44 protein-coding genes and 1 pseudogene (2 of these 45 cut by a window edge) are annotated in these 57,671 nt (G+C 70.1%); 20 read left to right on the top strand and 25 right to left on the bottom strand.

The genetic code is table 11. The features are described from left to right. On the bottom strand, positions 1–219 hold the 5' end (the start) of the coding sequence (locus ABD466_RS14125) for a carbohydrate ABC transporter permease (protein WP_344657463.1). The gene continues 789 nt to the left of window position 1, outside the view; 219 of the gene's 1,008 nt are visible here — the first part of the coding sequence; the start codon lies at positions 217–219; the stop codon falls past the left edge of the window. An 11-nt stretch (positions 220–230) separates the two neighbouring features. Beyond that, a complete protein-coding gene (locus tag ABD466_RS14120; RefSeq protein ID WP_344657462.1) occupies positions 231–1,547 on the bottom strand; it encodes an ABC transporter substrate-binding protein in 1,317 nt (438 codons plus the stop codon). Positions 1,548–1,733: 186 nt separating this feature from the next. Between ABD466_RS14120 and ABD466_RS14115 the strand changes: the two genes are divergently transcribed. After that, entirely contained in the window at positions 1,734–2,741 is a 1,008-nt protein-coding gene (locus ABD466_RS14115; RefSeq protein WP_344657461.1) for a LacI family DNA-binding transcriptional regulator, read from the top strand. A gap of 120 nt (positions 2,742–2,861) precedes the next feature. Then, on the top strand, positions 2,862–5,303 hold the full coding sequence (locus ABD466_RS14110; RefSeq protein ID WP_344657460.1) for a glycoside hydrolase family 3 protein: 2,442 nt from the start codon (positions 2,862–2,864) through the stop codon (positions 5,301–5,303). Positions 5,304–5,326: 23 nt separating this feature from the next. Here the strand turns inward: ABD466_RS14110 and ABD466_RS14105 are convergent, their stop codons facing one another. The 3 genes from ABD466_RS14105 to ABD466_RS14095 form a co-directional block, all read right to left on the bottom strand. Next, on the bottom strand, positions 5,327–5,809 hold the full coding sequence (locus ABD466_RS14105; RefSeq protein WP_344657459.1) for a beta-galactosidase small subunit-related protein: 483 nt from the start codon (positions 5,807–5,809) through the stop codon (positions 5,327–5,329). An 11-nt stretch (positions 5,810–5,820) separates the two neighbouring features. Next, complete coding sequence (locus ABD466_RS14100; protein WP_344657458.1) at positions 5,821–5,964, bottom strand: hypothetical protein; 144 nt, start codon at positions 5,962–5,964, stop codon at positions 5,821–5,823. Positions 5,965–6,174: 210 nt separating this feature from the next. Next, positions 6,175–7,914, bottom strand: a complete 1,740-nt coding sequence (locus tag ABD466_RS14095) for an endo-1,4-beta-xylanase (RefSeq protein WP_344657457.1) — start codon at positions 7,912–7,914, stop codon at positions 6,175–6,177. Between the two features lie 697 nt (positions 7,915–8,611). Here ABD466_RS14095 and heR point away from each other — a divergent pair. Together heR and ABD466_RS14085 are read left to right on the top strand one after the other, a co-directional pair. Beyond that, entirely contained in the window at positions 8,612–9,394 is a 783-nt protein-coding gene (gene heR, locus ABD466_RS14090) for a heliorhodopsin HeR (RefSeq protein ID WP_344657456.1), read from the top strand. Positions 9,395–9,643: 249 nt separating this feature from the next. Then, a complete protein-coding gene (locus ABD466_RS14085; RefSeq protein WP_344657455.1) occupies positions 9,644–11,266 on the top strand; it encodes an extracellular catalytic domain type 1 short-chain-length polyhydroxyalkanoate depolymerase in 1,623 nt (540 codons plus the stop codon). Positions 11,267–11,481: 215 nt separating this feature from the next. Here the strand turns inward: ABD466_RS14085 and larE are convergent, their stop codons facing one another. The 5 genes from larE to ABD466_RS14060 are packed head-to-tail and all read right to left on the bottom strand — an operon-like array spanning position 11,482 to position 16,120. After that, on the bottom strand, positions 11,482–12,300 hold the full coding sequence (larE, locus tag ABD466_RS14080; protein WP_344657454.1) for an ATP-dependent sacrificial sulfur transferase LarE: 819 nt from the start codon (positions 12,298–12,300) through the stop codon (positions 11,482–11,484). Then, the gene (larC, locus tag ABD466_RS14075; RefSeq protein ID WP_344657453.1) at positions 12,297–13,445 is read right to left on the bottom strand and encodes a nickel pincer cofactor biosynthesis protein LarC; all 1,149 of its coding nucleotides are present in this window, start codon (positions 13,443–13,445) and stop codon (positions 12,297–12,299) included. The genes larE and larC overlap by 4 nt, the downstream gene beginning before the upstream one ends. Beyond that, positions 13,442–14,110 carry a nickel pincer cofactor biosynthesis protein LarB gene (larB, locus tag ABD466_RS14070; protein ID WP_344657452.1) on the bottom strand — a complete coding sequence of 223 codons (669 nt, stop codon included), beginning with the start codon at positions 14,108–14,110 and terminating at the stop codon, positions 13,442–13,444. The genes larC and larB overlap by 4 nt, the downstream gene beginning before the upstream one ends. Beyond that, entirely contained in the window at positions 14,107–15,387 is a 1,281-nt protein-coding gene (gene larA / locus ABD466_RS14065) for a nickel-dependent lactate racemase (RefSeq protein WP_344657451.1), read from the bottom strand. The genes larB and larA overlap by 4 nt, the downstream gene beginning before the upstream one ends. Positions 15,388–15,424: 37 nt before the next feature. Continuing rightward, positions 15,425–16,120: a FadR/GntR family transcriptional regulator gene (locus ABD466_RS14060; protein ID WP_344657450.1), complete on the bottom strand. Its 696-nt coding sequence runs from the start codon at positions 16,118–16,120 to the stop codon at positions 15,425–15,427. A gap of 263 nt (positions 16,121–16,383) precedes the next feature. Here ABD466_RS14060 and ABD466_RS14055 point away from each other — a divergent pair, with 263 nt between their 5' ends. Then, a complete protein-coding gene (locus ABD466_RS14055; RefSeq protein WP_344657449.1) occupies positions 16,384–17,691 on the top strand; it encodes a glycoside hydrolase family 6 protein in 1,308 nt (435 codons plus the stop codon). A 154-nt stretch (positions 17,692–17,845) separates the two neighbouring features. Here ABD466_RS14055 and ABD466_RS14050 read toward each other — a convergent pair whose 3' ends face one another. The 3 genes from ABD466_RS14050 to ABD466_RS14040 form a co-directional block, all read right to left on the bottom strand. After that, positions 17,846–18,856 (bottom strand): LacI family DNA-binding transcriptional regulator, encoded by a 1,011-nt coding sequence (locus ABD466_RS14050; protein WP_344657448.1) that lies wholly within the window; start codon positions 18,854–18,856, stop codon positions 17,846–17,848. 130 nt (positions 18,857–18,986) lie between these two features. After that, complete coding sequence (locus ABD466_RS14045) at positions 18,987–21,254, bottom strand: RICIN domain-containing protein (RefSeq protein ID WP_344657447.1); 2,268 nt, start codon at positions 21,252–21,254, stop codon at positions 18,987–18,989. 97 nt (positions 21,255–21,351) lie between these two features. Next, a complete protein-coding gene (locus ABD466_RS14040) occupies positions 21,352–22,848 on the bottom strand; it encodes an arabinofuranosidase catalytic domain-containing protein (RefSeq protein WP_344657446.1) in 1,497 nt (498 codons plus the stop codon). 350 nt (positions 22,849–23,198) lie between these two features. On the opposite strand from ABD466_RS14040, the gene ABD466_RS14035 reads away from it, so the two are divergent. Beyond that, the gene (locus ABD466_RS14035; protein ID WP_344657445.1) at positions 23,199–24,650 is read left to right on the top strand and encodes a lectin; all 1,452 of its coding nucleotides are present in this window, start codon (positions 23,199–23,201) and stop codon (positions 24,648–24,650) included. Positions 24,651–24,679: 29 nt separating this feature from the next. On the opposite strand, the gene ABD466_RS14030 is transcribed toward ABD466_RS14035, so the two are convergent. Next, positions 24,680–25,363, bottom strand: a complete 684-nt coding sequence (locus tag ABD466_RS14030) for a FadR/GntR family transcriptional regulator (protein WP_344657475.1) — start codon at positions 25,361–25,363, stop codon at positions 24,680–24,682. Between the two features lie 278 nt (positions 25,364–25,641). Between ABD466_RS14030 and ABD466_RS14025 the strand changes: the two genes are divergently transcribed. From ABD466_RS14025 to ABD466_RS14015, 3 genes are all read left to right on the top strand, one after another. Then, positions 25,642–28,050, top strand: a complete 2,409-nt coding sequence (locus ABD466_RS14025) for a ricin-type beta-trefoil lectin domain protein (protein WP_344657444.1) — start codon at positions 25,642–25,644, stop codon at positions 28,048–28,050. Between the two features lie 83 nt (positions 28,051–28,133). Further along, positions 28,134–29,645, top strand: a complete 1,512-nt coding sequence (locus ABD466_RS14020; protein ID WP_344657443.1) for a lectin — start codon at positions 28,134–28,136, stop codon at positions 29,643–29,645. 352 nt (positions 29,646–29,997) lie between these two features. Beyond that, entirely contained in the window at positions 29,998–31,989 is a 1,992-nt protein-coding gene (locus ABD466_RS14015) for an alpha-L-fucosidase (RefSeq protein WP_344657442.1), read from the top strand. A gap of 132 nt (positions 31,990–32,121) precedes the next feature. Here the strand turns inward: ABD466_RS14015 and ABD466_RS14010 are convergent, their stop codons facing one another. The 4 genes from ABD466_RS14010 to xylA all read right to left on the bottom strand — a co-directional run bounded on the left by ABD466_RS14010 (position 32,122) and on the right by xylA (position 36,557). Continuing rightward, complete coding sequence (locus ABD466_RS14010; RefSeq protein ID WP_344657441.1) at positions 32,122–33,660, bottom strand: extracellular catalytic domain type 1 short-chain-length polyhydroxyalkanoate depolymerase; 1,539 nt, start codon at positions 33,658–33,660, stop codon at positions 32,122–32,124. 133 nt (positions 33,661–33,793) lie between these two features. Next, a complete protein-coding gene (locus ABD466_RS14005) occupies positions 33,794–33,928 on the bottom strand; it encodes a hypothetical protein (RefSeq protein WP_344657440.1) in 135 nt (44 codons plus the stop codon). Next, positions 33,925–35,391 (bottom strand): xylulokinase, encoded by a 1,467-nt coding sequence (xylB, locus tag ABD466_RS14000; protein ID WP_344657439.1) that lies wholly within the window; start codon positions 35,389–35,391, stop codon positions 33,925–33,927. The genes ABD466_RS14005 and xylB overlap by 4 nt, the downstream gene beginning before the upstream one ends. After that, complete coding sequence (gene xylA / locus ABD466_RS13995; RefSeq protein WP_344657438.1) at positions 35,388–36,557, bottom strand: xylose isomerase; 1,170 nt, start codon at positions 36,555–36,557, stop codon at positions 35,388–35,390. The genes xylB and xylA overlap by 4 nt, the downstream gene beginning before the upstream one ends. Positions 36,558–36,672: 115 nt before the next feature. Between xylA and ABD466_RS13990 the strand changes: the two genes are divergently transcribed. Together ABD466_RS13990 and ABD466_RS13985 are read left to right on the top strand one after the other, a co-directional pair. Then, complete coding sequence (locus ABD466_RS13990; protein ID WP_344657437.1) at positions 36,673–37,848, top strand: ROK family protein; 1,176 nt, start codon at positions 36,673–36,675, stop codon at positions 37,846–37,848. 260 nt (positions 37,849–38,108) lie between these two features. Next, positions 38,109–39,086, top strand: coding sequence for a LacI family DNA-binding transcriptional regulator (locus ABD466_RS13985; RefSeq protein WP_344657436.1), 978 nt, complete (start codon positions 38,109–38,111; stop codon positions 39,084–39,086). 120 nt (positions 39,087–39,206) lie between these two features. Here ABD466_RS13985 and ABD466_RS13980 read toward each other — a convergent pair whose 3' ends face one another. Further along, complete coding sequence (locus tag ABD466_RS13980; protein WP_344657435.1) at positions 39,207–39,347, bottom strand: hypothetical protein; 141 nt, start codon at positions 39,345–39,347, stop codon at positions 39,207–39,209. Between the two features lie 15 nt (positions 39,348–39,362). Here ABD466_RS13980 and ABD466_RS13975 point away from each other — a divergent pair, with 15 nt between their 5' ends. Further along, positions 39,363–41,468, top strand: a complete 2,106-nt coding sequence (locus ABD466_RS13975) for a beta-galactosidase (protein ID WP_344657434.1) — start codon at positions 39,363–39,365, stop codon at positions 41,466–41,468. Positions 41,469–41,502: 34 nt separating this feature from the next. Next, positions 41,503–42,483: an acetylxylan esterase gene (locus ABD466_RS13970; RefSeq protein ID WP_344657433.1), complete on the top strand. Its 981-nt coding sequence runs from the start codon at positions 41,503–41,505 to the stop codon at positions 42,481–42,483. 256 nt (positions 42,484–42,739) lie between these two features. On the opposite strand, the gene ABD466_RS13965 is transcribed toward ABD466_RS13970, so the two are convergent. Further along, a complete protein-coding gene (locus ABD466_RS13965; RefSeq protein WP_344657432.1) occupies positions 42,740–44,233 on the bottom strand; it encodes a glycoside hydrolase family 43 protein in 1,494 nt (497 codons plus the stop codon). Between the two features lie 338 nt (positions 44,234–44,571). Here ABD466_RS13965 and ABD466_RS13960 point away from each other — a divergent pair, with 338 nt between their 5' ends. Continuing rightward, positions 44,572–45,582 (top strand): LacI family DNA-binding transcriptional regulator, encoded by a 1,011-nt coding sequence (locus ABD466_RS13960; RefSeq protein WP_344657431.1) that lies wholly within the window; start codon positions 44,572–44,574, stop codon positions 45,580–45,582. A 92-nt stretch (positions 45,583–45,674) separates the two neighbouring features. Then, positions 45,675–46,131, top strand: a pseudogene (locus ABD466_RS13955) (TIM-barrel domain-containing protein); the annotation flags it as partial. A 31-nt stretch (positions 46,132–46,162) separates the two neighbouring features. Here ABD466_RS13955 and ABD466_RS13950 read toward each other — a convergent pair. The 4 genes from ABD466_RS13950 to ABD466_RS13935 all read right to left on the bottom strand — a co-directional run bounded on the left by ABD466_RS13950 (position 46,163) and on the right by ABD466_RS13935 (position 50,430). Then, on the bottom strand, positions 46,163–46,939 hold the full coding sequence (locus ABD466_RS13950) for a D-alanyl-D-alanine carboxypeptidase family protein (RefSeq protein ID WP_344657430.1): 777 nt from the start codon (positions 46,937–46,939) through the stop codon (positions 46,163–46,165). A 298-nt stretch (positions 46,940–47,237) separates the two neighbouring features. Beyond that, a complete protein-coding gene (locus ABD466_RS13945; RefSeq protein WP_344657429.1) occupies positions 47,238–47,972 on the bottom strand; it encodes an NIPSNAP family protein in 735 nt (244 codons plus the stop codon). Between the two features lie 56 nt (positions 47,973–48,028). Then, a complete protein-coding gene (locus ABD466_RS13940) occupies positions 48,029–48,460 on the bottom strand; it encodes an Rrf2 family transcriptional regulator (RefSeq protein ID WP_344657428.1) in 432 nt (143 codons plus the stop codon). Between the two features lie 53 nt (positions 48,461–48,513). Further along, positions 48,514–50,430 carry a beta-galactosidase gene (locus tag ABD466_RS13935; protein WP_344657427.1) on the bottom strand — a complete coding sequence of 639 codons (1,917 nt, stop codon included), beginning with the start codon at positions 50,428–50,430 and terminating at the stop codon, positions 48,514–48,516. 525 nt (positions 50,431–50,955) lie between these two features. On the opposite strand from ABD466_RS13935, the gene ABD466_RS13925 reads away from it, so the two are divergent. Genes ABD466_RS13925 through ABD466_RS13910 form a run of 4 tightly spaced genes read left to right on the top strand, consistent with a single transcriptional unit; the run spans position 50,956 to position 56,079 of the window. Continuing rightward, positions 50,956–53,406, top strand: coding sequence for a beta-glucosidase (locus ABD466_RS13925; protein ID WP_344657426.1), 2,451 nt, complete (start codon positions 50,956–50,958; stop codon positions 53,404–53,406). Then, positions 53,403–54,308 (top strand): expansin EXLX1 family cellulose-binding protein, encoded by a 906-nt coding sequence (locus ABD466_RS13920; protein WP_344657425.1) that lies wholly within the window; start codon positions 53,403–53,405, stop codon positions 54,306–54,308. The genes ABD466_RS13925 and ABD466_RS13920 overlap by 4 nt, the downstream gene beginning before the upstream one ends. 54 nt (positions 54,309–54,362) lie before the next feature. Next, entirely contained in the window at positions 54,363–55,619 is a 1,257-nt protein-coding gene (locus tag ABD466_RS13915; RefSeq protein ID WP_344657474.1) for an SLC13 family permease, read from the top strand. 4 nt (positions 55,620–55,623) lie between these two features. Beyond that, the gene (locus tag ABD466_RS13910) at positions 55,624–56,079 is read left to right on the top strand and encodes a universal stress protein (protein WP_344657424.1); all 456 of its coding nucleotides are present in this window, start codon (positions 55,624–55,626) and stop codon (positions 56,077–56,079) included. 10 nt (positions 56,080–56,089) lie between these two features. Here ABD466_RS13910 and ABD466_RS13905 read toward each other — a convergent pair whose 3' ends face one another. Further along, positions 56,090–57,394: a lectin gene (locus ABD466_RS13905; RefSeq protein WP_344657423.1), complete on the bottom strand. Its 1,305-nt coding sequence runs from the start codon at positions 57,392–57,394 to the stop codon at positions 56,090–56,092. 264 nt (positions 57,395–57,658) lie between these two features. Here ABD466_RS13905 and ABD466_RS13900 point away from each other — a divergent pair, with 264 nt between their 5' ends. Then, on the top strand, positions 57,659–57,671 hold the start of the coding sequence (locus ABD466_RS13900) for an arabinofuranosidase catalytic domain-containing protein (protein WP_344657422.1). Its footprint extends 1,454 nt past the window's final position; the window shows 13 of its 1,467 coding nt (coding positions 1–13); the start codon lies at positions 57,659–57,661; its stop codon lies beyond the right edge, outside the window.

Here is a 57,671-nt window from a genome sequence, read left to right as displayed (position 1 = left end):
CCGGTAGAAGCCGTAGTACGCGGCCAGCACGACCGGGAAGATCACGAACGCCACGAAGACGGCGATCGCCGGTCCGGACAGGACCGCTATCTCCAGGCGCATCCTGCCGCGGCCGCGGCGGCGCGCGGCCGGGGGCGCGGCCATGGCGGCGCCCCCGGCTCCGGACGTGCCCTGCGACTGGCGGACGATGGCCGGATCAGTACCCAGGGTGTCGCTCATCGTCTGCCTTCTCAGCCCTTCGCGGCGGCGTCGTTGGTGGCCTTGACGATGTCGGAGGCGCTCCCCTTGCCGGCCAGGAGGTTCACGACGGCGGCGTTCATGGCGTTGCCGACGTTCTGCCCGTACTGGGTGTCGAGGAACTGCATGGAGTACGCGGCCTTGTTGAAGGCCTGCAACGCGGAGACGTTGTAGGCGGCGGTGACGACGTCCTGCGCCGCGGTGTTCACCGGGATCGTGTCGAAGGCCTTGGCGTAAGCTTCCTGCTTCTCCTTGGTCACCAGGTACTCAAGGAATTCGAAGGCCTCCTTCGGGGCCTTCTTGGACAACGAATACCCGTCGCTGCCGCCCATGAGAGCCGATGGGTCGCCCTGGCCGCCGGCCACGGCGGGGAAGGGGAACCAGCCCAGGTCGGGAAGCGGCTTCTGGTCCGGGGTCAGGCTGGCGATGACGCCGGGGTCCCAGCTGCCCATGAGCTCCATGCCCGCCTTGTGGTTCGCGAGCAGGCCCGCCGACGACCCGGCGCCCTGCTGCGCCGACGTCGTCAGGAAACCCTTCTGGAAGGCGTCGACCTTCAGGAACGCGGCCAGGTCGTCGCCGGCCTTGGACCAGCAGGGATCGGTGAACTTGAGCGACTTGGCCGCGGTCGCCATGGCCTGCTGGCTGCACTCGCGCAGGGCGAAGTTGTAGTACCAGTGCGCCGCCGGCCAGGCGTCCTTGGCTCCCACCGCGATCGGCGCGACGCCGATCGTCTTGAGCTTGGCGACGTCCGCCTCGAGCTCGTCGATCGTCGTCGGCGTCGAGGTGATGCCGGCTTTCTGGAACAGGTCCTTGCTGTAGTAGATGCCCTCGGGATGCGTGTCCATCGGCATGGCGTAGACCGAGCCGTCGATCGAGACGCCCGCCAGGGCCGCCGCGCCGACGTTCGCCTTGTCGGCGTCGGTGAGTTTCAGCGCCTGCAGCTGACCGGCCGTGACCATGGCCTGCATCTTGCCGCCGCCGCGCTGCAGGAAGATGTCCGGCGCGGAGTTCGCGTTGAGCGCGGTCTGCAGTTTGCCGTCGAGGTCCTCGTTCTGGATCGTCTGGACGTCGATCGTCACGTTCGGGTGCTGGGCGTGGTACTCCTTCGCGGCGTCCAGGAAGAACTGCTGGCCGGGCCCAGTCGTCGAGTTCTGCCAGATCGTCAGCTTCACCTGGCCGCCGCCCGAACCGCCGCCGCTGCCGCCGGTGCTTCCGCCGCCCTTGCTGCTGCCGCCGGCGCAGCCGGTGGCGGCGAGTGACATGCCTAGGCCGAGCAGTACGGCCGTTGCTTTGCGCGTCTTCCTCGTCACTGAAAACTCCCTGTCCGTCGTCATCGCCGACCCGGGCCCCCGAGGATGGCGAGGGCGGAGGGGCGGCAGGGGGCACTGGGGGGGCACCGGAGGCATCGGGGCCACGGGGGCTGGCGATGAGTTTGCGCCCACGTTTCCGTCATGTCAATCGTTGTCGATAACGTTTTACAACGCTAACGTGGCGGCGTGCAGAAGCCCGGATCCCGAGTCACCATCCGAGATGTCGCCGCGCGCGCCGGCGTCTCGGTCGCCACCGTGTCCAAGGTCATCAACCAGCGGTACGGCGTGGCCGAGGACACCATGGCCCGCGTGCAGGCGGTCATCAGCGAGCTCGGTTACGAGGCGAGTCTGGTCGCGCAGAGCCTGCGCAACCACCGCTCGAACGTAATCGGCATCCTGGTCGCGGACCTGGAGCCGTTCAGCGCCGAGTTGCTCAAGGGCGCGGGCGACGCGATCCGCGGCACCGGCTTCGAGCTGGTCGTCTACAGCGCGGGCGGACGCACGGGCGACATGGTGGGCTGGGAGAAGCGTTACCTGTCCCGGCTGTCCGGCACCCTGGTGGACGGCGCGGTGCTGGTGACTCCCACCGTCGTGGACCTGCAAAGCAACGCGCCCGTGGTCGCGGTCGACCCGCACACCGGATCCTCGGCCTTCCCGACGGTGGACGCCGACAACCTGCGCGGCGCGCGCCTGGCGACCGAGCACCTGCTGGACCTCGGGCACCGGCGGATCGCGATGCTGGCCGGCCGTGCGGACCTGCAGTCCGCGATACTGCGTCAGCAGGGTTACCGGGAGGCGCTGGCGGCGGCCGGCGTGCCCTTCCTCGAATCCCTGGTGCGCGTCGGCGGCTACGATCCGGGCCTGTCGGCGCTGGCGGCCCGTGAGCTGCTGACCGATCCGCGGCGCCCGACCGCGGTGTTCGCCGCCAACGACGTCACGGCGATCGCGACCATAGAGGTCGCGCTGCACCTCGGACTGCGGGTGCCCGAGGACCTGTCGGTCGTCGGTTTCGACAACATTCCCGAGTCGGCGCTGTGCGTCCCGCCGCTGACCACCGTCAACCAGCCGATCCGCACGATGGGCGAGCGCGCGGTGGACATGCTGATCCGGCTGATCCACAAGCAGCCCGTGGAGCGGACGCACCTGACGCTGGCCACCGAACTGGTCGTGCGGGGGTCGACCGCCCCGGTGTGACCCACACCCTTATTTCAACAACCTGATACAGGGCACGGTGACGCGTTCCGGGCGACGGCGCCCCGCGCGGCACCGCCGTGCCCGGATCCAGCCACGCCTCCCGATTAAGGAAAGCCGCACATGGCCATGGAAGACACCGCCCTCACCGAGCTGTGGCGCGACTCGGCCGCTCCGCCCGCCGACCGGGTCAAGGACCTCATACCGCGCATGTCGGTGCGGGAGAAGGTGGCGCAGTTGTACGGGGCCTGGGTGGGCGCGGACGCCACCTCAGGGGAGGTCGCGCCGTTCCAGCACTCCTCGGAGCTGCCGCCCGCCGACTGGTCCGACGTGCTGCGCCACGGCGTCGGGCAGCTCACCCGGCCCTTCGGCACCGCACCGGTGGACCCGGTGGCCGGGGCGCTCGCGCTGGCCAACAGCCAGCGGGCGCTGGCGGAGGCGGGTCAGGGGATCCCGGCGCTGGTGCACGAGGAGTGCCTGACGGGTCTGGGAGCCTGGCAGGCCACGATCTACCCCGCGCCGCTGTGCTGGGGGGCGAGTTTCGATCCGGAGCTCGTGCGCCGGATGGGCGAGCAGATCGGCAGGACCCTGCGGCGGCTGGGCGTGCACCAGGGCCTGGCCCCGGTGCTGGACGTGGCGCGGGACCTGCGCTGGGGCCGGGTCGAGGAGACGATCGCCGAGGATCCGTACCTCGTCGGCACGCTCGGCGCGGCGTACGTCGAGGGCCTGGAGTCCACGGGCGTCATCGCGACCCTGAAACACTTCGCCGGCTACAGCGCCTCGCGGGCGGGCCGCAACCTCGCCCCGGTGTCGATCGGCCCGCGGGAGCTGGCGGACGTGATCCTGCCCCCGTTCGAGATGGCGCTGCGCGCCGGGGCCCGTTCGGTGATGAACTCGTACTCGGACAACGACGGGGTGCCGGTGGCCGGCGATCCGGCGCTGCTGACCGACCTGCTGCGGGACACGTACGGCTTCACCGGGACGGTCGTGTCGGACTACTTCGCGGTGGCCTTCCTGCACCGTCTGCACCGGACGGCGGGCTCGAAGGGACAGGCCGCCGTGCAGGCGCTGGCCGCGGGCATCGACGTCGAGCTGCCCACCCTGGACTGCTTCGGCACGCCGCTGATCGCGGCGCTGGAGGCGGGCGAGGCGGACATGACGCTGGTCGACCGGGCGCTGGAGCGGGTGCTGCTGCAGAAGTGCGAGCTCGGACTGCTCGACGCGGACTGGTCCCCCGAGCCGCCGATCCTCTCCGAGGTGGATCAGCGTCTGGACGATGACGAGTCCCGGGAGCTGGCCGGGCGTTTGGCACGGCGCGCGATCGTCCTGCTGCGCAACGCGGACGGCGCGCTGCCTCTGGCGCCGGGCAAGCGCCTGGCGGTGGTCGGACCGCGCGCACACGTCGCGGACGCGGCCTTCGGCTGCTACTCCTTCCCCCGGCACATCGGCGTGCATCACCCGGACATCGACCTCGGCGTCGAGGCCCGCACCGTTCTCGAAGCGCTGCAAGCCGATCCGGCCGGCTATCAGATCACCTACGCACAGGGGTGCCCGATACCGGACACCGAGAGTTCCCTGCGGCTTCGGGCCGAGCGCGCGGCAGCCGAAGGTGCGGCGGCGGCCGAAGGTGCGGCGGCGGCCGAAGCCGTGAACGGCGAGGCGTTGCGAGAACTGGGCGATCGGCAGATCGCCGAGGCGGTCGCGGCGGCGCGCGAGGCGGAGGTGTGCGTCGCGGTGCTCGGCGACGTCTCGGGGTTGTTCGGCAACGGGACCTCCGGCGAGGGGTGCGACGCCTCCGATCTGCGCCTGCCCGGCCGGCAGGGCGAACTGCTGGAGGCGCTGCTGGCCACCGGGACGCCTGTCGTGCTGGTGCTGCTGGTGGGCCGTCCGTACGAGCTGTCCCGGTACGCCGACCGGCTCGCGGCCGTGGTCTGCGGCTTCCTGCCGGGCGAGGAGGGGGCGAACGCGCTGGCGGATGTGCTGTCAGGGCGGGTGGATCCGGCCGGCCGGCTGCCGGTGGGCTTCCCCGCGGAGGGCGCGAACCAGCCCTCGACGTACCTCACGGCCACACTGGGCCTGCGCAGCGATGTGAGCACGGTGGACCCGACGCCGCTGTATCCCTTCGGCCACGGCCTGTCCTACAACCCGGCGGTGTGGACGGACATCGGCCTTCCCGCCGGCCGGGTGTGGCCGACCGACGGCACGCTGCGGCTCGCCGTGACGCTCCGCAACGACGGCACGACGACGGCCGGCGAGGTGGTCCAGGTCTACCTGCACGACCCGCAGGCCGAGGTGGCGCGGCCGGTCCAGCAGCTCATCGCCGCGCCGCGGGTCGACGTGGAACCGGGGACGACCCGGACGGTGACCGTCGACCTGCCGGCCGACGTGACCTCCTACACGGGCCGGGCCGGTCGGCGGATCGTCGAACCGGGCGAGGTGGAGCTGTGGGTCGGCGCCTCCAGCCGGGACATCCGCGCGCGGCTCGCGGCCCGGCTCGCCGGGCCGCGCCGCGAGGTCGGTTTCGACCGGGCGTTCCAGCCCGAGGTCAGGATCGTCGAGGGCTGATCCCCGATGCCGGAGGCCGTCGATCAGGATGCGGCCAGCCCGATCGTGAGGGTGGTCGGGACAGCGGCCAGCGTGTGCATGGGAGGGAGCACCGGGCCGCAGGCGGCAGAGCCGACGCCGTGGTGCGCGGAGTCGATGTTCAGGTGGATCCGGCCGTCGGGAACCAGGTCGCCGGTATGCCGGGCGGCCTCCAGAGCGGCGGTGCTCCAGGGCTTGGCGGTCAGGTCGAAGACCGGAGCGCCGGCGACTGTCAGCCCGGTCCCGTCGGGGCGGTTCAGGCGGGCCCGGCGGACGGCTCCCCGGTTCCCGTTCTCCTGCGGGAACACGTACGGGGTCTGCATCGCGGCCAACGTCATCCGGTACCGGCCGACCCGCGCGGCGTGTCCGGTGTCGCGGTAGGCCTCGCCGGGGCCGAGGCCGAACCACTCGACGTCGGCTTCGGTACCGGACAGCGTCATGGCGACGCCGATCCTGGACAGCGGGCAGCGCCACGTCCCCCGGGGCATGACGGTGACCGTCAGCCACACCTGGTCGCGTTCTTTCCGCCGGAGCCGCGGACGATGGTGAAGAAGTCCGTCTGGAGCTGGTTGAGCAGCGTCTCGCCCTGCTGCTCGTCGGTGACGCCGGTGTAGATCTGCTCGTTGTCGGCTTCGAAGACCACCGAGCGCGGTTCGTCACCGGGAGGCGGAGGCTCTTGTAACCGAGAGACTTGATCTTCTGGAGCAGCTCTTGCGTGATCGGCGGGTTGCCCCAGGAGGTCTCGCCGCCCGTGGCGTCGAGGCTGTTGCCGATGAGTGTCCGTCCGCTGTCAGCGGACGGACACTCAGGTCGTTCACTCAGGTCGTTCACTCAGGTCGTTCACATCACCGAGTCACGAGCACGGAGTTCCGTTGAGGGTGAAGGCGGTGGGGTTGGTGTCGTTCGTGGCGTAGGTGCCTTGGAAGCCGAAGGAGGTGTTGGCTCCGGGGGCGATGGTGGCGTTGTAGGGGGCATTGGCGGCGGCGACGGTCTGGCCGGTCTGGGTGGTGGTGGCGTTCCAGGCGTTGGTGATCTTCTGGTCGCCGGGGAAGGTGAAGCCGGTGGTCCAGCCGGTGATCGCGTTGGTGCCGGTATTGGTGACGGTGACGTTGGCGGTGAAGCCTCCGGGCCATTCGGAAGTCTTGTCGTATTGCACGTGGCAGGCCCCCGAGCTGCCGCCGCCGGATATGGTCCAGGTGAAGGCCGCTGTACCGGAGGCGCCGGTGGTGTCGGTGACGGTGACGGTGACCGGGAAGGTCCCGGCCGTGGTCGGGGTGCCAGAGATCAGACCGCTGCCACCGCTGATGGACAGGCCCGCGGGCAGGCCACTGGCGGAGTAGGTGAGGGTCTGCCCGGACGCGGAGTCCGAGGCGAGGACCTGCACCCCCGCGATCGCCGTTCCGACCGTGCCGGACTGACTGCCCGGGTTGGTGACGGTGACCGTGTTCGCCCCCTGCGAGGAGGAAGAGGTCGACGACGGCGGGACGGAGGCGCCGTTCAGGGCGTTCAGAACCGCGGTGAACGCCGGCTTGGGCTGGTAGTTGGTGTCGAACATGGTGGCCGCACCCTGGCCGGGGAAGGTCCCCGGCACCCACGAGTCGGCGTCGCTGATGTTCCACTGCGTCACGCCCGGGCACCTGGCGATCGCCAGGCACGCCTTCACCACGTTCGCGTCGTCAGTGGCCTGCTGCTGCAGGTTCGAACTGCTGGCCGGGGTGGGCATGCGATCGTCCAGCTCGGTGATCGCCACGTCCAGGCCCAGGTTGGCGAAACGCTGCATGTTGGCCTGCAGGCTGGAGGGTATCTGCCCGACGATGAAGTGGCTTTCGAACCCGATCCCGCTCAGCGGCACGCCCTGGGCCAGCAGCGTCTGCGCCAGGCTGTACATGGCGTTGCTCTTGGAGCCGGTGCCCTCGATGTTGTAGTCGTTGATGTACAGCTTGGCGTCCGGGTCGGCGGCGTGTGCCGTGCGGATGGCGTCCCCAATGTACTGGGCTCCCCCGCCGAAGGCGTTGTAGAACACGTCCTGACGGAAGCTCCCGTCTTCGTTGAACGGCTCGTTCACGACGTCCCAGGCGTAGATCTTGCCCTTGTAGTGCGAGACCTCGCCGGTGATGTGCGCCTCCATGGCGGACTTCACCTGGGAGCCCGACAGGCTGCTGACCCAGCCGGGCAGCTGGGAGTGCCACACCAGGTTGTGGCCGCGCACCCGCTCGTTGTGCGACGTCGCGAAGTTCACGATCGCGTCGCCCGGGCCGAAGTTGAACTGCCCGTTGTTGGGCTCGACGGTGTCCCACTTCATCTCGTTCTCGGGCGTCACCATGTCGAACTGCGAGCCGGCGACGTTGGTCGCCGTCCCGTTGCCCAGGTCGCCCTGGCCCACGGCCACACCGAAGTAGCGGCCGGCCGCCTCGGCGCCGGCCCGCAGCGTCGTGGGGGCGGCCGCGGCCTGGCCCCCGAGCACGAAGGCACCCGCCGCGGTGGTGATCGCCGCCACCGTGGCCACGGCCAGACCCGCGCGCAGTCCGCGGCGATCCGCCGCGCCCGGCTTCCGCCGATCGGCGCCGCGACCGGCGCCGGTGTCCACATCCATGAGTTTCCCTTCCCCGGCCGCGCTTCGGCGGCCATGTGCATCGGTTCGCGAGGGCCGTGAATAGCCGTATCGCGATGACGAATCAGAGTTTGAACATATTTCGGGAAAGGTGTCAGAGGAGGAGCGAGGATGTCAACGGCTCAAAGTATCGAAACATTTCGAAACCCATCGGAAGGCTGCTTCACGCATCGCCCACCTCAGCAGTTCCGCTGATGAAGGCACGCGAGCGCCGGCCTCCGGCAGTGAAAGTTACATATGGCCGAGATGATCGATTATCGAAACATCTTCGAAGCCTTGACACGGCGGCGATCGCGGCTCACAGTATCGGTCGCAAGAGCGCGGGATTCGCGCGAAGATATTCGCGCATCGACCTTAAGAGTTGCGAGAGAGAAGTCCCCGCGAATGACACTCCTGCGCGGCCGGGGCTTCGCGGGCGCCGCCGGATATGCCGCCGGCCACGCAGCCGGAGGACCCGGCCAGGGCCCCGGAAGACAGGTGCGAAAGCGGCCGTTAGACCAATCGGTGTACCTCCGGTACACCACGCGGACCAGGTGAGACGTCGGCGCTTCATCGTCAGTGGGTCAACGGCTGCCTGCCACGGTACGGCTGGGATCCCGCGACGTGCCGATGCCGAAACGGCCGCAGACAATGGCTGCCGACGGAGGTTCCAGGTACCCGATCAGGTGGTGGGTGTGTCATGAACGCGGATGACGCCAGGACGACGGCGACCGGGATGACCGAGGCGCGCCTGGCAGGCCTGCACACCTGGAATCTGGGATTGACCTTGCTGCACCTGGCCCAGGCGGCCGTCATCCTGGCCCTGGCCGGCAGTTTCTCAGTGACCGTCACTTCCAGCGTTCCCACAGGGCCGCCCGGAACACCCGCGCCTGCCCCCTCCGCGCTGTTCGACGTGCGGATCGGCTGGGCGGTCGCGGTGTTCCTCGGCTTGGCCGCGCTCGACCACCTGCTGACGGCGACGGTGCTCCGCAGCGCCTACGAGCGTGACCTCAGGCGTGGCATCAACCGGTTCCGCTGGTGTGAATACGCGCTGAGCGCCACGGTGATGATCGAGCTCATCAGCCTGTACTCCGGCATCACCGGTATCAACGCCCTCATCGCCGTCGCGGGGGCGAACGCAGGGATGATCTTCTTCGGCTGGCTGCAGGAGCTGATGAACCCCCCGAGCCGGACCACGACCACGATGCTGCCCTTCTGGTTCGGAGCCGTCGTGGGCGTCACGCCGTGGATCTCGATCGTGTTCAACATCGTGCGGGCCGGTTCAGTGCCCGGCTTCGTCTACGGCATAGTCACCGCCCAGGCCGTCCTCTTCTTCAGCTTCGGGGTCAACCAGTGGCTGCAGTACCGCAGGATCGGGCGGTGGGCGGACTATGCCTACGGGGAGAAGTCCTATCTCGTCCTCAGCCTCGTCGCGAAGTCCCTCCTCGCCTGGCAGATATTCGGCGGATCTCTCAGCAGCTGACTTCGGCGCCGGTTCGACCGGTTGGGCCAACCGCGCGACGCCGGCACCCAGCCAGACCGTGCAACTTTCACGGCGGACGGCGGCGTCGTCACCGCTTGCCCAGCGGCGAATCAGCAGGCCGCCCCGCTGAGACGAACCGATTCGATGAGGCCCGGCCGCCGCCGTGCCGGGGCAGGCGTTGACGCGTGCCGCCTCGGCGGAGCTAAGTCGTTGTTGGCGCTAACACCGACCCCCTGCCTAAGAGGTCCCATGTTGCGATCCCGGTCTTTGAAGTCCCGCCTGCTCGGCCTGGCCGTGGCGGTCGCGGCCGCGGTCGGCGTGAGCCTTCCCGCCGCGCCCCAGGCCGCCGCCGCGTCGCTGACTCAGATCACGAACTTCGGCACCAACCCGAGCGGCCTGCTCATGTACCTCTATGTGCCGAACAACGTCAAGCCCAACCCGCCGGTCCTGCTGGCCTTGCACGGGTGCCAGGGCTCTGGGCCCTACCTGTACTCCAGCACCGACTTCGGAAAGCTGGCCGACCAGTATGGGTTCGTCGTCATCTACCCCTCGACCAACCCCGGCGGAAGCTGCTGGGACGTCTCGTCCGACCAAGCGCTGAAGCGCAACGGTGGCAGTGACCCGATCGGGCTGATGTCGATGGTCACCTACACCGAGCAGCACTACGGCGGGAATCCCAACGCCGTGTACGTCACCGGGGAGTCGTCAGGCGGGATGATGACCAACGTCATGCTCGCCGACTACCCCGACGTGTTCAAGGCGGGCGCGGCGTTCATGGGCGTGCCCTACCACTGCTTCTACACCGGAACGGTCCGCGGCTGGAACGGGCCGTGCGCCGGGGGCCAGGTCTCTATGACCGCGCAGCAGTGGGGTGATCTCGCGCGCAACGCCGACCCGGGCTACACCGGCCCGCGGCCCAGGATGCAGCTGTGGCACGGCACCGCCGACACCACGCTGAACTACAACAACCTCGGTGAAGAGATCAAGCAGTGGACGAACGTGCTCGGGGTGAGCCAGACCCCGTCGTCGAGCGACACTCCGGTCACGAACTGGAACCGGACGCGCTACGACAACAGCGCCGGCAGCACCCAGGTCGAGGCGTACAGCATCGTCGGCGCGGGGCACCAGCTGCCGATCCAGGGCACGCAGATGGCCGCCTACGCCGTTCACTTCATGGGTCTGGACGGCAGCGGCTCCGGCAACACGATCACCGTCACCAACCCCGGCAACCAGACAGCGGCTTCCGGAACCCCGATCACCGCCTTGCAGATCCACGCCAGCGACTCAGCGTCCGGACAGACCCTGGCCTACAGCGCCACCGGGCTGCCTCCCGGGCTCTCGATCTCCTCCAGCGGGCTGATCTCCGGAACCCCGGCCAGCGGCGGCACCTTCACCACCGTGGTGAGCGCCACCGACACCACCGGCGCGACCGGAACCGCCGGCTTCACCTGGACCGTCAGCGGAACCGGCACCGGCAGCACCGGTGCGCTGCACGCGGTGGGCGCGGGCAAGTGCCTGGACGACCCGAACTCGACCACCACACTCGGTACCCAGCAGCAGATCTACAGTTGCAGCGGCGGAGCCAACCAGACTTGGACCCACAACTCCGCGAACGAACTGACCGTCACAGTCGGCGGCAGCACCCTGTGCCTGGACGCCAACGGCAAGGGCACCACCAACGGCACCAAGGCCATCGTCTGGTCCTGTAACGGCCAGACCAACCAGCAGTGGAACGTCAACGCCGACGGCACGGTCACCGGCGTCCAGTCCGGGCTGTGCCTGGACGTGACCGGCGCTTCCACCGCCAACGGGGCCCTGGTCGAACTCTGGTCGTGCAACGGCGGCAGCAACCAGCGGTGGACGCTCGGATAGCCTCCATCACCGGAGCGGCGTGACACGACCCTGCGGGGCCCTGGTCCTGGGCCCCGCAGGGGAATGGGCACAGGCGGGCCGGAGGAACGGACGGACAGCACCGCCCGGGTCTTCGACCCCGTCCGGGGCGTTGGAGCAGCCGGGATCTTCGCGATCCCGGCGCTGAAATACCGTTGCCCATCGATTGCCTTCGATGCTGAGCCAGGGAGCTCATCTCAGGGCTCTGTCCGCTCCTCATTGAGCCGTCCCGAGCGGAACTCGCCGATCTCGACGTGTTCGCCGTCGAAGCCGGCCGCCGAGACGGCTTCCCGGACGCCCGGGAGCGCGGCCACGGTCTGGACCTGTTCGGCGGCGACTTCGAGGCGGGCCGTCCCCCCGAGGTCGCGGACCCGCAGATCCGTCACCGGGATCCCGGCGGAGGCGAGCACGGCGCGCGCGGCGATCTCGGCCTGGTCGACGCGCGCCAGCCGATACGGGGTGACCTCGACGCCATGACGGATCCGGCTGGCCAGACACGGTGTGGCGGGCTTGTCCCAGGTCGGCAGCGACCAGAAGCGGCTGACGGCGCGCACGGCGGCCTTGGTCAGTCCGGTGTCCAGCAACGGCGTGCGGATGCCGCGTTCCCGGCCGGCAGCGATCCCGGGCCGGAAGGGGTCCCGGGCGTCGTCGGCGTTGGTGCCGGTGGCCACCAGCTCGAAGCGGCGGTCGCGGGCCAGGGCGGCGATGGTGTTCAGGACCTCCGATTTGCAGAAGTAGCAGCGGTCCGGACCGTTGGCGCGGTAGCCGTCGCGTGTCAGTTCGTGGGTTCGCGGTGTCAGGTGCTCGACGCCCAGCGACGCGGCGAAGGCGCGCGCCGGGGCGAGTTCGCCGGAGGCCAGGCTCTCGGAGACGGCGGTCACGGCGAGCACCCGGTCCGGTCCGAGCGCGCGCGCGGCCGCGGCCAGGACCAGGGCCGAGTCGGCGCCGCCGGAGTAGGCGACGGCGAGCGGGCCGTAGTCTCGAACCGTCTCCAGCAGTCTCTCAGCGGCGTTCATCGGCGGCTCCCGGAGGATCGGCGCATGGCGTGTTCGGCGACGATCCGCAGGGGGAGCCCCAGCTTCTCGGCGGCGTCCACGAGATCGTCGTGTTCTGGCTTGCCGCCGTGGGGGCCGTGCTTGACGCGGACCGGCAGGCCGCCGACGTCGACGGTTTCGAAGGTGCGGGGTGCGACGGTGCGGGTGGTCCCGAGGCGGCGGACGCCGAGCGTCCCCGTCTCGGTGAAGACCGCCTCCTGAAGCCGATCGGCGTCCTGGGGCCGGGACAAAACATGAAGGACGTGGCCGGGGCGCCCCTTCTTCATGACGGCCGGCGTGGTCCAGGCATCGAGCGCCCCGGCGTCGAGCAGGTGGGCGATGACGTAGCCGAGGAGTTCGCCGGTGACGTCGTCCAGGTTGGTCTCCAAGACGGTGACCGTCTCGTCGGCGTCCGCCGGTCGCTCGCCGAGCGTCACCACGGCGACGTTGGGCCGGTCGGCGAGCCTGCGGGTCCCGGCCCCGTAGCCGGTGGCGCGCAGGGTCATGGCCGGGGCGGTGCCGTAGCGGGCACCGATCGCGCGGAGCAGCGCCGCCGCTGTCGGGGTGACGGTCTCGCCGGGGATGTCGGAGCCCGTCACGTCCGCGCCGTCGAGCAGAGCGAGCGTCGCGGGAGCCGGGGCGGGGATGAGGCCGTGGGCGCTGTTCACCCGGCCGGTCCCCAACGGCAGGGGCGCGCACACGACCTCGTCGACGCCCAGGGCGTGCAGCGCGGCGGCCACTCCGACGATGTCGACGAGGGTGTCGTGGTCGCCGAGTTCGTGGAGGTGGACGGACGCCGGGTCGGTGCCGTGGATCCGGGCCTCGGCCTCGGCGATCGCGCGCAGCGCCGTGACGGCGGTGGCGGCCACCGGCGCGGGCTCGGCGGACGATGCCAGGGTGATGAGTTCCGCGGCACGCCGTTCGGCGGCCCGGTCGGTGACCCGGACGTGGACGCGGGTCGCGGTCAGCCCGTGGCCGGTGACGTGCTCCGTGGTGAGGTCCCAGCCGTCCAGTCCGGTCGCCGCGATCGCGGCGTGGACCGCCGCCGTCGGAGCGCCGGCGTCCAGGAGCGCGGCGAGCAGCATGTCGCCCGCGAGCCCGGTGAAGGGGTTGATCCAGCAGATCACCGGTGGGCCTCCGAGACGTGCGCGAGCCGGTGGGCGGCCATGGCCGCGCCGAATCCGGAGTCGATGTTCACCACGGTGATCCCGGCGGCGCAGGAGGTGAGCATGGCCAGCAGCGCGGTGACGCCCTCCAGGGCGGCGCCGTAGCCGGTGGAGGTCGGGACCGCGATCACCGGACAGCGCACGAGGCCGCCGACCACGCTGGCCAGGGCGCCCTCCATCCCGGCGACGACGATCACCGCGTCCTGCCGCTCCAGCAGCGGCCGGATCTGGAGGATCCGGTCGAGACCTGCGACGCCGACGTCGTGGACGGTGGTGACGCCCAGCCCGACCGCCTCGGCCACGGCGGCCGCCTCGACGGCGACGGGACGGTCGGAGGTGCCGGCCGCGACGACGGCCACGTCGAAGTCCCGGAGCCGCGCCGGCCTCCAGAGCAGGAGACGGGCCTCGGGAGCGTAGCGGCCGTCCTGGACGCGGCCGAGAACCGCTTCGGCGACGTCCGGGGCGACGCGCGTGGCCAGCACCGGGCCGGTGTTGTGCGTCAGCAGCGCGGTGACGACGGCGGCGATCTGCTCCGCGGTCTTGCCCGGGCCGTAGACGACCTCCGGCAGTCCTTGGCGCCGTTCCCGGTCCAGGTCGAGCCGGGCGAAACCGAGGTCGTGGATCATGCCGGGGCGCCGTCGAGGTAGGGGATGGTCTGGGGGCCCTCGGGCAGCACGCACACGCGGGCGCCGGCTCCGGCCGCGGCGAGGGCTTCGGCGACGGTGGCCGAGATGTCGCGGGTCTGTTCCAGGTGCGCGGCCGCGAGGTCGTCGTCGCTGAGGTGGGCGGTGTGCATGACCACGCGGCTGTTCGACTGGATCCGGGCCTGGATCTGCACCTGCCATTGGTCGGGTACGGTCTCGGCGCGGGCGTTGACGGCCTCGAGCAGGGCTTGCGGCGAACGGGCCGAGGCCAGCACCTCGCGGTAGGACCCGTGGTCCGGGAACCCGTCGCGGCACTCGGCGGCACAGATGATCGTGCCGCCGGGCCTGACGACCTGATAGGCGGCGGACATCCCCTTCACGGCCTGGTACAGGTTCTGGTCCAACGGGAAGCCGGAGTTGGTGGTGACCACGACGTCGAACGGCGCCGGCACGGGCCGCATCGCCGCGCGGCGCGCGAAGGCCGTCGCGGCGGCGTGCATCGGCAGCAGGTCGCCGCCGAACGCGGCGACGATGTCCTGCTCCCGGTTGAGGACGACGTCGAGGGCGAACGTCACGCCGGTCGCCTCGGCGATGGCGCGCACGTCGTCGTGCACGGGGTTGCCGTGGGTGACGCCCCAGGTGGCGCGCGGGTCGCCGATGCGGGCGGCGTCGTGCAGGACCAGGACGGTCTCCAGCGCCGCCAGTCCGGGTGCGACGAGTTTCGGACCGCCGGAGAAGCCGGCGAAGAAGTGCGGCTCGACGAAGCCGGTGGTGATCCGCACGTCGGCTTCCACCCATTCCCGGTTCAGCCACACCGGGACGCCCTGGCCCAGGTTGCCCATCCAGGTGAGCTGTCCGCGGTCGCGGGCGTCGTGGTTGACGATCCGGACGCGGTCCACGACCTCGTCGCCGAACATGGCCCGCAGCTCGGCGTCGCCGTTGCCGCGATGGGTGCCGGTGGCGACCAGGATGACCACGTCTTCGAGGCGGACCACGCACTCGAGTTCGGCCAGCACGGCGGGGATCATCAGGTGCCGGGGCTGCGGCCGGGTGCCGTCGCAGGCTGAGATCGCGACGGTCTGGCCGGGCCGGACCCGATCGCGCAGCGGGGGCCCGGACACCGGATCGCGCAACGCGGCTCGCAGGGCCGCCGTCTGGTCGGCGGCCGCGTCGTGGTGGACGGGCTCGACGACCGTGGTCGTCGCCGGGTCGACTTCGATGTCGAGGCCTGTCTCACCGTAGGCGAGGCGGACTCTCATGGCGTCAGGCCTGTTCGAACCGACGTGCGCGGCGGTCTCACCTGTCCTCGCCCAGGCCGGCGAGGTGGGCGCGAAGCCATTTCTCCGTGGTGCTGACGTGGATGAGCGCCGTCGCCTGGGCCAGCGCGGCGTCCCCGGCGAGGAGTGCGTCGTAGATGGCCTGGTGTTCGGCGATGGTGCGGTCGGCGACGGCGTCGTCCACCATGCCGCGCCAGACCCGCGCCCGCACGGTGCGGCTGGAGATGCCCTCCAGAAGCGAGGCGAGGGTCTGGTTGCCGGTCGCGCGGGTCACGATGTGGTGGAACGCGGCATCGTGCTGGTTCAGCAGTTCGACGTCGTCCTTGGCGGCGCGCATCGCCTCCAGGTGGTGGTGCAGCTCCTCGAGTTCGGCGTGGGTGATCCGCTCGGCGGCCACGGCGGTGGCGATCGGCTCGAAGAGCCTGCGGACCTCGGTCAGCTCCAGCTGGGTGTCGCCCTGCAGCAGTTCGACCGCCGCGCCGAGCCCTTCGAGCAGGACCGCCGGCTCCAGACTGGTCACATAGGTGCCGTCGCCGCGCCGGATCTCCAGCACTCTGGCCACCACCAGCGCCTTGACCGCCTCACGCATCAGGTTCCGGGACAGACCGAGCTCGGCGGCCAGCTGCTGCTCCGGCGGGAGCCGGGAGCCGGGCGGCAGGTCGCCGGACTGGATGAGCTCCCTGATGCGGGTGATCGCTTTGTCGGTCAAGGACATGAGCGTCACAGTAACATCGACATCCCATGTCTGGAAGATCCTTAGGCGAGCAAGTACCCATCCTCTCGACAGATACCGAGGGATGGGCGTAAATACATCCCATGTCGCTCCCTTTTCGAGGGACGGCCGTGAAACTTTCATCGTCGACCGGATCGCGGAGGCGCCGGACCAGGGTTTCCGGTGAGACGTCGTCAGGGCTCGTTGACAGCGTTCGGGCCCGCACGGAGAGTGCGGACACCGACGCTTCCGACAGTGGGGGATTCATGCTGCCCAGAACCATCGGACTCCTGCTCGCCGCAGGGCTCACCACGACCGCGGTCACCACGGTCGGCGCCGCCACCACCGCCTCCGCCAGCGCTGAGGCCGCTGCGGCACCGGTCGGCCACACCTTGCCTCCGGACACGCGCTTCTCGGTCACGCCGGACAACGAAGCCGCCCGGCAGGCGCTGGCGGATCTGAAGCAGGGCGACCCGACCGATGCCGTGACCATGGCGAAGCTGGCCACCTGGCCGGAGGCGACCTGGTTCACCGGCGGCACTCCGGACCAGGTGCGCTCGCAGGTCCGCAGCACCGTCCGGATCGCCGAAGCCCAGCATGCCGTGCCGGTGCTGGTCGCGTACGACATCCCACTGCGCGACTGCAGCCAGTACTCGGCCGGCGGGGCCCCGTCCGACGCCGCCTATCAGCAGTGGATATCAGCGTTCGCCCAGGGCGTCGGCGACAGCCACGCCGTGGTGATCGTCGAACCGGACGCCCTCGCCAACCTGCCTTCCGACTGCAGTCCCACCACCGACCCGACCGGCGCGTTGACGGCCGGGCGCATCGCGGACGTCAACGCCGCTGTGACGGCGCTGGAGGCGCGTCCGCAGACGGTCGTCTACCTGGACGCCGGGAACAGCCAGTGGCACTCGGTCGGGGACATGGCGAATCGGCTGCTCCAGGCCGGCGTCGCCCGGACGCAGGGCTTCTTCCTGAACGTCTCCAACTACCAGCCCACCGACCAGACCGACCGGTATGGCACCTGGATCTCCAAGTGCATGTGGTTCGCCACCGCCGGCCCGGACTGGGCCCGCGGACACGCCGACTGGTGCGCGAGCCAGTACTACTCCTCGGCCGCGCCGAACGACGGGCTGCCCGGTGACGCGGTGTCCGCCACCGACCCGAGCACCTGGCACTGGACAGACGCCTGGTTCGACCAGAACGTCGGCACTCCCCCGGCCGCACAGCTGAGCCACTTCGTCGTGGACACCAGCCGCAACGGGCTGGGCGCGTGGACTCCCCCGCCGGGCGAGTACAGCGGTGACCCGCAGACGTGGTGCAACCCGCCCGGGCGCGGCATCGGGGCGCGGCCGACCGCGGCGACCGGTGTCGCGCTGGCCGACGCTTATCTGTACATCAAGACGATCGGCGAGTCCGACGGCGGCTGCACCCGCGGCACCGCCGGGCCGGGCGACCCCGAATACGGCGGGACGGTGGATCCGGCGGCCGGCGCGTGGTGGCCTGCCCAGGCACTCACCCTCGCGGACAACGCGGTACCCGCGCTGACGTTCAATACGGGTCTGCGTCCCTGAAGTCGGGTCGGCCCGCCGTGTGGGGGCGGCGGGCCGACCGGGCAGCGCCGACCGGATCAGGTGCCGGTGCGACACCCCGGCTGGAGCCCGCCGCTCGGCAACGTCCGGACACGCCAGGATCCGGACCGGAGGAGAGCGACCCGGACCACCGGTCTCACCGAGCCGCCGGCCCGGCACTGCCCCGCAGCGAGATCGGCGGAGCGAACAAGCGGTGCCGGGCCACCGCCTCGGGATCGGCGATGCGTTCGGTGAGCAGTTCCACCGCGATGGCGCCCATCTCCAAGGACGGCACGTCGGCGGCCGTGAGCTGCGGGCGGAAGTCCTCGGCCCACTGCCGGGCCGCGACACCGACCACGGAGAACGTCGCGGGGACCTCACGCCCGGCTCGTTCCAGCGCCCGCTGGACGCCGGGCAGCGCCGCCTCGTTGATGGTGACGAGCGCCGTGATCGCGGGATGCTCGGTGAGGATCCCGGCCACGCACGACTCACCGGACGGCGCGTCGTCGCCGCAGCAGAACTCGGAGCCGGCCAGGCCGCGGCGCTCGACCGCTTCGGTGAAACCCTCGTGGGCGCGGCTGCCGGGGCCGTAGCCGGCGGCCACGAGCTCCGCCGAGCGGTTGATGAGGGCTATGTCCGTGTGCCCGAGATCGGCCAGATGATGGACACACCGGCTGACCAGGCTCGCGTAGTCCAAGTCGACCCACCACGTCCGGTCGGGTTCGCCGGTGCGCCCGATGGTCACGAACGGCATCCCCGCCTGTTCCAGCCGGGTGACGCGCGGGTCGGCCAGCCGGATCTCCATCAGGATCACGCCGTCCACCCGCCGGCCGCTGATCAGCCGCTCGAACGAGCGGTCGCTGTCGCCACCGGACGGGGACAGCAGAACGTCCAGGTCGACGCGCGCCGCGGCCTCCGCCACGCTGGCGACGAAGTCCAGCTGCATGGCGGTCAGCCGGGCGCCGGCGGGCGGGATCACCAGGCCGAGGGTGCGGGTCCGGCCCTCCTTCAGCGCGCGGGCGGCGGCGTTGGGCCGGTAGTCCAGTTCGTCGACGACCTCCTGGATGCGCCGGCGCGTCTCCTCCGACACCGGGCGTTTCCCGCTGAGCGCGTACGACACGGTGCTGCGCGCCACCCCCGAGCGGCGGGCGATCTCGCCGATGTTCATGATCCTCCGCGGATAGGAGAACGAACCGGTTCACCGAGTCAGCAGTCTACGATGCTCCGGTCGCGCTCCAGGTCCGCGGCACCGCCCGGGGGTATGAGCGGCACCTCATGCCCCGGGCGGCGGACGGTGGTCAGCGAGGCGTGAAATCCTGGTTGGTACCGGGGGCGTTCTTACAGGTCCACTGGTCGAGCTGCTGCCCGGTGTTACTTCCGGCGCCGTAGACGTCCAGACACAGCCCGCTGTTCTGGTTCCGGAACTCGTAGCTCCCGTCGGACTGCTGGACCGGAAGCCAGAGACTGTTCGCGGCGCCGTTGGGGACCTGCTGGACGATGTCGGGCTGGCCGGCGGTGGTGGAGCTGCCGGACACCGCGACGTCGTCACCCGAGTTCTGGGCCTGGAGCTCGCCGTAGCCGCCCGACACCGGCACGAACTGGAACTGCTGGTTGCTCTGGCCGTTGCACGTCCACTGGTCGATCGCGGCGCCGGCCGTGCCGGTGGCGCCGTAGACGTCGAGGCACAGGCCGTCGTTGCCGATGGTGAGGCGGTGATAGCCGCTCGGGAAGCCGCCGCCGGTCTGGCCCGGCTGGATCTTCCAGGTCCGCGACGCCGCGGTGGTGCAGGAGACCTGGACGAGGCCGACCCCCGCGGTGGTTCCGTCGGCCTTCGGCGCCACACAAAGGCCCGAGTTCTGGGCCGTCACCTGATAGACGCCGGTCGCCGTGGCGTGGAGCGTGAACTGCTCGTTGGCCGCGTAGGTACACGGGTTCTGAGTCACCGCCGTTCCTTCGGCCGACGAACTTCCGGAGACGTCCAGGCAGTCGTCGGGGGTCATGGTCCGGATGAAGTAGGTGTCGGCGCCGGCCGCAGTCGGGATGAACTGGAGCTGCTGGTCGGCCCCGCTGGTGCAGGCTCCCTGATCGAGCTGGGCCGCTGCCACCGTGGTGAAGGCGGGGTTCTCCATGCACAGGTTGTCGCCGAGGTTGACCGCGGTGCTGGTGAACCCGGCGGCGTAGCCCGGCAGGAGATATACGGCGAAGGCGTCGTGGGAGGCCTGGAAGGTGAGAGGGACTGTGATGGAGCCTCCGGAAGTACTCACGATCTGATCGGACACGACCTGCGGTGCGCTGAGGGCGGCCTGGTCGGGGAGTCGATAGACGATCGCCTCGACGTTCCCGTTGTCCGCCAGCCACGGCACCGAGGACAGACCGTTGAAGGTGACCGAGGCCGCACCGGTGTAGCCGTTCGCGTCACCGACGACGGCGACCGCTCTGCGCCGGGCACTGTCCTCGGCCGCGGAGATCGCGGTGGACCCGACTTGTCCGGAGGTGGAGACCAGCGTGCCGGTCATGTCCGCGTAGGTCCGCAGCGCCCACCAGTTGCCGGTGTACGCCGCGCCCCCGGTGGCGTTCGGATCGATGACGCCGGTCAGGTTCGGGGAGATGCAGCACTGCCAGTTGCCCCGCATCGCGTTGGTGTATCCGGACTGGGCGAAGCGGGCGAGGTACCAGGCGGTCACCCCCGCCGTCTGCCGGTCCGCCGGCTGGTACTCGTTCGCCGACAGCGGGACGCGGCCGACGCCGGCCGACGTCAGGGCGCTGTTCAGCGCCTGGGAGACGGCGACCGGGTCGTCGACGTCGCCTTCGTCGTGGTTCGTGATCATGTCCGGGACCGTGCCGGCCGCCTTCACGTGCGCGAGCCAGGTCTGCCACTGGCTCGCCCTCGCCTGCGGGGTGTAGGCGAACGACGGCCCGACGATCTGCGCCCCGGGCGCGATCCGCCGGATCTCCCGGTAGGCGGTGTCCCACATCTGGAAGTACTGCGCGCTGTTCACGCCGCGCGTCCAGAAGACCGAGATGTCCGGCTCGTTGTCGATGTCGTAGGCGAGCTTCAGGCCCGAGGCCTGCAGGGCCCCGACGGCCGCGTCGATGAAGGCGGCCCAGTTCGAGCAGTCGCCGTTGTCACAGGGGTACGTCGTGTTCGAGGGCTGGCCGCCGTTCAGACCGTAGATGTCGGTGATCAGCACCTGGTACTGCGCGTGGTACGGCGGCTGGGTGAGCCGGCGCGCCTGCGAGATGATCGAGGCGACGTCGGCCTGGGTGGCGGAGCCGTACCGGTAGCCGTCCTTGATCCAGCCGCCGGAGTACCAGCCGCCACCCCGGTGGGCGGTGACGCCCAGCGGCGCCAGGTACTGGTCGGCCGGCTGCGTCCCGTCGACGTTCAGCCCGTACAGGAAGCCCTCCCCCGCGCCGGTCGCCGGACCGGTCGGAGCGGCGAGGTTCACGGTCAGCGCCTCCGTGGCCGCGACCTGCCCTCGCGCCGGGGCGAAGGACGGGACCGCCAGCGCCAGGATCAGGGCGGCGGCCGAAGCGATCCGCCTCATGCTAGTTCGAACTCTCATACCGAGCTCCTCGTCGAATCGATTCGACATGACGGTGCCGAGAGGCGCCCGGCCGGACTCGGCCGGGCGCCGTCCCGCAGCGAGCGCTACGGAACCGTCAGCTGAGACTCCACTGCTGGTTGCTCTGACCGTTGCAGGTCCAGAGCTGCACCAGGGCGCCGTCGGCCGTGGACGCGCCGCTCACGTCCAGGCACAGCCCGGACTGCACGCCGGTGATCGTGCCGTTGGCGTTCACCTGCCACTGCTGGTTGGTCTGTCCGTTGCAGGACCAGATGATCACCTTGGTGCCGTCGCTGGTGCCCTTGCCGTTGGCGTCCAGACACATGGTGACCCCGGCGTCGGTGACCGTGAGCTGGTTGGACGCGGTGTGGGTGAAGAGCTGATTGGCCCCGCCCCAGCAGGAGTAGATCTGCACCTGGGTGCCCGCCGTGGTGGAGGCGTTCGGGACGTCCAGGCACTTCCCGGCGCCCACGGCGTGCACCTCGCCGCCGGATCCGCCGCCGCCACCGCCGGTGGTGTAGCCGGCGGCGACGATGTTGGCCTGCACCGCGTTCTCCGTCGCGTCCGAGGGATAGCCGGACGTCATCACGCCTTCGTAGAAGGTGCCGGTCGCGCCCTTGCTGTTGTCGCCGCCGATGCCCAGGATGATCGCGCCCTGCTTCTTCATCGGGTTGTAGCCCGAGACGTTGGGACGAGGTCCGGAGTAGAAGGTGGACAGGCTGCCGGACTGGGCGTTGCCACCTCGGATCGACCACAGGTTCGCGGTGCCCTTGATGATCGCGGTGGTGAAGCGGTAGTTGATCGTCGGGTCGTTGGCGTTGTAGCCGGCGTTCTGCCCGGAGTACAGGCCGTTCTCCATGTCGGCCATGATCCACGGGCCGTTGCCGGTGCCGTAGCCCCAGACCTTGATGTTGCCGAAGTAGATGGCCTCCATCGTGCCGTTGCCGTCGTCGTTGTTGTTCGTCTCGGCGTTGCCGTAGTCGAAGCAGCAACCGCCGTTGTAGTGCGTGCCGTCGAAGATCGCGTACTCACCCTCGGGCTGGTCGCCGGTGGCGATGCCGTTGGTGTGGTCGTTGCGGTAGCCGGTGCCGGAGGCCACGTAGACGCCGTAGGCCTCGTGCCCGTTGAGCATCGCCGGCGCGGCGGTCGCCACGGCGAGGTTGTCCGGGCCGCCCGCGGCGCCGCCGCCGGGCGCCTGGGTGAGGTTGTTGCCGCGGCCGGACTGGTCGTAGATCACCGTGATCACGCAGGTCGTTCCGGCGCAGAACGAGTCCTGGGACGCGGCGTCGGCGTAACCGCCCGCACCCTGCACCCCGATGTCCCGGGTGGTGTTGTCCGAGGACCGGCGCACCTGGTACAGGTTCCCGGCGTAGGCGCCGTACAGCGCGCGGGTCGTGCTGTGCGCCGCGACGCAGGGGGTCCCGCCGGACGCGTAGATGTCGCAGGGGCCGGTGGTCGCGGCCTGGGCGGTCCCGGCCGTGACGGTGAGACCCAGCGTCGCGCCGGCGACCAGCAGGACGGCGGCCGTCAAGCGTGTTAGCGCTCTCAGCCCATGCCGGGATGGTGGCCGCCGTCCGAATACGCCTCTTGCCATGTGAGCTCCTCGCTCTCGTGAGCACGATGCGGTACGCCGCCGTCCCGCCGCCCACGGCTGCCGGACCGGGGCGACGGAACGTTAGCGCTAACATTTCGCCCCGCAGTCGTCGCCTTGGACAGGGTTCGGCGCGGGGATGTCTCGGCGGTAGACGGTGCTGCACGTTGCGTGTTCTGTCAAGGGCTCTGCGCTACGGGCTCGAATCATTTCCCCCGCGCTACGAAAGTTACATCGCCACTTGACACCGCTCACTGATACGCGTTTTCGTGGGTCGCACAGCCTCGCCCTGCGGATGCCGGGCCGATCTTCGCGAAGCTGCTCCTTGTCGAGTCCGACCCGCGGAGATCCAGATGCCCTATCGCAGAATCCTGGCGCGTTCGCGCCGGCCGGTCGCGCTCGCCGTCGCGACGGCGGCCATGCTCACGGTGGCCCAGACCGCCACGGCGGCGACGACGCTGCGCGGTCTGGCCGAGGCCCAGAACCGCTACTTCGGCACCGCGCTGACGGACGGCAACCTGAACAACAGCACCCTGACGAACGTCGCCGGCGCCCAGTTCGACATGGTCACCCCGGGCAACGAGATGAAGTGGGACACCACCGAGCCCTCGAACGGCGGCTACAACTTCGGCCCCGGCGACCAGATCGTCACCTGGGCCAAGAGCCACAACGACCGCGTACGCGGGCACAACCTGGTCTGGCACAGCCAGCTGCCGGGCTGGGTCAGCAGCCTGCCGTCCAACCAGGTCCAGGGCGCGATGGAGGCCCACATCACCACCGAGGCCACGCACTACAAGGGCCAGCTCTACGCCTGGGACGTGGTCAACGAACCCTTCAACGAAGACGGCAGCCTCCGCCAGGACGTCTTCTTCAACGCCATGGGCACCGGATACATCGCGGATGCGTTGCGCACCGCGCACGCCGCGGACCCCAACGCCAAGCTCTACCTGAACGACTACAACATCGAAGGCCAGAACGCCAAGAGCAACGGCATGTACAACCTGGCCCAGTCCCTGCTCGCCCAAGGCGTCCCGCTCAACGGCATCGGCTTCGAAAGCCACTTCATCCTCGGCCAGGTGCCCTCCAGCATGCAGGCCAACATGCAACGCTTCGCCGACCTCGGCCTGGACGTGGCTGTGACGGAACTCGACGACCGGATCACCCTCCCAGCCAGCTCGGCCAACCTGCAACAGCAGGCCGCGGACTACGCCGCGGTGGTCAAGGACTGCTTGGCCGTCAGCCGCTGCGTCGGCGTCTCGCAATGGGGCGTGGGAGACGCCGACTCCTGGATCCCGGGCACATTCCCCGGCCAGGGCGCGGCGACCATGTACGACCAGAACTACCAGCCCAAGCCCGCCTACAACGCCACGGTGACCGCGCTCGGCGGCTCGACCGGAGGCGGTGGCTCAACGACCGGTGAGCTGCATGCGGTGGGGGCGGGGAAGTGTCTGGACGTGCCGAACTCCAGCACCACCGGCGGTACTCAGGTGCAGATCTATTCCTGCAGCGGTGCCGCCAACCAGGTCTTCACCCACACTTCCTCCGGTCAGCTGACCGTGACCGAGGCGGGGACCACGCTGTGCCTGGACGCGAACGCCAAGGGCACCACCAACGGCACCAAGGTGATCATCTGGTCGTGCAACGGGCAGACGAACCAGCAGTGGAACCTGAACGCCAACGGCACGATCACCGGCGTGCAATCAGGACTCTGCCTGGACGTCAACGGAGCCTCCACCGCCAACGGCGCCCTGGTCCAGCTCTGGACCTGCAACGGCCAGAGCAACCAGCAATGGACCCTCGGGTAGGGATCGGGGACGGGACTCCCGCCGCGAGATCAGCCGAACAGGCGGCGTTGGATCTCGCGGCGGTAGTCCTCAAGGGTGTTGTCGATGTGGACCGCCGCCGCGTGCGCCGCGGCTTCGGGGTCGCCGTCCCGGATCGCCTGGTAGATCGCACCGTGCTCGGCGATCGCCTCGTCCGCGTGGCCGCCGACCGTACCGTGCAGGCCGATGATGCTGGACTGGCGCTGAAGCCGGCGCGCCTCGCGGACCGCGGCGACGAGGAAGGCGTTGTGCGAGGCCGCGGCGATCCCGAGGTGGAAGTCGTCGTCGCCGCGGTCGAACAGCGCCGCCTGCCCGGTCACATGCCCTTCGCGGCACAGTTCCGCCGCGTCCGCCAGCGCCCGGAGTTCGGGGGGCGTGGCGTGGACCGCGGCGAGCCGGCTGGCCGCGACCTCCTGGACCCGGCGGAACTCGAAGAGCATGTAGACATGATCGAGGTCGGTCGGAAGGAAGAAGCCGGCCCAGGGCGACGAGCCCAGCATGCCCTCGTCATCGGCGACGTAGAGGCCCCGGCCCTTCTGCGCGCGGACCCGGCCGAGGGCCGAGAGGATCTTGATCGCCTCCCGGACCACGGTCCGGGAGGTCCCCAGCCGGGCCGCCAGCTCGTTCTCGGTCGGCATCCGGTCTCCCGGCCGCAGCCCCGACCCGGCGATGATCTCGAGGATCCGCTCGGCCATGAGCTCGTATCCCGGCCGGTAGGGGACGGTGCCCGCACCAGCCCCCTCCTCCTCCTGCGCTGTCACGCCCGCCATGCAGAGAAGATACACCTCGACTGATGAGTATGACTCTTTCAGCGCCGCACTGACGCCTTGGGCGGCGCTCACCAGGGTAAGCAACGAGATCTTGATAATAAGCATGCTCATTCTCTTGACGGAGCGCCGTGCTGCGGCTCTGATGAGAGATCGATGTCCGACACATTTCCTCAGGCGCCCATCGACGCAAGAGAGGAAGGATCATGATCCCCCGAACCCGCCGACGAGAGGGCGTCAGACGTCCCTCGGCCCTGGCGGCGGCCGCGACGCTCACGGCCGCCGTCGCCACCGCCTTCGGCGCGGCGACCGTGTCCCACGCCGCGACCGCCGCCACTCTGTACGTCTCCCCCACCGGTTCCGGGACAGCCTGTTCAGCCGGCGCGCCCTGTTCCATCACCCAGGCCCAGTCCTCGGTCCGGACGATGAACACGAACATGACCGGCGACATCGTCGTCCAGCTGGCCGGCGGGACCTACCGGTTGTCCGCACCGCTGGTGTTCACCGCGGCCGACTCGGGGACGAACGGCTACACCGTCTCCTGGCAGGCGGCACCCGGCGCGACGCCGGTGCTGTCCGGCGGGCAGCAGGTGAGCGGTTGGACGCTGCACGACTCGGCTGACAACATCTGGGCCGCGGCGGTGCCGGCCGGGGCCGACTCGCGGCAGCTGTACGTCGACGGCGCGCTCGCGCCCCGCGCCGCGATCACGATCTCGCGCAACGACGTGCAGATCACCGCCAGCGGCATGAATATCGTGAACTCGGCGCTGAACTACCTGGCGACGCTGCCTCAGCAGAACCGGATCGAACTGGAGAGCCAGAACTCGTTCACCGACCGGTACGCACCGGTGTCGAGCATCAACGGCACCACGATCACCATGCAGCAGCCGGCGTGGAACAACAACAACTGGGGCTATGACACGCTCGCCCGGCCCTTCGCCGGGGGCCAGCTGTCCCTGGAGAACTCGTACTCCTTCCTGAAGAACGCCGGGCAGTGGTTCCTCGACCCGCAGGCCGGACAGCTGTACTACAAGGCGGCCTCCGGGCAGTCGCCGTCCGGCCACGACATCGAGCTGCCGCACCTGACCTCGCTGGTCCAGATGAGCGGCAGCTACAGCACGCCGGTGTCGCACATCGCCTTCCAGGGCATCGCGTTCGAGCACACCACGTGGCTGGGGCCGAGCAGCTCGATCGGCTACGCCGACCAGCAGACCGGCACGTTCCTGGCGAAGCAGTACACCCAGCCCGGCGATTTCCTGTCCTCCTGCCAGTCCGGCTGCCAGCTGTTCGAGGCCACGCGCAACAGCTGGAACCAGGTCCCGGCGGCGGTCCAGGTCTCGGCCGCGTCCCACATCACGTTCAGCGGGGACACGTTCACCCACCTCGGCCAGGTCGGTCTCGGCATCGGCAACGACGCGGACGCCAACGCCTCGGGCGTCGGCCTGGGCGCCGCCGACATCACGGCCGACCACGACACCTTCACGGACGACTCCGGAGCGGGGATCGTCGTCGGCGGAGTGCAGCCGGACGCACACCACCCGTCGAACGCCGCGATGACCGTGCAGAACGTCACGCTCACCAACAACCTGGTGACCGGCGTCGCCGAGGACTACAAGGACATGTCCGGGATCCTGTCGACGTATGCCACCCACACCGACATCGAGCACAACGAGGTGTCGAACCTGGCGTACGACGGCATCGACGTCGGCTGGGGCTGGGGCATGAACGACCCCGGCGGCAGCCAGGACTACGTCAACCGCGGCACCTACAACTACCAGCCGATCTACTCGACCCCGACGACGCTGAAGAACAGCGTCGTCAGCTACAACAAGGTGCACGGCACCAAGAAGGTCTTCCACGACGGCGGCAGCATCTACACCCTGTCGGCCGACCCCGGCGCGACCATCAACAACAACTACATCTACGACAACCAGCACACCGTCGGCCTGTATCTGGACGAGGGCTCGCGCTACGAGACCCTGTCGAACAACGTCGTGCAGGACACCGGCGTGTGGGCGTTCACGAACGCCAACAGCAACAACAACACGAACGACAGCACGTTCTCCGACAACTGGTACAACTCCGGAGCGACCAATGTCGCCACCGGCTCTCCGCACAACAACGTCCTGACCGGCAACGTCCAGGTCAGTGGAGCCTGGCCGACAGCTGCCCAGCAGGTCATCGACGGCTCCGGCGTCTCCGGGAGTACCGGAGGCTCGAACACCGGTGAGCTGCACGCGGTCGGTGCCGCGAAGTGTCTGGACGTGCCGAACTCCAGCACCACCGGCGGCACCCAGCTCCAGATCTACACCTGCTCGGGCGGCACCAACCAGGTCTTCACCCGAACCGCGTCCGGTCAGCTCACGGTGTACTCCGGCAGCACCCAGATGTGCCTGGATGCCAACGCCAAGGGCACCACCAACGGCACCAAGGTGATCATCTGGTCGTGTAACGGGCAGACGAACCAGCAGTGGAACCTGAACGCCGACGGCACGATCACCGGCGTGCAATCAGGACTCTGCCTGGACGTCAGCGGCGCCTCCACCGCCAACGGCGCCCTGGTCCAGCTGTGGACCTGCAACGGCCAGACCAACCAGCAATGGAAGCTCGGCTGACCACGACCCGCCATCTGTTCCGCACCGTTCATCAAGCTCTCGGCTCGAATCGATTCGAGAGCCGCCACCTCGGAGGTGAACCCGTGTTCAGATCCATCATCAGGGGCCTGCGCAGACCCCTGCGCCCCGTCCTGGCGCTCGCGTTCGCGGCCGTCCTGGCCGTCGCCGGTGTGCAGGTCGCGGCGTCCACGGCGCAGGCCACGGCCTCACAGGCCGCGGCACCCCAGGCCGCCACGTCGTTGCCCTGCGACGTCTACGCCAGCGGTGGCACACCGTGCGCCGCGGCGTACAGCACCGTGCGCGCGCTGTACGCGGCCTACAACGGCCCGCTCTACCAGATCCAGCGCGCGTCCGACAACACGCGCATGGACGTCGGCCTGCTCGCGGCGGGCGACTACGCCAACGGCGCCGCACAGGTCTCGTTCTGCGCCAACACGTCCTGCACGATCACGAAGCTCTACGACCAGACCTCCCACCACAACGACATGCCGATCTCCTGGGGCGGGTTCTGGAAGGGCCCCGGCCCGAACGGCTCGGACGTCGGCGCGGACGCCATGGCGCTGCCGGTGACGGTCGGCGGCCACGCGGTGTTCGGCGTCAAGGTCCACCCCGGCGTCGGCTACCGCGTCGACAACACCGTCGGCGTGCCCACCGGATCCCAGCCGGAGGGGATCTACATGGTCACCTCCTCCGACTACTACAACTCACAGTGCTGTTTCGACTTCGGCTCCGCCGAGACCAGTCACAACGACGACGGCAACGCGACGATGAACGCCATCGAGTGGGGCAACGCGTGCTGGTTCGGCGGCTGCACCGGACCCGGGCCCTGGGTCGAGGCCGACCTCGAGAACGGCATGTACAGCACCAACCGCGGCCCCAACAACGCGGACAACCCCGGCGTGAGCCACCGGTTCGTCAGCGCGTGGGAGAAGGAGAACGGCACCTCCGACTTCACCCTCAAGAACGGCGACGCGACCACCGGCGGCCTCACGACGACATATTCAGGAGCACTCCCCAACAACTACTCGCCGATGAAGGTGCAGCCGGACGTCGAACTGGGCACCGGCGGCGACAACAGCAACGGCGGCCAGGGCGAGTTCTTCGAGGGCGCCGTCACCTCCGGTTTCCCCTCGGACGCGACGGAGAACGCGGTCCAGGCGGCCCTCACCACGGCCGGCTACACCGCTCCGGCCCCGCCCCCGGGCGGCCCGCTCCACGCGGTCGGCGCCGGCAAGTGCCTGGACGTGCCGAACGCCAGCACCACCGGCGGCACCCAGCTCCAGATCTACACCTGCAACGGCCAGAGCAACCAGACCTTCAACCACACCTCGTCCGGAGCGCTGACCGTGACCGACTCCGGCACCACGATGTGCCTGGACGCCAACGGCCAGGGCACCACCAACGGCACCAAGGTGATCATCTGGTCGTGCAACGGGCAGACGAACCAGCAGTGGAACCTGAACGCCAACGGCACGATCACCGGCGTGCAATCAGGACTCTGCCTGGACGTCAGCGGCGCCTCCACCGCCAACGGCGCCCTGGTCCAGCTGTGGACCTGCAACGGCCAGAGCAACCAGCAATGGAAGCTCGGCTGATATCACTTCCCACACGTGCCGGGGCGGCGTAGGGGGCCGCCCCGGCACCCCTTGACGAGCGACCCGACGAGCGACCCGACCGCAGCGCTCTGCGCTTGCTTCAAGTCGACGGCCCGCGTAGGCGGCCAGCGGCCGAGACGGACGGCGGCTCACGCAAGTGCCGACGGAGAGACACGGCCAGGGCGCCGAATCGCCGGATCGCCGGTCCGCCAGAGCCAGCACGCCACGTCGACCGGGTCGCAAGGTCGCCGGGTCCCATGGGTCGCCGGTTCGCCAGCGAGCCAGGTCGCCAGGTCGCCAGGTCGCCAGGTCGCCAGGTCGCCAGGTCGCAGCATCGCCGAAAGGACTGAAGATGTCTCCCTCCTCCCCCTCCCCCATCAGCCGCCGCGCTGTGCTCTCCGCCGGGACCGCGGGCGCCGCCGCCGCGTTCGGGCTGCTCCGGTTCGCTCCCGAGGTGTCGGCCAACGCCGGTCCGCAGAGCTACACGGCCTCGTGGTCATCGGTGGACCAGCATCCGCCGACTCCGGAGTGGTTCCAGGACGCCAAGTTCGGGATCTACTACCACTGGGGCGTGTTCTCGGTCCCGGCCTTCGGCAACGAGTGGTACCCGCGGAACATGTACAACCGCGGATCGGCCGAGAACCAGCACCACATCAACACCTACGGCGACCCATCGGTGTGGCCGTACCACAACTTCATCCTCGGGGCGAACGACAAGTCCGGGCAGTTCACCAAGTTCGCGCCCAAGCTGGTCTCGGCCGGCGGGAGCTGGGATCCGAACGCGTGGGCGCAGCTGTTCAAGAACGCGGGCGCCCGGTTCGCCGGCCCCGTAGCCGAGCACCATGACGGCTACTCGATGTGGAACAGCCAGGCCAACGAGTGGAACTCGGTGAAGACCGGGCCCGGCCTGGATTTGGTGGGCCTGCATGCCCAGGCCATCCGCGGGCAGGGCCTGAAGTTCATGGCCTCGCTGCACCACGCCTACCACTTCCAGGGCTACTACCAGTACGTACCGCAGCAGTCGACCGCGACGCTGCAAAAGCTCTACGGGCAGATGGGCAGCACCGCGGAGAACCAGCTGTGGTACAGCAAGCTGGTCGAGGTCGTCAACGGCTACCAGCCCGACCTGATCTGGCAGGACTTCGACCTCAGCGGCGTCCAGGAATCCCAGCGCCTGGCTTTCCTGGCGTACTACTACAACCAGGCCGTCTCCTGGAACAAGGACGTCGTGGCCACTTACAAGGACGGTTTCGACACCGCCGGCGAGGTCTTCGACTTCGAGCGCGGCGGACCCGGCGGCCTGCTCTCCCCCTACTGGCTCACCGACGACTCCATCTCCTCCTCCAGCTGGTGCTACACGGTCGGTATCGGCTACTACACGACGCAGGCGCTCCTGCACGCGCTCATCGACCGAGTGGCCAAAGGCGGCAACATGCTGCTGAACATCGCTCCGATGGCCGACGGCACGATCCCCTCCGACCAGCAGAACATCCTGCTGGGCATGGGTGACTGGCTCGGCCGCTTCGGCGAGTCGATCTACGCCACCCGCGCGTGGTCCTCGTACGGTGAGGGCCCGACGGCGATGGGCGGCGGCTCCTTCTCCGGCCCCAAGGCGGGAGTGCCGCAGGACGTCAGGTTCACCCGCAGCAAGGACAACACCGTCCTTTACGCCACCGCGTTGGGCTGGCAGGGCGGGACCATGACCGTGACCACACTCAACTCCAACCAGATCAACCTCAGCACCCTGGTCTCCGCGCAGCTGCTGAACAACACCGCCGGGACCTACATCAACCTGCCCGCGCCCACTCAGGACGCCGGCGGGCTGCACTTCACCATGCCCTCGTCCAACCCGCCGTTCAGCGCCCTGGCCTACACCGTCAAGCTGACCTTCTCCGGGCAGATCCCGCCGCTCGGCTCCGGGCCGCTCCCCACCGGGTGGGCGAAGATCGTCAACGCCACCAGCGGGCTCGTCCTCGACAGCGGTGGCAACGTCGCATCCGGTTCGAACCTGAAGCAGTGGAACTACGACGGGAGCACCAACCTGCAGTGGCAGCTGGTCCCGCTCGGCGGCGGCTACTACCGGATCGTCAACCGCACCAACGGCATGGTCGCCGACAGCTGGGGCGACGCAGCCAACGGCGCGCCGGCGCGGCAGACATCGTGGAACGGCGGCAACAACCAGCAGTGGAGCCTCACCAGCGCGGGAAACGGTCGGTACCACATCGTCAACCGGGGCACCGGAACCGCTCTGGACGGCGCCGGCAGCACGACGGCCGGGGCGACCACGGTGATGTGGGCGCCCAACGCCAGCACCAACAACCAGTGGTCGATCACCGCAGTCTGATCGTGGTCTGATCGTGGTCTGATCGTGGTCTGATCGCGGTCTGATCCCGACCTGATCGCGACATGGTCGCGGCCTGGCCACACGAGCCACCGGTGGCGGGAAGGACACCTCCCGCCACCGGTGTCCCCGGCGTCAGCTCGTGGTGCAGCTCAGCGTGGGAGAGGCGTTGGTCCCCGAGAAAGTCGCCTGGAAGCCGAAGCTCGTGTTCCCGCCGGGTGCGATCGAACCGTTGTAGCCGGCGTTCGTGATGGTCACGGCGCCCGCTCCGGTTCCGGCCAGGACGCCGTTCCAGACGTTGGTGATCTGCTGGCCGCCGCCCCAGGTCCACGTCACCTTCCAGCCGGTGCTGGGAGCCGTCCCGTTGTTCGTCACCGTGACACTGGCGGTGAAGCCGTTGTTCCACTGGCTGGTCACCGAGTACGCGGCGGCGCAGCCTCCTCCGCCTCCCCCGCCGGAAGACGTCGTCGCGGTCACCGCGGAGGACTGGGCCGAGACGTTGCCGGCGGCGTCGTAGGCGGCGACCTGGTACGAGTACTGCGTCGACGCCGAGAGCCCGGAGTCGGTGAAAGCGGTGCCGGCGCTCGTGCCGACCTGCACGCCGTTGCGATACACCCGATATCCGGCCACGCCGACGTCGTCCGCCGACGGCGACCACGACAGCGCCACCGAGGAACTGGTGACACCCGTGACGGCGAGGTTCGACGGCACCGACGGCGGAGTCGTGTCACCACCGCCACCGCTCTGGTCCAGGCCGAAGAAGTGGACGGCGACGGCTGCCATACCGCTCATCGGCAGGGAATGGCCGGTGTTGGCGATGCTGTAGGCATCCACCTGCGCGACGCCGGAACTGTTCGCGTAGGTGGTGTGGGTCCACCCGGACTGCGGATGGTCTGTCGTGCTCGGGGTCTGCGACACACCTGTCACGTTCGTCCACTGCTTGATCTCTTCGCCGAAGTTCACATAGGACAGCGTGGTGTCGTCGGTGCCGTGCCACAGCTGCATGCGGGGCCGCACGCCGGTGTAGCCCGGGTAGGCGGCGCGGACCAGGTCGCCCCACTGCTGGGGAGTCTTCGTGATCTGTCCCTGCGCGCAGGCGGAGTTCCACTGCGAGCCGTCGGTGGTGGCGAAGCACCCGAACGGCACGCCCATGAAAGCCGCGCCGGCCTTGAACACGTCCGGGTAGTCGCCGAGCATCACGTTGGTGGCCATGCCGCCGGAGGACGCACCGGTGACGTAGACCCGGCTCGCGTCGCCGTTGTCGTGCTGTTCGATGTACTGGATCATCGAGATCAGCCCGGCCGGGTCGTTGGCGCCGTTGTGGGTCAGCGAGCTGGGCGACGACACGTCCCAGCAGTCGTAGCTCCGGGTGACCGACGGGTAGACGACGATGAAGCCGTACCGGTCGGCCAGCGAGGCGAACTCGGTCCCGGAGTAGAACGCGGGACCGGACCCGGTGCAGTTGTGCAGGGCCAGCAGGATGGGCGGATGCGCCTGGACGCTCGCCGGGACGTACTCGTACATCTGCAGGTTGGTGGGGTTGTAGCCGAAGTTCGTGACCTGCACCAGGGACGCCGCCGACGCCTCGGGCGCGGCGACCGCACCGGACACGGCCGCCGCGACGTAGGTGAACATCGCCAGCACCGCGGCGATGATCCGTCTGCCGGATCTCATGGGACCTCCTGCGCGAATGCGGAGTGCCGTCGAATCTGTTCGACGGCGTGCATCCGACGCTAGGAACGGCCCGCAGGTCCGGCCAAGCAAAAGGGAGTAACTGGTGGATTTCTCCTGATACCAGGCGAAACTTTCACATCGGGCGATCGTTCCACGCCGGTGAGGCCGGCGGTCCCAGGGCGTCGACGCGCACGCCGCCCTGCGCGTCGACGCCGAAGTCGATGCGCGGGGCGGCGTGGTCCCAGGGGGACGTCGACGTCCCGGTCACGGAGATCCCAGGTCGCGGTACTCGTGATATCTGGCACGCAGCCAGGGGACGGCTTCGGCGTGGCAGAGTTCGGTCTCGGCCGTGGCCCAGCGCGGTGGCTCGTCCCCACCATCGAGCACCCAAGCGGCTTGGACCGCGGCCCCGTCGGCGACGTATTCGCCGGGTGGCGGGACCAGCACGGGGCGGCCGAGGACGGCCGGGGCGATGGCGCGGACGGCTTCGGAGCGTGCGGCGCCGCCGATGAGCAGGACGCGCTCGACCGGGACGCCGAGTGCGGTGAGCGCGTCCAGGCCGTCGGCCAGACCGCAGAGCATGCCCTCGACATAGGCGCGGGCCAGGTGCGCGGGGCTGGAGTTGGCCAGGCGCAGCCCGTGCAGCGAGCCGGCCGCGTCCGGGCGGTTGGGAGTGCGCTCGCCTTCCAGGTAGGGGATCAGCGTCAGACCGTCGGCGCCCGCCGGGGCGGACAATGCCAGCCGGGACAGCTCGCCGAGGCTGACGCCGAGCACGGCCGCGGCGGCATCCAGGACGCGCGCGGCGTTGAGGGTGCAGACCAGGGGCAGGTGGCGGCCGGTCGCGTCGGCGAACCCGGCGACGGTGCCGGTCGGTTCGGCGGTCGGGGCCTCGGAGACCGCGAACACGGTGCCGGAGGTGCCGATCGACACCACGACGTCGCCGGGGCGGGCGCCGAGCCCGAGGGCCGCCCCCGCGTTGTCCCCGGCGCCGGGTCCCAGGATCAGCGGGTCGGTCTCCGCCGCACCGAGGCGGGCGCGCGCGGAGCCGGCGTTGAGCAGCCCGGCCGCGGCGAACCCGGTGGGCTCCAGCACTCCGGCCCGCTCGGCCGGGCCGAGCACGCGCGGGAGCAGCGGCTTACCGCCGAAGGCCCGTTCCAGCAGGTCGGTCCGGTATTCACCGGAGGCGGGGGACCAGTAGCCGGTGCCGGAGGCGTCGCTGCGGTCGGTGGTCAGGGTGCCGATGTCGCGGCCGTCGGTGAGGCGCCAGGTGAGCCAGTCGTGCGGCAGGCACACCGCCGCGACCCGGGCCGCCTTCTCCGGCTCGTGCTCGGCGAGCCACCGGAGCTTGGTCACGGTGAACGACGCGACCGGGACGGTGCCGACCGCGTCCGCCCACTGCTGGGCGCCGAGCTCGGCGACCAGGTCCGCGGCGGCGCGCGCCGAGCGGGTGTCGTTCCACAGCAGCGCGGGACGCACGACCGAGCCCTCGGCGTCCAGGCAGACCATGCCGTGCTGCTGCGCGGCGATGGACAGCGCGGCGACGTCGCCGAGGCCGCCGGCCTCGGCGACCGCCTGGCACAGCGCGTCCCACCAGGCGGCCGGGTGCACTTCGGTGCCGTCGGGATGCCGTGCGGAGCCGGAGCGGACCAGGACGCCGGTGTCGGCGTCCCGGATCACGACCTTGCAGGACTGGGTCGAGGAGTCGACCCCGGCGACCAGGCGCTGAGTCACCGGGCGCCCATCAGGTGCTCGATCGCGAGCTGGTTCAGCCGCACGAAGCCGGCTCCGCGCGCGCCCACGGCGTCCGGGTCGAAGTCCTCGAACGCGCCGCGGTCGGTGAGCAGGTCGGCGTAGGTCTCGCCGGCGGCGAGGGTCGGGGTGGCGAGCTCGGCGACGCGGGCGACGGCGAAGGCCTCCTGGACCTCGGGGTCGGCGCGGAAGGCGGCGGCGCGCTCCTTGAGCAGCAGGTAGGTGCGCATGTTGGCGGCGGCGGACTGCCACACGCCGGTGATGTCCTCGGTGCGGGCGGGCTTGTAGTCGAAGTGCCGGGGGCCTTCGTAGCCGCCGTTCTCCAGCAGGTCGACGAGGAAGAAGGCGTTGAGCAGGTCGCCGTGCCCGAAGACCAGGTCCTGGTCGTACTTCGCGCCGCGCTGGCCGTTGAGGTCGATGTGGAACAGCTTGCCGTGCCACAGCGCCTGCGCGATGCCGTGCACGAAGTTCAGGCCGGCCATCTGCTCGTGCCCGACCTCGGGGTTGAGCCCGACCATGTCGGCGTGCTCCAGGGTGCCGATGAAGGCCAGGGCGTGGCCGACGGTCGGCAGCAGGATGTCGCCGCGGGGCTCGTTCGGCTTGGGCTCCAGGGCGAAACGGAGATCGTAGCCGCGGTCGGTGACGTAGGCGGCCAGGGTGTCCAGGCCTTCGCGGTAGCGGTCCAGGGCGGCGCGGACGTCCTTGGCGGCGTCGGACTCGGAGCCCTCGCGGCCGCCCCAGAAGACGTAGGTGTGGGCGCCGAGCTCGGCGGCCAGGTCGAGGTTCCGCATCACCTTGCGCAGGGCGAAACGGCGCACGTCGCGGTCGTTGGCGGTGAAGGCGCCGTCCTTGAAGACCGGGTGCTTGAAGAGGTTGGTGGTGGCCATGGGGACCTTCAGGCCGGTCTCGTCCAGGGCCGCTTTGAAGCGCTCGATGTGCTTGGCCCGGTCGGCTTCGTCGGCGCCGAAGGGGATGAGGTCGTCGTCGTGGAACGTGACGCCGTAGGCACCGAGCTCGGCCAGGCGGTGCACGGTCTCGACCGGGTCCAGCGCCGGGCGCGTCGGGTCGCCGAACGGGTCGTTGGCGGGCCAGCCCACGGTCCACAGACCGAAGGTGAACTTGTCGGCGGGGGAAGGCGTAGCGGGCATCGCAGACTCCTGGCGCGCGCGAAGGGATACGGAGGGAGACGAAGGGAGACGAAGGGACGGCAGAAGGAATTGTTTGATGGATGAACTTATGGTCGACCTGTGGCATTGTCAAGGCATGGCGCGCGTATCCGATCACCGAACCCACCCCGCCGCGGCCCCGACCCCGGCCCGCCAGGGCACCATCCGGGACGCGAACCTGGCGCTGCTGTACCGGCTGATCGTCGACGCGCCGGCCCCGGTGTCCCGAGCGGCGCTGGCCGCCGTCACCGGCATGACGCGCGCCACCGCCTCCGCCCTCGCGGACGCGCTGCTCGCCGCGGACCTGGTTCAGGAGGTCTCCCCACCCCCGGCGACCGGCGCCGGCCGGCCCGCGGCGGGCCTGGTGCCTTCCAGCAGCGGCCCCGTCGGTCTCGGGCTGGAGATCAACGTCGACTATCTGGCGGCCAGCGTGGTGGACCTGGCCGGACGCGTCCGCGGCACCCTCACCGCGCACGGCGACCAGCGCGGGCGCCGGCCGGCGGAGGTCCTGGGCGACCTGGCCGAGCTGGCCGCGCAGGCCCGCGAGGCGGCGGACGCGCCGGATCCGGTCGTCGCCGGAACGGCGGTGGCGGTCCCGGGCCTGGTCGAGGCCTCGCGCGGCCGGATCCGGCGCGCGCCGAACCTGCGCTGGGAGGACATGGACATCGCGCACGAGCTGCGCGGCCTGCTCCCGGACGCCTCGTTCGATCCGATCGTCGGCAACGAGGCCGACTTCGCCGCGCTCGCCGAGGCCCACGCTTCCCGCGAGCACGCGGCGCTCACCGACTTCCTCTACGTCTCGGGCGAGATAGGCGTCGGCGCCGGGATCGTGCTCGGCAGTGAGCTGTTCCGCGGCGCGCGTGGCTGGGCCGGCGAGATAGGTCACGTCACCGTCGAGCCCGGCGGAGCGTCCTGCCGGTGCGGTGCCCGCGGGTGCCTGGAGACCGTCGCAGGGCTCGAGGCCCTGCGGCGCACCGGGCCCGAGGCCGCCGCGAACCCCCTGGGCCGGGCGGTCGCCGGCGCCGTGAACCTCCTGGACCTGCCCGCGGTCGTGCTCGGCGGCGTCTACGCCCGGCCGGAGTTCGCCGCGGCCCTGCTCCGCGGTGTCGAGCAGACGCTGGCCGAGCATGTCGTCAGCGCGCGCTGGGCGCCGGTGGCGGTGCACACCTCCCAGCTCGGGGAGACCGCCGCCGCGAGGGGCGCCGCGGTCGCCGTCGTGCGCCGGATCCACGCCGACCCGGCCGGATGGCTCGAAGTCTTGACCGAAGCCTGACACGCCGTCAGCTTCAGCCTCCAGAATCATTCGCGAAACTACCGCGAGACTTTCGCGCGTGTCATCGACCGCCATCCCTGAGGGCACCCCGACGGTCTAGCCGGTGATCGTGCCGTCGCCGTTGATCCGCCGGTGCGAGCAACTTTCGGCTCGCGCCGGCGAAACGTTGCATTGGCGCCCCACGGCTGGTGTATGAATAGGGCGTGGCGGACGACGAGACGCAAGAGCCGGAGCTGGGAACACAGCGACGAGGAGAGCCGGTGACCATCGCGCGCATCGCGCAGGAGGCGGGTGTCTCGGTGCCCACCGTGTCCAAGGTCCTCAACGGCCGCTCCGGGGTGTCCGACCTGACCCGGGCCCGCATCGAGGAGCTGATCGACCGCTACGGCTACCGCAAGCCGCAGGCGAAGGGCAACAACATCCTGGAGCTGGTGTTCCACGAACTGGCCGGGATGCAGGCCGTGGACGTGATCCGCGGCGTCGAGCAGGCCGCCCGCAGACACCGGTTCGGAGTGGTGATCTCCGAGTCCGGCCTGCGCGAGGCGAGCACCGTCGACGACATGCTGGAGCGCCGGCCGCGGGCCGTGCTTGCCGTCGCTCGGCTCTCCGAGTCCGAGCGCGACCAGTTGAAGACCCGCGGCATCCCGTTCGTGGTCCTGGACCCCGCCGACGATCCGCCGGACGACGTCCCGTTCGTCGGCGCCACCGACTGGCGCGGCGGGCAGACGGCGGTCCGGCACCTGATCGAGCTGGGCCATCGGCGGATCGCGGTGATCAGCGCGTCCGGCGACTCCCCCGGGCGCGCACGGCTGGCCGGGTTCTACACGGCGATGCAGGCCGCCGGCATCGCCCCGGACCTGAAGCTGGTGCTGGAGGCCGCGCTCACCCGCGAGGCCGGCCACGCCGCGGCGGTGGACCTGCTGGCGCGCGCCGACCGCCCGACCGCGGTCTTCGCCTCGAACGATCTGCAGGCGCTGGGCGTCTACCGCGCCGCCCGCGAGGCGGGCCTGCGGATCCCGGACGACCTGAGCGTCGTCGGGTTCGACGACCTGCCGGTCGGCGCGTGGGTGGAACCGCCGCTGACCACCATGCGGCGGCCGCTGGCCGAGATGGCGGCCGCCGCCGCCGAGATGGCACTGGCGCTGGCGCGCGGCGAGGAGCTGGGACAGCGCGGGGTGGAGATGGCGACCACGCTCACCGTCCGGGACAGCACGGCGCCGCCCCGGACAGCGGACTGACATCCGCCGGCACCGGCTCGGGTCGGGACACGAGCCGGTGAGCGCGACTTCAGGGAGTCCGGCTTCGGAGGGTGACGCCACGTGCCGGCTCGTCCTTGAACGCCACTGACGAGCGCCGCGTCACACCGCCGTCGGGCTGCGGCGGCTCGTCCAGGCGATCGAGGACCCGGGCACGCCCCTCGCGACGGCCGGGGAACCGCCGATCGAGCTGGTCGTCCGCGCGTCCACGGCGCCGCCGACCACACCGACCTGACCCACCACGCACTCGGAGACCGTATGGCTTCCCTGCCCGACCGTGTCCTGTTCGGCGCGGCGTACTACCACGAATACCAGCCCTACGAGCGGCTCAAGACCGACCTCGACCTGATGGACGAGGCGGGCTTCACCGTCATCCGCGTCGGGGAGTCGGTGTGGTCGACCTGGGAACCGGAGGACGGGCGGTTCGATCTCGACTGGCTGCGGCCGGTACTCGACGGGGCGCACGACCGCGGGATATCGGTCGTGCTCGGCACGCCGACCTACGCCGTGCCGCCGTGGCTGGCCCGCCGTTACCCGGAGATGGCCACGGAGTCCGCGACCGGGAGGCGTGTCGGCTGGGGCGCTCGCCAGGAAGCGGACTTCTCGCACGCCGCCTTCCGCTTCCACGCCGAGCGTGTGACGCGCGCCATCCTGGCTCGCTACGCCGTCCATCCCGCGGTCATCGGCTTCCAAGTGGACAACGAACCCGGCCTGCGGCTGCCGCACAACGAGGGGGTCTTCCAGCGCTTCGTCGACCACCTGCGGGCCGAGTACGGAGACGTCGACACCCTCAACCGCGAGTGGGGGCTGGTCTACTGGTCGCACCGGTTGACCGATTGGTCAGACCTCTGGCGACCGGACGGCAACGCGCAGCCACAGTACGACGCCGCGTGGCGGGCGTTCCTCGCCCGGCAGACCACCGAGTTCGTCGCCTGGCAGGCCGCGATCGCGCGCGAGTACGCCCGTCCCGACCAGTTCGTCACCACCTGCCTGTCATACCCGCACGTCGCGCTCGAGGACGACGAGCTGACCGACGCCCTGGACGTCACCGCCGGAAACCCGTACTACACGATGCAGGACGGCCTGGCGCTGCCCGATCCGACGCCCGAGGACCACGAGCAGCTCTGGCAGACGAGCGGCGTCTGGGCTCTGTATCAGAGCGCTGACCGCATGTTCTCTTCGCGCCAGGAGCCGTTCCTGGTCACCGAGACCAACGCCCAGGCCATCGGCGCCCCGTGGGACAACAAGCCGGCGTTCGACGGCCAGTGGCGGCAGGCCGCCTGGGCCCTCGTCGCGCGCGGCGCCCGGATGATCGAGTACTGGCACTGGCACACGCTGCACTTCGGCGCCGAGTCCTCCTGGGGCGGCGTTCTGCCGCACAGCGGCCGGCCGGGACGGGTCTACGCCGAGGTGGCCCGCCTCGGCAGGGAGTTCGAGACCGCGGGCTCCCTGGTCGCCGGAATCGAGCCCGACGCCGACGTGGCGATGGTCTACTCGGCTCCGAACAAGTGGCTCATGCAGAAGTACCCGCCGCTGGCGAAGGCGGACGGCGGACCCGACGGCGCCTCCTACCACCGCATCTTCGACGCCTTTTACCGCGGGGTGTTCGAGGCCGGCGGTCAGGCCCGCATCTACCACGCACGGCAGCTGCGCCGGACGGCACCGGAAGATACGGCACGGCGGCACCCCGCACTGATCGCGGCAGGGCTCTACATCGCCGACGACGCGATGCTCGACTGGCTGGCCGCCTACGCGGCGGCCGGAGGCCATCTCGTCCTCGGCCCGCGCACCGGTTACGGCGACCACGAAGCCCGAGCCCGCCACGAACCCGCGCCCGCCCGCCTCGCCACCGCCGCCGGGGCCTGGTACGACGAGGTCAGCAACCTCGACGCCGAGGTGCCGGTGCGGACCCGGCCCGGAAGTCCGCTCAGCCTCCCGGACGGCACGGCCGCCACCCGGTGGCTCGAAGGGCTCACCGTCACCGACGCCGAAGTGCTGGCCGAGTACGTGCACCCCCACTTCGGACGCTGGCCGGCGGTCACCAGCCGGCGCCACGGCGCGGGCCGGGTCACCTCCGTCGGCACCGTGCCCAACCGCGCGCTGGCCCGGGCCCTGGCCGCCTGGCTGACGCCGGCCCGGCGCAGCGGCTGGAGCCGGCTGCCGGAGTCCGTCACCGCGACGACCGGCACCGCCCCGAACGGCAGCCGCGTCCACGTGGTCCACAACTGGAGCTGGCAGCCCGTCCAGGTCTCCGCCCCGGCCGCCCTGAACGACGTCCTGACCGGTGCTTCCGTCCGCTTCGGTGAGGCGATCGGCCTCGGAGCCTGGGACGTCCGGATCTTCATCACCGACACCGCCACCTAAACACCATCCGAACACGAACAACCAAGAGGTCTCCATGGCATTCGTCTCGATGGGTCTGTCAGACCTGGAGAAGTACCACCCCGAGCGGACCGAGCCCGCCGACTTCGCAGCCTTCTGGGCCGAAACCCTGGCCGAGGCCCGGTCCGCCCCGGCCGTTCTGGAAACCACGCCCGTGGACACGGGTCTCACGACCGTGACCATCGAGGACGTCACCTTCCCCGGCTTCGGCGGGCAGCCGGTCAAGGGCTGGCTGGTCCGGCCACGCGGCGCCGAGGGACCGCTTCCCACGGTCGTGAGCTATGTCGGCTACGGCGGCGGCCGCGGCCTGCCCCACGACCACCTGCTGTGGGCCAGCGCGGGCTACGCACAACTGGTCATGGACACCCGCGGGCAGGGCGCCGAGTGGGCCGTGGGCGACACTCCGGACGAGGGCCCGGGCTCCGGCCCGGCGTACCCGGGCTCGATGACCCGAGGCATCCTGGACCCGGCCACGTACTACTACCGCCGGGTCTTCACCGACGGTGTCCGCGCCGTGGACGCCGTCCGCACCCACGAGGCTGTCGATCCGGCGCGGGTCCTGGTGGCGGGCGGCAGTCAGGGCGGCGGCATAGCCCTGGCCGTCGCCGGGCTGGTGCCGGACGTCGCCGGGGTGCTGGCCGACGTGCCGTTCCTGCAGCACATCCGGCGTGCGACCGAGATCACGGACGCCTACCCCTACAAGGAAGTCGCGAACTTCTGCAAAACCCACCGCGACAAGATAGAGACGGTGTTCCGCACCCTGTCCTACTTCGACGGCCTGAACTTCGCGGCGCGCGCGACGGCGCCGGCGCTGTACTCGGTCGCGCTGATGGACGACACGTGCCCGCCGGACACCGTCTACGCCTCCTACAACCACTACCTCGGGCCGAAGGAGATCAGCGTCTACCCCTACAACGGGCACGAGGGTGGAGGCGGGCACCACGTACCGGTGGCGCTCGCCTTCGCCGCTTCGCTGGTCAGGACTCGGCTGGGCTGATCTTCAGCACCGGCATGGCGGGCACTGGTGCGCCTTCGGGCAGGCGCACCAGCAACTCCCGCGGACCGTGCTCGAACTCCAATGGGTCGGGGTGACCGAGCAGGTGCACTGCTCCGATCCGCTGTGTATAGAGCGTCAGGTCCTGTCCCAGGGACCGTACGCTGATCCGGCGGTCCGGCGCCCCGCCGAGGGCTGTCAGAAGGACCCTTCCCTACGGCCTGGTCCACGGCGCTCAGGACTTCGCGCACAGTCGTCATCACGAACCTCCAGCGACGTACGAGAACCAGTCGAAGCGAACGACACCCGCGGTGGCGTACATGCCGATGACCCGGCCGGTGAAACCGCCCGCCACCTCAGTGGAGAGGTAGCGGCCGTCGAGCGTGGCGAGGACCTCGGTGCGGCCGTCCGGCTCGGCCACGCAGAAGGAGACGGTGTCGGGTCCGCTGCGTGCGTCCTGCAAGGCCTGCGTCTCGGTGATCTGGACGGTGAGCTCGATGGGCCCGGCGGATGCCGGCCGCGACGCGACGAGAGACCGCAGCGGGCCGATGCGCGCCACGACGCGCACTTCGCCGTCGGCGAGCTCGACGGCGTAGTAGTGGTACTCGTCGAGCCGGACCGCCAGGCCGCCGTCGCCTTCACTCGCGTCGACCAGCGCCGTGGCCCGGCAGGACAGGTGCTGCTGGCGACGGCCGACGAAGACCACGTCGTCGGCGTCCAGGGAGTCGCCGCGGGCCCGCAGCGTCAGCCAGCCGGGACGGTCCTGCGTCGTGACGGACTCCGCGGGGCGGTCCCTCAGCGAGATCCACTGCGGACGCAGAACGCTGTCGTCGAAATCGTCGCGCACCGGCTCGGCTACCGGCTCCTCGAGCGGCCACGGGATCCCGGAGAGGTCCGTGAGGACCTGGCCGACGACCGGCCAGCCGTCGACCCAGTCCACCGGGGCCAGGAAGGTCTCACGGCCCAGGACGTGCCAGCCGGGCGTACCGCCGCCGGGCCGTGTCCCCAGGAACACCAGCCACCAGGAGCCGTCGGGGCCCTGCACCAGGTCGGCGTGCCCGGTGCTCTGGACCGGGTGCTCGATGCCGCGGTGGGTCAGGATCGGGTTGCCCGGGTGGGGCTCGAACGGTCCGTTCGGTGTCGGCCCCCGGGCGATCGACACGGCGTGACCGCGCTCGGTGCCGCCCTCGGCGATCATCAGGTACCAGTACTCGCCGATCCGGTACAGGTGCGGGGCCTCCGGGGCCTTGGCCCCCGGGCTGCCCGACCAGAGCCGCAGCGGCTCGCCGAAGGTCTGGCCGGTGTCCGGGTCCAGGCGGATCTGGGACACTCCGGCGACGGTGCACCAGCAGGTGCCGTCCTCGTCCCAGGCCAGGTCCGGGTCGATACCGGGGACTCCGGGCAGCATCACCGGCTCGGACCAGGGGCCGGCCGGGTCGGTGGCGGTGACCAGCATGTTGCCGCCCCCGCTGCTCGCGTTGGTCGTGATGAGCCGGAAGCGGCCGTCGTGATACCGGAGCGTCGGGGCGTAGACGCCGCCGGACGACCTGGCGCGCGCCAGCCGGAGCTGGCTCGGCCGGTCCAGCACGTTGCCGATCTGCCGCCAGTGCACCAGGTCGCGGCTGTGGAAGATCGGGACGCCGGGGAAGTATTCGAAGCTGGAGCACACGAGGTAGTAGTCCTCCCCCACCCGGCAGATGCTCGGGTCGGGATGGAACCCCGGAACGATCGGGTTCGCAACGGTGTCGCCCACGGTGAGTCAGGCCTCTCCGATGATGAGAAAGTTTCTCTGATTGCCGTCCGATAATTTCTCGGGCACGCTAGCGGCGGGGCCGACCGCTGGTCAACGGCGGCTCGTGGGCAGCGTAATCGAAGCGCTTCGATATTTCCCCTGGACAGCGCACAACTGCCCGGTCTACTGTTCTGACACAAGGCTCGGCGCTACTGTTCGAGCCAGACGTCGAAGCGCTTCACCTCGGTCCTCAGCCGGGACGACGCGCCCCCGCGCCGAACCGCCGCCGACGGTGGCGTTTCCGGTTATCCGCGCGGCCATTGTCCGGGATACCATCCGGGCACGGCTCTGGAGGACTCATGGTGACCATCGCCGAGGTCGCCCGCCAAGCGGGTGTCTCGCCGTCGACAGTCTCGTACGTGCTGTCGCGCAAACGCTCCATCTCCGAAGACACCCGGCGGAGAGTGGAAGCCGCGATCGACGCGCTGGGCTACCACCCGCACGCCGGCGCCCGCGCGCTGGCCTCCAACCGCTCGAACATCCTGGCCCTGATGGTGCCGCTGCGCAGCGACATGTACGTGCCCGTGATCATGGAGATCGCGATGGCCGTGACCACCGAGGCGCGGGAGTTCGACCAGGACGTGCTGCTGCTCACCAAGGACGAGGGCACCGGCGGCGTACGGCGGATCGCCGGCAGCGGTCTGGCCGACGCCATGATCCTGATGGACGTGGAGCTCGACGACGACCGGATCCCGGTGCTGCGCGAGACCTCCACCCCGGCGGTCCTGATCGGGCTTCCGGCCGACACCGCCGGGCTCACCTGCGTCGACCTCGACTTCGACGCCACCGGTGCGGCCTGCGTCGACCACCTGGCCGACCTCGGCCACCGCGAGATCGCCCTGATCGGCGAGAGCGAGGGCGTCTACCGCCGGCACACCGGCTTCGCCGCCCGCACCATGACCGGGTTCCAGCGCCGCGCCTCCGAACGCGGCCTGCGGGCGGTGCACCGCATGTGCGAGGGGACCTACGAGTCCACCGCGGGGGTCCTGGCCCGCATCCTCGAGGAGCGGCCCGGCACGACCGGTTTCATCGTGCAGAACGAGGCCGCCATCACGCCGCTGCTGAGCCTGCTGCGCCTGTCCGGCCGCGCCGTGCCGGAGGACACCAGCGTGGTGGCGATCTGCCCGGACCAGGTGGCCCTGCAGTCCTCACCCCGCCTGACGAGCGTCTCGATCCCCGCCGAGGAGATGGGGCGACACGCGGTACGCCAGGCCATGTCGCAGCTTGAGGGCGGTCACCACCCCTCCGTCACGCTGATCCCGCCGCTGCTGACCGTGCGCGAGTCCAGCGCGGCCGTTCCGGCCTCCTGACAGCCGCCTCCTCTCCTCTTCCTCCTTCGTTCAGGCCGCCATGCGGCCTGCGCTCGCCTATGCCCTTGGAAGGTCTTCCATGTCTGATGAGACCGCGGGAGAACTCGCGCATGTTCTACGACGGCATGCGGAGTGAGGGACGCAGCGACGTGGTGACGCTGAACCGCTCGGCCTGGGCCGGGTCGCAGCGCTACGGCGCCATCCTGTGGTCCGGCGACATCGACACCGACTTCGCCACCTTCCGCCGCCAGATAGCCGCCGGGCTGAACACCGCCATGAGCGGCATCCCGTGGTGGAACACCGTACATGCTCGGCGGGGATCTGTTGGTCGCTCCGGTGCTGGAGGCCGACGCCCGGGTCTGGGACGTGTATCTGCCGGTTGGCGCGAGCTGGACGGACGCTTGGACCGGGCAGACCTACGAGGGCGGCCAGGCGGTGACGGTGGACGCGCCCTTGGAGCGGATCCCGCTGTTCCTGCGCGATGGTGCGACGCTGCCGATCGTGGCCGCCGTCCGGGACGGAAACAGCGACAACACCGGGATGGCTTGAGGGCTGAGGGCTGAGGGCTGACGGCTGACGGCTAATGATCCGCGATGCGTCCGACCATGGCGTCGGCGGCTCCGAGGCCCGCCGCGATCAGGTCCTGGCCGGGTTGGCCCAGCACCACCCCGGTGATCGTCGTCTGCTCGCCGCCGACGGATCGGACGGCGCGGAAGGCGAAACAGCCGCCGGCCGCGGAGTCCGAACCGGTCTTGACGCCGACGAAGCCGTCGTGGCCGAGCAGCGTGTCGGTGTTGCGCACGGTGCCGGCGACCGGCAGCGCCGCGCTCGGCAGGGCGACGATGTCCGCGAACGCCGGCAGGCTCATGGCCCGGTCGACGAGACGGACCTGGTCGGCGGCGGTGGACACGGTCGCCTCGTCGAAGCCGCTCGGGTCCGTGTAGTGGGATCGGGCCATGCCCAGCGCGTGGGCGGTCGCGTTCATCCTGGTGACGAACTGGTCCACCGAACCGGCGTCCCAGCGTGCCAGCACCACGGCGATGTTGTTCGCCGACGGCAGCAGCAGGGCCTGCAGCGCCTGCCGTTCGGTCAGCCGTTCCCCCGCGGCGACGGGCACGTACGACTCCTGCCGTTCGATCCGGCGGGCGGTGTCGGCCACGTCGGCCGCGGTGAGCGTGATCGTCGGGCCGTCCTGGCCGGGCTCCAGCGGATGGTCGCCCAGCACGAGGTACGCCGTCATCACCTTCGCGACACTGGCGATCGGCGCCGCGTGCTGGTTCGGCCCGGCTTGGATCTGCGACTGCCCGGCCAGCAGGAACGCGGCCTGGCCGGAGGCCGGCCACACGGTGCCGGACAACGCCTCGCCGCCTGCCTCGCCGCTTGCGTCGCCCCCCGCCTCGCCAGGTGCGCCTCGCTGGCCGGACGCGGCCGTGAAGGACGGAGGCCGGGGTCTGTCGTGGCCGCTGACGGTCGCGGGCGACCGGTGTGTGAACACTCCTGCCAGCACCAAGCCGAGAACGACCGAGCAGACGAGAGCGGCCCATCCGATGCGACGCTTGGTTATCCGTGCTGGTTCGTAGGAGCCCATGCCCCAAGTAAAGGCAGCGGGGTGTTGTCAGCCCTTACGCAGTTTTCAATATGCCGCCGATATGCGGCTAACGCAGCAGGGACCTGGCGGTAGGGGCCAGACGCAGCTGCAGAGGCACGCCGGTGATCAGCTCCGCCAGGGCAGGCTGCACCTTGTCCTGCCACCGTACCGAACGCTCCAGTCGGCTCTCGTACACGCCGAACTGCTCAAGGCTCGGGAAACGTGCGAACCACACGAAGACATTCTCACCTGCGCGCACCGGCAGCGCGGGGAAGGTGTTCTCGGAGTGCTCTGTCATGAACCAGCCCAGAAGCTCGGCTCCAGCCCTGACCAGCTCCGGGTGAACCTCGTGCTCGAAGAACTCTGCGAATCGCGCGTCGAACGGATGGTCGCGATGGTAGATCGTGGCGAGCACGCAGGACGGCGGAGCCGTGGTCTGGCTGAGGGGCGGGCGCCCGGCGGCCGGCACGGGGAAGCCGGAATGCGCGGTGACCGGGCGAAGGAGCAGCACGTCGTCAGAGTCGATCATGGTGGCGTTGGCGGCGGCGCCGTGCTCCTTCCACGTCGGCCCGCCATAGAAGGCGGCCAGCGCCTCCGCGCGTCCGGGCATGTCTTCGAACCCGCGCAGCCAGACGAACCGGTCGGGCCGGTCCAGGTCTCGGAACTGTCCCAGGATCGTCATGCCGACCTCTTCCTGGGATTCGACGAACTCCCGATCGAAGAGCTCGATCAGGACGTCCCGCCCGCCCGGACGCAACGTGTACTGCCTCAGCTCCACGACCGGGGACCGCAGATCGTTCACTCCCGCCTCCATCCATGAGAACAAACCTTGTTACAACAGACGACACGCAGACGGGCCTATGGCACTCGCAGGCTCTCGCGCAGTACCTCAGCGACCGAAGTCGCCTTCAGCTCCAGCCGTACAGCCTGCTCGATCTCGCCGTAGACCCGGCCCAACGCGGGCCGGATGCCCTTGCCGACAGGGCACTCCAGATTCGGCTCGGTGTGATGCATGCCGAACAGCGGTGGCGGCTTGACGGCGTCGTACACGTCGAGCAAGGTGATCTGCTCCGGCGCCCTGGCCAGACTCCAGCCCGCCCCGGATCCCCGACGCACGTGCACCAAACCCGCTCGACGCAGGTCCCCGAGGCTTCGGCGGATGATCACCGGGTTGGTGTTCACACTGGCGGCGACCTGGTCCGAGGTCAGCGCCTCTTGTCCGCGGCGCTGCGCGAGAGCCATCCACGCCAAAACGTGCACGGCGATCGTCATCCGGCTGTTCTCCGCCATCACACCCCCCAGTCGTAACAACTTCTGTTACTACTACGGCGGTCCGGCCCGCGTCAACGGATGCCCGTCCTCTTCATCACTTCCACCGTCCCGTTGCCGTGGTCGAGCACGAACACGAAGTCCCCCCGCCTGACCGCCTCCACACCCTCCGGAAGACCCGGAAGTACCGGCGCCACCCCCGCGTCGTCGCAGGCCTGCGCGAGCAATTCCGCCAGCACGCGTTCTTCCGGCAGCGTCGCGACGTACCACGCGGTTCCGGCGCTATAGCCGTTGCGCACGATGGCGGGGATGCCGGCCAGCGGCCCGGAGGCGATCTCCGCGAGCGCCGTCCCGGTGTCCGCGGTCAGCCACTCGGCCCACGAGACCGCGCTGAAGTCGCCGAACGTCTCCGAGTGCAGCGTCAGCGGTTCGCTGTCCGGCAGCGGCCAGTACTCCTCGATCCGCAGCCCCAGCAGCTCCCGGAACGGGGCCGGGTAGCCGCCCAGGCGGATCCGCTCGTCGGGGTCCGACACCCCTGAGAACGGCCCGACCACCAGCCGTCCTCCGCCGCGGACGTATCCGATGACGTTGTCGGCGGCGCGGTCGGAGACCTGGTACAGGTTGGGCGCCACCACGAGCTTGTACCGGCTCAGGTCCGCCTCGGGATGGACGAAGTCCACCGTCACGTTCGCCTTCCACAGCGGCGCGTAGTACTCGCGGATCCGGTCGACGTAGCGGAAGCCGCTGTGCGGCTGGTGGTCCAGCTCGACACCACGCCACGAGTCCCAGTCCAGCAGGATCGCGGTCTCGGCGGCCACGGCCGTGCCCAGGACATCGGAGAAGTCGCCGAGCTCCTTGCCGAGTTCGCAGATCTCGCGGAAGATCCGGGTGTCGGCGCCCGCGTGCGGCAGCATCGCGCCGTGGGTGCGCTCGGCGCCCTGCTTCGAGGCGCGCCACTGGAAGTGCAGGATCCCGTCGGCGCCGCGCGCCACCGCTTGCAGCGACCACAGGCGGTTCAGCCCGGGACGCTTCGGACTGGCGATGTGCTGGAACCCGGCCCGGCCGGGGGTCTGCTCCATCATCAGCCACGGCTTGCCGCCGCCGACCGACCGGATGAGGTCCTGGGCCATCGCGCCGTCGCAGGCCGCGGTCGGCTTGGCGGGGTCGGGGTAGGAGTCGATGGAGGTGAAGTCCTCTTCGGGGGCCCAGCGCCACAGATCCGTGCCCTTGAAGAAGCTCATGGAGTTGGTCGTGATCGGGATCGCCGGGTTCGCGGCCCGGACGATGTCCCGCTCGGAGATGTAGCCCGCCAGCAGCAGGTCGGAGGCGAACCGCTGGTAGTCCAGGTCCTGCGTGGGATTGATGATGTACTGGACCTGCCGCGGCGGGATCACCTCGTCCCACTCGGAGTAGCGCTGCGACCAGAACGACGTCCCCCAGGCCTCGTTGAGGCCGTCGAGGTCCCCGTACTTGGCCTGGAGCCAGCGGCGGAAGCGCTCCGCGCACTGGTCGCAGTAGCACACGGTCCCGAACTCGTTGCCGATGTGCCACATCCGCAGCGCGGGGTGGTGCGCGTACACCGACGCCAGGTCGGCGCTGATCGCGTCGGCGAAGGCGCGGAACACCGGGGACGAGGGACAGTACGCGTTCCGCGAACCGTAGGTGCGGACCGTCCCGTCCGGGTTCTTCGGCAAGGTCTCCGGCCACCGGTGCCCCATCCACGGCGGCGGCGACGCGGTCGGCGTGGCCAGTCCCACGCCGATGCCGTGGGCATGGAGCAGATCGAACACCTCGGTGAGCCAGCCGAAGTCGCGCTCACCGGGGGTGGGTTCCAGCAGCGCCCAGGAGAAGACACCGACGGTGGCCAGGTTCACCCCGGCCTCGCGCATCAGGCGCACGTCCTCTTCCCAGACCTCACGCGGCCACTGTTCAGGGTTGTAGTCGCCGCCGAACAGGATGCGGCCGCGGGTGGCGTCGCAGAGCGATGGCATGACACATGTTCCTTTCAGCCTGTGGTGGCTCAGCCCTTGATGGCGCCGGTGAGCATGCCCTTGGTGAAGTGCTTCTGCAGGACGGGGTAGCCGACCAGGATCGGGATCAGGGTGAGCACGACCACGGCCATGGAGATCGCGAAGGACGGGGCGATCTGGTGTTGGGCCGCCGAAGACTGTCGAAGCGCTTCAATATTGCGTTGAGGTTAAGCGAGTGCAACCGACGACGCAAGGGTCAGTGGTCACGTTTCGATATCGGCAAGCTCCGCGAATCGCCCCTGACATCCCATGCCTGAGGCGAAGATCAAAGCCGGGCGGCGACTCCGCGAACTGGTCTAAGCCAACCTGAGCAGCGATGAAAGTCTCCTGTTCCCGGCCCCTGTGGGTTGACATGCCCACTGATAGATGGGACTTTCGAAGCGCTTCGACCCTCTTGCGCTCCCGCGCTCCAGACCCGGGCGCGATCCGAGGCCTTGTAACGTTCCCCCGCGGTGTCCGCACCGCACCCGACGAAGAGGTCATCCCGTGACTGAAGTCCCCGACGCCGCCGCGAGGGCCGCCGCGCTGCTCGCCGAGCTGTCCACGGCTGAGAAGATCGCCTTCCTCCACCAGCACCAGCCCGCGGTCGAACGCCTGGGCCTGGCCGCGTTCCACACCGGCTGCGAGGCGCTGCACGGAGTCGCGTGGATCGGCCGCGCCACCGTGTTCCCGCAAGCGGTCGGCCTCGGGGCGACATGGGATCGCTCGCTGGTGAAGCGAGTCGGGCAGGCCGCCGCCACCGAGGTGCGGGCGTTCCGTCAGGACACGGCGAACGCCTTCCAGGCCAACGACGTGGCCGACAAACACCCCATGGTGTCGCTCAACGTCTGGGCGCCGGTGGTGAACCTGCTGCGCGATCCCCGATGGGGCCGCAACGAGGAGGGCTACAGCGAGGATCCCTTCGCCACCGCCGAGCTCGCCACCGCCTACTGCCGCGGCCTGCGCGGCGACCACCCGTCGATCTGGCGCACCACCCCGGTGCTCAAGCACTTCCTGGCGTACAACGTCGAGACCGAGCGCGACGTGATCGACATCAAAGTCCCGCCGCGCGTGCTGCACGAGTACGAACTGCCCGCGTTCCGGGGTCCGATCGAGGCGGGGGTCGCCGCCGGAGTCATGCCGGGGTACAACCTCACCAACGGCGTCCCCAACCATGTCCATCCGCTGATCAACGACGCGCTGCGCGCCTGGAACCCGGACCTGGTCGTCTGCTCGGACGCGCAGGCCCCGTCGAACCTCGTCGACCGTGAGAAGTTCTTCGCCACCCACGAGGAGTCGCACGCGGCGGCGCTCAAGGCCGGCGTCGACAGCTACACCGACAACGGCCCGGACCCGCGGCTGACGATCGAGCGTTTCACCGCCGCTCTGGAACGGGGCCTGATCACCGAGGCGGACATCGACGCGGCGGTCGGGCGGGTGCTGGCGATGCGCGCGGCCACGGGCGAGTTCGACACCGGAGCCGACCCGTACGCCGGGATCCGGGCCGACGTCATCAGCTGCCCGGAGCACAACGCGCTGGCGCTGGAGGCCGCGCGCGCCGCGATCGTGCTGCTCAAGAACGAAGGCGCGACCCTTCCGCTGTCGACGCCTGCCCCCGGCGGGACGGGCACCGGGGCACCGGCCGTGGCGGTCATCGGGCACCTGGGCAGCCGAGTCCTGACCGACTGGTACAGCGGCGACCTGCCTTACGCGGTCAGCATCGCCGACGGCCTGCGCACCGCGTTCGGCGACCAGTGTGTGACCGCTGTGGACGGCGCGGACGTGGTGTGCCTGCGCGCCGGCGAGACGGTGTACGGGCCGTTCCGCCACCAGGACTGGGGCACGAGCGTGCAGTGCCCCGTCGCCGTCCACACCCTGCAGTCGGTGGAGAACGGCAAGTATCTGACCCTCACCGGCGACGGTGACACCGACGTCCTGGCCGACGCCGCGACCCCGGACGGGTGGGTGGTCAAGGAACTGTGGGAGTTCCACGAGACCGATGACGGCGAGATCCTGGTCCGCTCCAACGCCAGTGGCCGCTACCTGCGGGTCGGCGACGGCGGCCGCCTCGTCGCGGACGCCGACGCCGCCGGGGACGCCACCGCGTTCCGCACCGACGTGGTCACCTCCGGGATCCGCGAGGCGATGGCCGTGGCGGCGAGCGCCGGACACGCCGTGGTGGTGCTCGGCAACGATCCGCACATCAACGGCCGGGAGACCGTCGACCGCGACGGGCTCGCCCTGCCGGCGGGCCAGGAGGAGCTGCTGCGCGCCGTTCTGCGGGCGAACCCGGACACCACGCTCGTGCTGGTCTCCAGCTACCCGTACGCCCTCGGGTCGGCCGCCGAGCAGGTGCCGTCGATCCTGTGGACCGCGCACGGCGGGCAGGAACTCGGCAACGCCGTCGCCGACGTGCTGACCGGCGCCCACAACCCCGGCGGCCGCCTGCCGCAGACCTGGTACGCCTCCGACACCGACCTGCCCGCACCAGATGATTACGACATCATCGGATCCAAGTGGACATATCAGTACTCGCAGCGGGAGCACCTCTACGCGTTCGGGCATGGCTTGTCGTACACAACCTTCGAGTACGGTGACCTCGTGCTGTCGATCCGAGAAGATCAATTGAGAGCGCTAACATTAGTCGCTGAGACACAGATCACCAATAGTGGCGAGGTCGCCGGGGAGGAAGTCGTGCAGCTCTACTCGCATGCCCTCGACGCCTCGGTACCCAGTCCCCTGCGCCGCCTCCAGGGCTTCGAGCGGATCGGGCTGGCGCCGGGTGAGTCACGCAAGGTCGTCTTCGAGGTGCCGGTGGCGCGCCTGGGCCACTGGTCCGAAGAGCTGGGATCGTTCCAGGTCGGCGCCGGGACTTACGAGTTCGCCGCCGGCCGGTCCAGCGCGGACCTCGCGGCCGTGGCGACTGTGAAGCTGGACAAGGTCGAGGGGACGACGTGACCAAACGCCGACTGTTCATAGCGATGGCCGGTGCGTGCCTGGTGCTCACCGGGATCGTCGGGTGCGGTGGAAACAGCCAGCCCGAGGCGGCGGCCGGGTCCGGCGTCGCCGCCGCGTCGAGCAGTACCGGTCCCGATGCGACGCGGACGGCGACGCCGGGATCGCAGGGAACCTCCGCGACGCCGGCCGCCGCCCCGAGTCCCGCCTCGTCGGCTGCGACCTCGTCGCCTCCGTCGGCACCTCCGTCGACGTCTTCGTCCTCACCGCCGCCCTCGGCCGGCGCTCTGGCCGGCCGCATCCGGCCCGGCACTTCCTACCAGGGCGTCGCCACCGCCTACGACGCCGGGGACGGCACCGGCGCCTGTCTGTTCGATCCGACCGACGACCCGATGATCGCGGCGATGAACGTCGCCGACTACGAGTCGGCCAAAGCCTGCGGCGCGTCGATCCTCATCCACGCCGCCAACGGCAAGTCCATCACCGTCCGCATCGTCAACGAATGCCCCGCTCCCTACGCGCCCGGTCAGATCGACCTGAGCCGCCAGGCCTTCGCCAAGCTCGCCGATCTGAAGGTGGGGCGACTTCCCATCACGTGGACCTTGCAGAGCCCCGACACCGCCGGAACGATTTCGATCCGCTACAAGACCGGGTCCAGTCAATGGTGGTGCGGAATCCAGGTGATCGGGCACCGGAACCCGGTGGCGTCGCTGGAGGTCCGCGCCGGCGGCGAATGGCGAAAACTGCCGAGAGAGGACTATAACTACTTCGTCTCCGCAGGCGGCAGCGGCTGCGGCGGCCAGATCAGAGTGACCGACATCTACGGGCAGCAGTTGGTGATCGACGGGATCGCCGTATCGCCGAATGTCACGCAACGAACCGCCGTCCAGTTCGCCCGGCACTGAACCATCGGCGGCGGCACCGCTGGGCCTGCCGCCGCCGCTTACTAGGAGCACAACCTGAGCACGCCACTCGCGGAGACTCTCTCCATCGGCCTCCTGGTCCTGGTCCTGGTCTGTGCGGTGGTGCGGCCGTGGGGCTGGCCGGAGGCCGTGGTCGCGGTCCCGGCGGCCGCCGCGGTGGTGGCGGCCGGCGCCATCTCGCCGCACGAGGCGGTGGCCGAGGCCCAGCGGCTGGGTCCGGTCATCGGGTTCCTCGCCGCCGTTCTCGTGCTGGCGCAGTTGTGCGACGACGAAGGGCTGTTCCACGCCTGCGGGGCCTGGATGGCCCGGAGCGCCGTGGGACGCCCGCGCCGGCTGCTGGCGCAGGTGTTCGTGATCGCCTCACTGATCACCGCGGTGCTCAGCCTGGACGCCACCGTGGTGTTGCTGACTCCCGTGGTCTTCGCCACCGCGGCCCGGCTCGGCGCCCGGCCCAAGCCGCACATCTACGCCTGCACCCATCTGTCGAACACGGCCTCGCTGCTGTTGCCGGTCTCCAATCTGACCAACTTGCTGGCCTTCGCCGCCAGCGGCCTGAGCTTCACCCGGTTCGCCGCGCTGATGGCCCTGCCGTGGCTGGCGGCCATCGGTGTCGAGTACGCGGTGCTGCGCCGGTTCTTCGCGACCGACCTGGACGCGGGCGCCCAGGCGCCGGCCGCGGCGGTGGCGCCGGAGATGCCGCTGTTCGCCCTCATCACCGTGGCCTGCACCCTCGCCGGTTTCGTCCTCACCTCCGCTGTCGGGATCGATCCGGCCTGGGCCGCGGCGGCCGGGGCGGCGGTGCTCGCCGTCCGTGCTCTCTCCCGAGGGCGCACCACCCCGGCGGCGGTCATCCGGTCCGCAGCCGTACCGTTCCTCGCGTTCGTGCTGGCGCTCGGCATCGTGGTGCGGGCGGTGGTGGACAACGGGCTGTCTTCAGGACTGGCACACCTGGTCCCGCACGGCACGTCACTGGCCGCGCTGCTGGGAACCGCGGCGCTGGCCGCGGTGCTGGCGAACGCCATCAACAACCTGCCGGCCACCCTGGTCCTGCTGCCGCTGGCCGCGCCCGCCGGGTCGGGAGCGGTACTCGCGGTGCTGCTCGGGGTGAACATCGGCCCGAACCTCACCTACGCGGGCTCTCTCGCCACCCTGCTGTGGCGGCGCATCGTGCACGACCACGACACCGAGGTGGACCTCGGCGAGTTCACCCGCCTCGGATTGCTCGTGGTTCCGGCCGCACTGCTGCTGTCCGTGGTAGGACTGTGGGCCTCACTGCAGATCATCGGAGGATGAAGCCGTGGCCGTCGTCGTGTGGATCACCGAGGGCACCTGGCCCGCCTGCGTCGACGCCGCGCGCGCCCACGCTCCGGCGCGCGCCGACATCGTTCTGCTCCATGTCAGTGACCACGACGTCGCGGGCGTGGCGCACGGCGCGTTCGCCGGACTCCTCGGACGCGGCCGCCCCGACCACGACCCCGGCACCCGCCTGGAGGACCAGGCTGCTTCCTCCGGCTCACGGCTGTTGCGGGCGGCCGCCGAGCGCCTGGACCGCGAGTGCACCCTGGTGGAGCGGACCGGCCGCGTCGAGCACGAGGTCGTCGCCGCGGCCGAGGGAGCCGAACTGCTCGTCCTCGCCCGCGACGGCGACCGTGCCCACGCCGGGCCGCGGAGTCTCGGACCGGCCGGCCGCTTCGTCGTCGACCACGCCGCCTGTCCGGTGCTCCTGGTCTGGCCCGAGTCACCTCATCGTTAGAACCCGCTGGTCAGCCGAGGGTCCATTGCTGGTTGGTCTGGCCGTTGCAGGTCCACAGCTGGACCAGGGCGCCGTTGGCGGTGGAGGCTCCGTTGACGTCCAGGCAGAGTCCTGATTGCACGCCGGTGATCGTGCCGTCGGCGTTCAGGTTCCACTGCTGGTTCGTCTGCCCGTTACACGACCAGATGATCACCTTGGTGCCGTTGGTGGTGCCCTTGGCGTTCGCGTCCAGGCACAGCGTGGTCCCCGCCTCGGTCACGGTCAGCTGACCGGAGGAAGTGTGGGTGAAGACCTGGTTGGCGGCACCGCTGCAGGAATAGATCTGCACCTGAGTACCGCCGGTGGTGCTGGAGTTCGGCACGTCCAGACACTTCCCCGCCCCCACCGCATGCAGCTCACCACCGGTGGGCGGCGGCGTGCTCCCTCCGGGGACGTAGGGGCACTTGCTCTGGTAGATCGACACACCGGTCGGATCGGCCAGCCCCGGGCAGAGGAACTGCGTGTAGCGGGTGTCGTCGTCGATGAAGGTCTTGATCCAGGGGATCAGGATCCGCATCTCGACACTGTTGGGATGGGTGTAGTAGACGTGGTCGGCTCCCGCGATCTGGAGGAAGTCGCTCTGCGTCGCCGCAGGCATGGTGGCATACAGCCCGGACAGGTACGAGGGCGTGACCACGGTGTCGTTCTGGCCGCCCATGACCATGGTGGGCACGGAGTCGGTGGCCATGGTCTGCGACGGTGAGAACGGCGCCAGGGCCACCGCGGCCTTGAGCGCGGGCCGGTGCTCGGTGGCGTAGACGACTCCGCCACCGCCCATGGAGTGCCCGATCACCCCCAGCCGGTTCGGATCGACCCGGCTCCGCACCGGGCTCTGCTGGGTCAGGTAGTCCAGCGCCGCCAGCAACTGCGTGCCGCGGGCGACGTCGTAGTCGGTGCGGCTGTTGGTCTCGACGCCGATCACCACGAAGCCGAACGAGGCCAGCCACGGCCCCATCCACGCCTCCTCGTTCGCGAACAGCGCGGTGTAGCCGGGCACGATCGCGACGGCGCCCCAGGTCCCGAGGCTCGTGTCGGTCGGATAGTAGATCATGCCGCCGTTGAATCCGTTGCCCGGCGGCACCGAGAGCTGGGCGGTGGCGAACGGGCCGCTGGTGGCCGCCACACTGGCGACGGTCGGATCCGGACCGCGCTGGTAGGGGTTGCCCGCGGCCGCCGCCGGCTGGAGCGCGGACATCGTGCCGAGCAGCAGGGTGACGACCGTCACCAGGGCCGCGGCGAGCCTGGTCAGCCGCATCTGTTTCGAGCGTCGTCGCATGGGGGTGGCCTCCTCATCAGTCCACGAAGACAGGCGCAGCGTCGCGGACGGCCCGGCAGATTTCCGTGCGAGGCTGTGCGAATCAGGTAACTCTTGGGAGATATTGCTGTCAACGCGCCATGAAAGTTACATCTTCCACCAGATGTTCCCCCGCGGCGCGCCCGCCGGCCCTTGACAGAGCACGAAGTCTGATGCAGCGTCTACCGCCGGGCTGTTAGCGCTAACATCCCCCGGAACCAGTCTGATCCGACGAGAGGAGAGGACATGACCAGCACGG

The organism is Catenulispora subtropica (assembly GCF_039531675.1).
GTDB classification, from domain to species: Bacteria; Actinomycetota; Actinomycetes; order Streptomycetales; family Catenulisporaceae; genus Catenulispora; species Catenulispora subtropica.
Note: the sequence above shows the minus strand (reverse complement) of the source record. Positions and strands in the feature narration are given on the sequence as shown.

Coding starts and splice junctions, on each gene's coding strand:
- ABD466_RS14110 (WP_344657460.1), top strand. CDS start 2,862: ATGGCCATGGAAGACACCGCCCTCACCGAGCTGTGGCGCGACTCGGCC.
- ABD466_RS14105 (WP_344657459.1), bottom strand. CDS start 5,809: ATGCCCCGGGGGACGTGGCGCTGCCCGCTGTCCAGGATCGGCGTCGCC.
- ABD466_RS14095 (WP_344657457.1), bottom strand. CDS start 7,914: ATGGATGTGGACACCGGCGCCGGTCGCGGCGCCGATCGGCGGAAGCCG.
- heR (WP_344657456.1), top strand. CDS start 8,612: ATGAACGCGGATGACGCCAGGACGACGGCGACCGGGATGACCGAGGCG.
- ABD466_RS14085 (WP_344657455.1), top strand. CDS start 9,644: ATGTTGCGATCCCGGTCTTTGAAGTCCCGCCTGCTCGGCCTGGCCGTG.
- larE (WP_344657454.1), bottom strand. CDS start 12,300: ATGAACGCCGCTGAGAGACTGCTGGAGACGGTTCGAGACTACGGCCCG.
- larB (WP_344657452.1), bottom strand. CDS start 14,110: ATGATCCACGACCTCGGTTTCGCCCGGCTCGACCTGGACCGGGAACGG.
- larA (WP_344657451.1), bottom strand. CDS start 15,387: ATGAGAGTCCGCCTCGCCTACGGTGAGACAGGCCTCGACATCGAAGTC.
- ABD466_RS14060 (WP_344657450.1), bottom strand. CDS start 16,120: ATGTCCTTGACCGACAAAGCGATCACCCGCATCAGGGAGCTCATCCAG.
- ABD466_RS14055 (WP_344657449.1), top strand. CDS start 16,384: ATGCTGCCCAGAACCATCGGACTCCTGCTCGCCGCAGGGCTCACCACG.
- ABD466_RS14050 (WP_344657448.1), bottom strand. CDS start 18,856: ATGAACATCGGCGAGATCGCCCGCCGCTCGGGGGTGGCGCGCAGCACC.
- ABD466_RS14045 (WP_344657447.1), bottom strand. CDS start 21,254: ATGAGAGTTCGAACTAGCATGAGGCGGATCGCTTCGGCCGCCGCCCTG.
- ABD466_RS14040 (WP_344657446.1), bottom strand. CDS start 22,848: ATGGCAAGAGGCGTATTCGGACGGCGGCCACCATCCCGGCATGGGCTG.
- ABD466_RS14035 (WP_344657445.1), top strand. CDS start 23,199: ATGCCCTATCGCAGAATCCTGGCGCGTTCGCGCCGGCCGGTCGCGCTC.
- ABD466_RS14030 (WP_344657475.1), bottom strand. CDS start 25,363: ATGGCCGAGCGGATCCTCGAGATCATCGCCGGGTCGGGGCTGCGGCCG.
- ABD466_RS14025 (WP_344657444.1), top strand. CDS start 25,642: ATGATCCCCCGAACCCGCCGACGAGAGGGCGTCAGACGTCCCTCGGCC.
- ABD466_RS14015 (WP_344657442.1), top strand. CDS start 29,998: ATGTCTCCCTCCTCCCCCTCCCCCATCAGCCGCCGCGCTGTGCTCTCC.
- ABD466_RS14010 (WP_344657441.1), bottom strand. CDS start 33,660: ATGAGATCCGGCAGACGGATCATCGCCGCGGTGCTGGCGATGTTCACC.
- xylA (WP_344657438.1), bottom strand. CDS start 36,557: ATGCCCGCTACGCCTTCCCCCGCCGACAAGTTCACCTTCGGTCTGTGG.
- ABD466_RS13990 (WP_344657437.1), top strand. CDS start 36,673: ATGGCGCGCGTATCCGATCACCGAACCCACCCCGCCGCGGCCCCGACC.
- ABD466_RS13975 (WP_344657434.1), top strand. CDS start 39,363: ATGGCTTCCCTGCCCGACCGTGTCCTGTTCGGCGCGGCGTACTACCAC.
- ABD466_RS13970 (WP_344657433.1), top strand. CDS start 41,503: ATGGCATTCGTCTCGATGGGTCTGTCAGACCTGGAGAAGTACCACCCC.
- ABD466_RS13960 (WP_344657431.1), top strand. CDS start 44,572: ATGGTGACCATCGCCGAGGTCGCCCGCCAAGCGGGTGTCTCGCCGTCG.
- ABD466_RS13940 (WP_344657428.1), bottom strand. CDS start 48,460: ATGGCGGAGAACAGCCGGATGACGATCGCCGTGCACGTTTTGGCGTGG.
- ABD466_RS13935 (WP_344657427.1), bottom strand. CDS start 50,430: ATGCCATCGCTCTGCGACGCCACCCGCGGCCGCATCCTGTTCGGCGGC.
- ABD466_RS13905 (WP_344657423.1), bottom strand. CDS start 57,394: ATGCGACGACGCTCGAAACAGATGCGGCTGACCAGGCTCGCCGCGGCC.